We start from the raw sequence: 56,321 nt of genomic DNA, 5'->3' as shown, positions 1-56,321 counted from the left end.
TCTACCCGGTCTACCAGCAGCTATGGGGGTTCTCATCCTTCACGCTGACCGTGATCTTCGCGGTCTACGTTCTCGCGCTGATCGGCTCGCTGCTCACAGTCGGCTCGGTCTCCGACCTGGTCGGTCGCTGCCCGGTGGTCATCGGCGCGCTCACACTCCTCGCCGTCAGCATGCTGCTGTTCGTCGTTGCGGACGGTGTGCCCGGGCTCATCGCGGCGCGAGTGGTCCAAGGCCTCGCCACCGGGGCGGCGACCGGCACCCTCACCGCGATGACGGTCGATCTGCAGCCGAGCGCCCCGACCGGGGCCCGCGTCGCCAGTGCGGCTCCTACCGTCGGCCTATTCGCGGGGGCGATGCTCGCCGGGGCGCTCGTTCAGTACGCGTCGTACCCGCGCTACCTGGTCTTCTGGGTGCTCCTTGCCGCATACATCGCGCTGATCGGCCTGCTGCTGCTCGTGCCGGAGGCGCCCCGCGCGACTCGTCCGGGCCGGTTCGACCTCGCCAGGGCACTGCGTCCGACCGTCGGGGTGCCACCGGCCGCTCGGCGGGTCTTCGTGTCGCAGGTGCCTGCGATGATCTCGACCTGGGCGTTGGGCGGCCTGTATCTCTCACTCGGCTCTTCGGTCATCGCTCGGGTGCTCGGCGTCGGCAACCACTTCGTGGTCGGGTCGATACTCGGCACCTTCTTCTTGACCGGTGCGGTAGGCGCCGCGGTGACCCCGCGGATCGCCGATCGGTTACGCCGCCCGCTCGGCTTGGCGGCGCTCGCAGTCGGCGTGGTGCTCACGCTCGCCGCGATGCTCGCCCAGACCCTGCCGCTCTACGTCGTGGGCTCGGCGATAGCCGGCTTCGGGTTCGGCGCGACCTTCCTGGTCGTGATGGCAGCCATCGCCGACGAGACTCCTGCCGATCAGCGCGGGCAGACATTCGCGACGACATTCGTCGTGAGCTACACGGCGTTCAGCCTGCCTGCCCTCGTCGCAGGGCTCGCTGTCGAGTGGGTCGGGCTCCGAACAACGGTCCTCGGGTACTGCGTGCTCGAACTGGTACTCGTCGCAGCTGCGATGCTGGCCGGGCGCGCTCGAACGAGAGTCACGCGCGAGGTTCCGCCCTCACTGCCTGACGAGGTGATCGCGCCGCCGCGTCAGGTAGGCCCGCTCGGCGGAGTTCTCGGTAGCGCCGATGGCCGCGTCGTAAGCGGACCGTGCCTCTGCACTGCGACCAAGCCTGCGGAGTAGGTCGGCACGACACGCGTGCCAGGCGTGATAGTCGTCGAGCGCGAGAGTGTCGACGATCGCGAGCGCGACGTTCGGACCGTCGAGTTCGGCTACGGCCACGGCTCGGTTGAGTGCGACGACCGGGGTAGGTGTCACGGCGTAGAGCTGATCGTAGAGCGCGACCACCTGACTCCAGTCGGTATCGCGCGCATCGTTGGCGTCGGTGTGGACCGCGTTGATCGCGGCCATGATCTGGTAGTGACCGGGCCGCCCCTGGCCCGCAGCAACCCTGGCCAAGCAGTCGCGCACCAGCGCGTGCCCCTCAGCGATGAGAGCGCGGTCCCAGCCGCCGCGGTCCTGCTCGTCGAGAGTGACCAGCTCCCCACCTGCGAAGCGGGCCGCCCTGCGCGCATCGATGAGCAGCATCAGCGCGAGCAGACCCGCCACCTCGGCGTTGTCGGGCAGCAGGCGCCGCATGATCCGACCGAGCCTGATCGCTTCACCGGTCAGATCGACGCGTATCGGGTCGTCGCCCCCGCCTGCGAGGTAGCCCTCGTTGAAGACGAGGTAGACGACCGCGAGGACGCCGTCCACCCGATCGGTCACGTCGTCTTGATCGGGCACCCGAAACGGGATGTGGGCGTTCTTGATCTTGGCCTTCGCGCGGGTGATGCGTTGTGCCATCGTCGTTTCGGCGACGAAGAATGCGCGAGCGATCTCCCCGACGGTGAGGCCTCCCAGCAAGCGCAGCGTCAGGGCTACTCGTGCCTCGGGCGCTAGGGCCGGATGGCAGCACGTGAAAACGAGTCGGAGGCGGTCGTCCTCGACCAGTCCGGTCGGCTCGTGTGGGGTGTCGTCTTCGATGATCATGGCTGCCTGATGCTTTGTGTCGCGCAAGGATTCACGTCGAATCCGGTCGATGGCACGGTTTCCGGCGGTGGTCGTCAGCCAGCCACCAGGGTTGGGCGGAATGCCGTCGACCGGCCACCGCTCCATGGCGGTGAGGAGCGCCTCGGCCGCGGCGTCCTCGGCGATATCGAGATCGCCGAAACGACGCGCAAGAGAGGCCACCACCCAGCCGTACTCCTCGCGATAGATCCGATCGATCTCGCGAGAACTGTTGCTGCTCACGCGCCGTCGAACGGCCGGATCTCGATCTTCTGCTCGCAGGCCTTCGATGCCCGAGCAGCGATCTTCAGCACGGCATCGAGATCCGGGGCCTCGATCACCCAGAAGCCGCCGAGACACTCTTTGGTTTCCAGGTACGGCCCGTCGGTGACGACGATGTCGGCGCCGGTGTTGTCGACCGTGGTTGCCAGGTCGACGTTGGCGAGTCCGCCTGCGAAAACCCACGAGCCCTCGGCCTTGAGTTCGTCGTTCAGCCTGCCCGTTGCTCCGTACTGTTCCTGGGCCTGCATGTCCTCGGTCGAAATGTCGTAGACGCTGGGGTCGACGATCACGGAAAGCATGTATTGCGACATCTGAAGATCCCTTCCTCGGCGGCGGCCGGTCGGCTGCCTCAGCTACTCCACGAACGGGTCGGTACGGATACGACAACCTACGACGAAAGTTTTTCACCGTCGAGGTGCGCGCGAAACATCGCGAGCACAGGGTGCTCGTTGTCGCTGCGCCAGATCAGCGAATGTGGGTACACCGGCGTCGGGTCGACCAGGTCGATGCGTCGTAGGTCGTACGCGGGCGGCCAGAGCACGCGCGTACGAGCGCCGACGAACGTCGCGAGGACCGCCGAATCGGCAATGACGTCCAGCATCGGCTCCAAACCGAAATGAGGTCCCGACGAATCGATCGTGAGACCGAACCGAGCAGCGAAGTGGTCGTAGAAGGCGGCCCACTCGGTTCCGGCGACCAGGCCGGGCATCCAAATCCTGTGGTCGACAAGGTCTGTCGGCACCACGGCTTCGGCATCGGCCAGGTGGTGACGCGGTCCGACGAGCAGTTGGATCGGCTCGTCGTACACCCGCGCGGCGTCCACCCCCTCGGGCAATCGGATATCGGCGACGGCCCGAATAGTTGCGTCGATGGCACCGGATCGCACGCCGGCGATCGCGGACTCCGCGTCGAAATGCGTGACGACGTCGAGCTCGGTCCCCGGATGTGCCCGATGAAAATCGCGCAGTAGACCCGCGGGCGCAAGCCCGCGCCCGATCACGTCCACGAGCAGGGCACGCCGGCCGCGCCGCACCGATGCGGCAGCGCGCGCTTCGACCTCCAGCAGATCGCGGGCGTGCGGAAGGAACGCGCGCCCGTAGGCGGTCAGCTGGGCGCCACGGCCGGTGCGGACGAACAGCCGGACCCCGAGATATTTCTCCAGCGCCGCAATGCGTTTCGAGACCGCCTGCTGAGTGACCGACAGCTCGGCGGCGGCTTCTTGGAATTGGCCGGCAGCCGCGACGGCGACGAAGGTGCGAACGGAGACGAGATCCACGGATGTCAACCTACAACCGCCCGTTGTGACGCGCTGGTGGAGCGGTTGTTTGCTCTGCCGATCGGCCACCGCTTTGATGTAGCGATGCTTGGTGCGAAGTCGTTGGGGCGGCAGTTCGGGTGGCTGTGGTCGGCGTACGCCGTCAGCACGTACGGCTCCTACCTGGCGTTGGATGCGTTCGCACTGGTGGCGATCTACACGCTCGACGCGGGCCCGCTTGCGGTGTCGATGTTGGCGGCCGCCGGACTTGCGGTGGGTGCGGTGGTGGCGCTCCCGCTTGGACCGTGGGTGGAGTTTCGGCGTAAGCGGCCGGTGATGATCGCGATGGATCTCGTCCGGTTCGTCGCGCTGCTCAGCGTCGTTGCGACATACGCGATGGGCCTGCTCACCTTCCTTCAACTGCTGATGGTCTCGGTCATTGTTGCGACTGCGGACATCGCGTTCCGATCGGCAAGCGGCGCCTACCTGAAATCCCTTGTCCGACCGGATGATCTGCTGATCGCCAACGGGCGGTTCGAGTCGACCATGTGGACCGCAACCGCGATCGGGCCGCCGCTCGGTGGCGTGTTGATCGGCGTATTCGGACCGGCGACCACGGTGCTCGCTAATGCCGCGAGCTTTCTGCTTTCAGCCGTCGGGCTCCGAGCCATCACCGCCACCGAGCCCGCCCCCGCCCTGCGCGACGCCGGACGACTGCGCGTCGCCGACCTGCTCGACGGCTGGCGCTACATCCTGAACCATCCCGCCCTGCGACCGCTGTTCTTCAACACCGTGGCGGTGAACTCGCTGATCATGGCGACGGCACCGCTGTTGGCAGTCCTGATGCTCGGCGACCTCGGCTTCGCGCCGTGGCAGTACGGGCTCGCGTTCGGTGGGCCCTGCATCGGCGGGCTTGTCGGGTCCCGGCTGGCGTCCGGCCTGGTTGCGCGGTTCGGACGTGATCGGGTGACGCGCGTCTCGGGGACTTTCCGAGCGCTCTGGTCGATCGGGCTGGTCTTCATCGGTCCCGGGGTCGGCGGGCTGATCCTGGTGATCGTCGTGGAACTTGCGCTCATCACGAGCATCGGCGTGTTCAACCCCGTGTACTCGACTTACCGGTTGGAGCAGACCGACAACGATCGAATCGCCCGCATGCTGTCCGCGTGGTCCATCACAGCCAACCTGATGAAAGCTGCGACGACGGCGATCTGGGGTGTGCTCGCGGCGTTCACCACCCCGCGTATCGCCATTGGCATTGCCGGGCTGCTGCTCTTGGCGACGCCGCTGCTGTTGGCGCGGCGCTCGAAGAGCGAGGACACAAAAAATGGAAAGGAGAGCGAATCGCTCCTTTCCACTTTCAATTTATAGCGCACCCCGGGGCTTGCGGCAAGGCCCGGGTGATGCCGCAGAATCGCTGAACCACGCTCGCACCGACGGAGCAACGGTCGCCACGAAACTGCAATTCGATCAGGTCAGGAGCTGACTGTATGACCCCACTGACTACCGCTTTCGACCTCCCCGACCACCTTGCCCACAAAGCCGACCCGGCTCTGATCGCCGCCGACGAACGACACTTCGCGACCATCGCGGACAGCCTCGAACGGTCCATTGCCACCCTCACCGAGCAGCTCGAGTCCGCCCGCAAAGCCCCCGCCCGCCTGGGTCAGGAGCTGGTGGAGCGCGACATGTTGGTCCGCGACCTGAGCGCCCAATTGCGCACCCTGCGCCGCTACGGCCTCGACCTGTGTCTCGGTCGCATCGTCGGCGCGGACGACGCAGAGCCCGTGTACGTAGGCCGCCAAGGCCTCTTGGACAGTGCCGGAAATCAGCTGCTGATCGACTGGCGCTCCCCCGCGGCCGAGCCGTTCTTCGGGGCGACGCACGGCAACCCCATGGGGCTGGCCAGTCGGCGTCGGTACCGCTGGTCCCGCGGCCGCGTCAGCGACTACTGGGACGAGGTATTCACCGCCGACGGCCTGGAAAACGGTGCCGCGCTAGACGACCAGTCGGCCTTCATCGCGAGCCTCGGCAGCAACCGATCTACCCGGATGCGCGATGTCCTCGGCACCATCGCGGCGGATCAGGACGCCATCATTCGCGCGGGGTCGAGCGGGGCGCTGGTGGTCGACGGCGGCCCGGGCACCGGCAAAACCGTTGTGGCACTGCACCGGGTGGCATACCTGCTGTACGCGGATCCGCGTCTTCGGCACCGCGTCCTGTTCGTCGGTCCGCATCAGCCGTACCTCGCGTACGTCGCCGACGTCCTGCCCAGCCTGGGAGAGGACGGCGTGCAACTGTGCACGGTGCGCGACCTGGTCACCGAGGGCGCCGACGCACCGCCCGAGTCCGATCCGACCGTGGCACGTTTGAAGTCGTCGGCGGCGATGGTGCAGGCGATCGACGCCGCCGTGAAGTTCTACGAGCAGCCGCCGACCAAGACCGTCACGGTCGCGACCGACTGGTTCGACATCCCGCTCACCCGCGACGATTGGGTCGAGGCATTCGAGGCACCCGAGCCCGGAACCCCGCACAACGAAGCGCGCGAACAGATCTGGGAGCTGCTCCTCACCATCTTGCTGGACAAGTACGACGGCCCGGCGACGGCGGATCAGATCCGAAAGTCGTTGCTGGACAACGAGGAATTGCGTGACACCCTAGACAACGCATGGACGATGATCGACGCGGTCGACCTGGTCGGCGATCTGTGGACGGTGCCTGCCTACCTGCGCAAGTGCGCGCCGTGGCTCGGCCCGGAGGAGGTGCGGGCGTTGCAACGCGCGGACGCGCAACGCTGGACGGTGTCCGATCTGCCGCTCCTGGATGCGGCACGACTGCGCCTGGGCGATCCCGAGGCGTCACGACGGCAACGCCGACACATCGCCGCCGTCGCCTCGGAACGTGAGCGCATGTCCAGCGTCATCGACGACCTGATCGCCTCCAACGAATTCGGCGACGGCGAAGGCCTGATGACCCAGCTGCGACAGCACGACCTGCAGGAGATGCTGGTCGACGAGTCCGGGATGGCCACCGCCGATCCGGACCTGCTCGCAGGCCCCTTCGCGCACATCGTCGTCGACGAGGCGCAGGAGCTGACCGACGCAGAATGGCAGATGTTGTTGCTGCGCTGCCCATCTCGCAGCTTCACCATCGTCGGCGATCGAGCGCAGGCACGGCACGGCTTCCGCGAGTCGTGGGAGGAACGGCTGAAGCGGGTCGGCCTCGATCGGATCGCAATGGCGTCGCTGAGCATCAACTACCGCACACCCGAGGAGGTCATGCTCGAAGCCGAACCAGTCATCCGGGCCGCTCTCCCGGATGCGAACGTGCCGACCTCTATTCGCAGCAGCGGTGTTCCGGTGGTGCACGGACCGACCTCGGATCTGGGTTCGGTTCTCGATACCTGGCTCGCTGGGAACACCGACGGAATCGCATGTGTCATCGGCGATCCCAGCTTCCAGCCAACTGCCCGCATCAGGTCGCTGACGCCGGAGCTGGCGAAGGGACTCGAGTTCGATCTGGTGATCCTCATCGATCCGGCGACGTTCGGCGAGGGCATCGAGGGGGCGGTTGATCGCTACGTGGCTATGACCCGCGCAACGCAGCAGTTGGTCGTGCTCACGAGCTAGCGACCTGAAGGACTGCCTCGACGTCGGCGTGGCCACAGTGCTGTGCCCAGCCCAGCGGCGTGCCGTCGAAGGAACGGTCGCGAATCGTGGTGTCCGCACCGGAGTCGACAAGGAACTGCGCGATCTCGGCATGACCGTCCTGTGCGGCGGCGTGCAGCGCGGTTTCCTTGTGCGGTCGCGATGTGGTGGCGTCGATGTCGGCACCGAGCTGCACCGCGAGTCGGACCGCTTCGAGCCGACCGGAGTATGCGGCGCGAACCATCAGATCGGGGGCGCGGCGCAGCGCCTGGGGCGCGAAGGACTGCAGTTCGTCGACGGCGTCGCCGTCACCTGCCAGGCAGGCTTCGATCAGCCGATCGGGGTCGTCGAGCGGAGTGACGGTGGCGCCACCGTCGGCAAGGAGCTGGGCGATCTCACGGTTGCCTGCTGCCGTCGCCAATTGATGGGCTGTGCGATTGCGATAGACCGGGTGGTAGCCGAGACCGTCGGGATCGACACCGTGCTCGAGCAGCAAGCGAACCCGGTCGGGCATGTTGTGGGCGGCGGCCCATCGCAGCTGCTCCTGCACCATCGCCGTCGGGCTGGGGTAGGCGTCGCCGAGCTTCTTCCGCCACGCACCCTCGATGTCGGTGCCGAGCCCGAACTCGAAGAGCAGTTCCAGGTGATCGTCGGCGGGCTCGAACATCCGGTTGTAGAGCGCCTGATTGTCGTTGGGGTCGGCGCCTGCCTGCAGGATCAGCCGGGCCAACTCCTGCGCTTGGTGGTGCGGCGGCTGGCCCTGCTCGCCACCACCGAAAGCCCCGGTCAGCGCCGTGAACGGCGACGGCAGATCCTCCCACAGAAAGCCCGCCTCCGGGTCCGCGCCGGCGGCGAGCAGAAGGCGTGCGACCTCGACGGCGGATCGCCCGCTACCGCCACCGATTCGCGAATAGACCAGATACAGCAGCGGCGGCCAGCCGTTCGGGCCGCCGATCGCGTTGGCCTGGCTGGGGTCTCGTGCCAGCAGGTCGTGGGCGGCGGTGACATCGCCGACCGCGGCGATCGTATGGATCGACGATTTCGCCAACTCTGGACGGTCGACGATCATCGCGTTCGCTTGCGCTCGAAATTCCGGGCGGTCGTCGGTGTAGTTCAGGCAGGCGAGGCGGAGGAGCTGATCGGCGTCGGGCTCGGGCACACCCCGATGCTACGTCCGACGTTGCCATGTCAAGCAAAGTTTGGTCACCCGAAATTAGTATTGCGGTCAGCGGAACTATGTGGTGTCATCGAACTCGATGACGTTGATCCGCAACCCCGACGCGAAACCTGGCGCACCGAAGATCGGCGGCGCCGGGTCCATTGCGATGCTCGGGCCCGCGTTCGTCGCCGCGATCGCCTACGTCGATCCGGGCAACGTCGCCGCCAACCTCACGGCCGGTGCCAAATACGGCTACCTGCTGATCTGGGTGCTGGTCGTTGCCAACCTGATGGCCGTACTCATTCAATTTCTCTCGGCGAAGTTGGGCCTGGTCACCGGCCGATCGTTGCCCGAGCAGCTGGGTGCCCGCCTACGACCCACATCGCGTCGCGCCTTCTGGGTTCAGGCCGAAGTTGTCGCTGCTGCAACCGATCTGGCCGAGGTGATCGGCGGCGCGATCGCATTGCATCTGCTGTTCGGCCTGCCGCTGTTGCTCGGTGGATTCATCACCGGCGCTGTGTCGACCGCAATTTTGGCGATCCAGAATCGCCGCGGTCAGCGCACCTTCGAGTTCGTGGTGATCGGCTTGCTCGCGATCATCACCATCGGGTTCGTCAGCGGCCTTGCGTTCACCGATGTCTCCGCAAGCGAGTCGTTGGCGGGTCTGGTGCCGCGCTTCCAGGGCAGCGAGACTGTACTGCTGGCGGCGAGCATGCTGGGCGCCACCGTGATGCCGCACGCCATCTATCTCCATTCGGCGCTCGCGCGCGATCGGCACGGCCACATCGAGGACGCGGGCCGACTTCGACACTTGCTGCGCGTCACCAAGATCGACGTCGTCGCCGCTTTGCTGATCGCGGGCACCGTCAACATCGCGATGCTCCTTCTCGCCGCGTCGGCACTGCGCGGCCAGGAGGGCACCGACACCATCGAGGGCGCCCACTCCGCAATCGAAAATGCCCTGGGCCCGGGCGTCGCGGTGGTCTTCGGCGTCGGCTTGCTGGCGTCCGGTCTCGCGTCCACCTCGGTGGGATGCGCGGCAGGCGCTGAAATCATGAAGGGACTCTTGGCATTTCGAGTTCCGCTGCTGACTCGTCGCGTCGTGACCCTGATCCCGGCGCTGATAGTCCTCGGCATCGGCGTCGATCCCACCGCGGCCTTGGTGATCAGCCAGGTGGTCTTGAGCTTCGGCATTCCGTTCGCGCTGGTACCACTCGTCCGCATGACATCGGATGCACAGCTCATGGGTGGCAACCGCAATGCGATCGCCACCACCGCCGTCGCCTGGCTGGTCGCGGGCGTGATCATCGCGCTCAACATCGCGCTGTTGTGGTTGACGCTGGCGGGCTAAACAGGTTTCTGCGGACCGGCTGCGGCCAGCGCCTGCAGGATGAATTGGACCTGGTGCAGATAGTCGCTGCACCCGTCACAGGTGTCGAGATGCGCCCGAACCGCGTCGCGCTGCTCGGCAGGCAACGCGCCGTCCAGATAACCGGTGACCAGCTCGACGAACTGCTGGCAGGCGAGCTCCGGTTCTTCCGGTTCCGGAAGCGGACGGCTGGTGACGGTGGTGGTGATCGACAGTATCGCGATCAGCGCGGCGGCCACCGCGAAGAACCAGCCCGCCCGGACGACGCCCTGGCTGTGCGCAAACCAGCCGAAGGCCAGCGAGAACGGCAGAAACAGCATCCACGACAGGGTGCCGACGCCCGACGACACACCGGCGCGCACGTTCGACGGAACGCAATCGTGGAGCACCTTGCCCGCGTGGATGCCGAAGATCGCGAGCATCAAGGCGAGCACCGCCTGCGCCACGATCACCGCGGTCAGCGAATGCGTGAGCGCCAGCGTGGCAGCGGCACCGGCCGTGACGACGGCAAGAACGGCCGTCGTTCCGCGGCGATCGAGGTCGATCTTGCTGGTGATCACCGCGCCGATACCCAACGTGGCCACCAAGGCCGCCCAATAGGGCCCGAACAACGCTGCCGGAGCAGCCAAGGCCACCAACCACAGCGGGCCGAACTCGAAGACCGCTTGCGACAGCAAACCGACCAGCGCTGCCAACAGCATCACCTGCCGAACGGCAGGCTCGGTGATCATCGTTCGATACGTCTGCGCGAGATGCGCGCGCACGGCAACGCGTTCACCTTCCTGATGCAGGCGCGGCTCGTCGACTCGCAGAAATACCAGCACGGCTACGGCGATGAAAGGCAGCGTGAAGAAGTACGTTGCACGGGCAGACGTCACGGCAGCGAGCACGCCGCCACCGAGCGCACTGATCACCAGCGCACAGCTTTCGACCAGTCGGACGCGCCCGATCCACATCTCGTAGCTGTCGCTGCTACCGGTCTCTTCGATCACCATGTCGTAGACGATGCTGTCGACGGTGCCGGAGCTGATAGCGAAGTAGACGCCGAGCACCATCGCCGCGGCAATGTAGGTCGGCACGTTGTGGCTCAGTCCGCCGAGCAGCGAACTCACCAGCAGCGCAACGGTTCCGCACGCCATCATCCGAGTTCGGCTCGAACGATCCGCAAGCACTCCGGACGGTACTTCGAGCAGTGGGACGACAGCGGCGTACGCGGCGGCCATGACGGCGACCGACCGGGCCGTGAACCCGATGTCGGTCATGAACACCTTCTCCACGGGCACCCACAGGACGAGCCCCTCCAGCGCGATGCCGATCTGCAGCGGCCGCAGTCGCCGCTTCAGGGTGTTCACCGGTCGTCCTCGCCGGTGAGTTGCTGCGCCATACGTTCGCGAAGGGCTGCTCTGGCCTGGTTGAGGATCGCGGTCTGCTCAGGTTCGGTGAGGTCCAACTCCGCGCTGACCTGATCGGGCGACCGGCCGAGGGTGTCCCGCGCGATCACGACGGCACGCCACGTCGTCGGCAAGGTTGCCAGCGCCTCCGACAGCAGTGCCTGTGTCGCCGCGGCCGCCGGATCGGTGCTCGGCCACGGCGTCGGCAACTCGCGCCAGTGACCTGGGTACGGTTCGTCGTCGTCTTGGAAGCGTGCAGCAGGCACGGCCGTCGACGGCGGGCGCCAGCGGGCAGTCCAGCGCGCGAACCGATTGCGGGGTTCCTGAACACGTTCGGCCGTCTGCGCGGCAGCACGGGCAACCCACCCCATCATCGCGTGACCACCTCGACCCGTCCGTTTTCAGACCAAAGCTGGCACATCTCGGGCGGTCGGGCAAGAGAAATTGTCGAGCCGCTAGGCCTTGGCGCTGATCCCCACGGCTGCGTAATGGTCCGTCGGCCGTCCCCACTCGCCGAGCACGCTGCCGGGCCGGGCGAAGAACGTCGCATAGAACGCCGTAGCGACGGCCAGTAATGCGCCGACGATCAGCGGACCGGCGAATTCGGCGTATTGCGCGATCTCGACAGCGAGGAAGCGGTAGCTCAGCAGCAACGCGACCAGCGTGAAGAATCCGCCGCCCACCAGTCGAATCCGGAACCAGCCCCACCCGCGCTCCGGCTCACGCAGCGCCGACTCGACGGTCAGGCAGAGAACCGCACCCGCGACCAGGTCGACGCCGTAGTGGTAGCCGAAGCCCAGCGTCGCCGTCAGCGTGCAGAGCAGCCAGAAGGTGCCGCCGTAACGGAGCCAGGCCGGCCCCCTCCGCGAGTGGATGAACAACGCCAGCGCCCATGCGGTGTGCATGCTCGGCATGCAGTTGCGCGGGGTGAAATCGTCGAACGGCATAGCCGTCGGGCGCAGGCTCAGTTCAGGAACGACGTTCGGCCAGAAGTTGCCTGCCTGAAATCCCTGCCCGCCGTTGCCGAATGCGAACATCGGGCCCACCACAGGAAACAGGACGTAGACGATCGGCCCCAGCAGACCCAACACCAGGAACGTCCGCACCAGATAGTGATTCGGCCATTCGGCGCGCGTGACGTTGCGAAGCTGCCAGATGGCAACGGCGATCGCGGCGACCGGAAGTTCGATGTAGACCCAGTGCAGAATCCCGTACCCGATCGGACCCAGTGCATCGACGACCTGACCCATCACCCAGGACGGATTCCCGAGAGCGCGGTCGGACAGCTGCGCGTAGTGATCCAGCACGGTCGGCCTGGCCATCACGGTGATCTGCAACCACGCGTCGCCGACCTTGGTCGCGACGATCAGCAGAGCACCCAGCGCGGCGGCACCAAGGGCTGTCGAGCGCTCGCGTCCGGTCCAGCGCAGGCCTGCGACCACCGCGAGAACTGTGAGCACGATCATGGGTCCGTTACCGACGGTAAGGACTCCGCCACGCAGCCCACGCTCCGCAAGGAATACAGCATCGATCCCGATTGCCGCACCCGCTGCGATGAGCCGTCGGCGATTGTTTACGCCGACCAGTGCAATGGCCAAACCCGCCCATGGCACCGAAGCAGACTTGGGAGTGGCGATGTAATCGCTGATCAGGCCGTGAATCGGCCCCTGAAATCCGGAGCGCATCGCGATGACCTGCAGCGTGGCGAGCAACGCGACAACGGCGAAACAGCCGACCAGCACGAGGGTACGGGCCATCGACTGCGGCGCCCGCGCATACCTCGCCTCGTCGATGAGCATCCGTACATAGTAAACGGCCGATGAACTGCGTCGACCAACTACATGAATGCGTCGTTACGGATCGAGCTCCCGCACCAACGAATCGACGACGGCAACCAGATCGCCACCGGCGGCCTCGGCAACCCGTCGCTGCCGCTGATACGACGCCCCGCGGGCCGGAATATCGGCGACGCTCGCGAGTTCGTCGGCGCAACCGAGACGCTGCGCAGTCGGTGCGAGTCGCTCGAGCAGATCGTTCAGGTCGTCGGTGACGAGACGCTCGTTGCTGTCGGCGTCGAGGATGATCTCGGCGTCCAGTCCGTAGCGGGCCGCCCGCCACTTGTTCTCCTGCACATGCCACGGCGGAATGCTCGGCAGAGTCTCACCGTTTTCGAGCCGCCGATCGAGGTCGACCACCAGGCAATGCGTCAGCGCGACCAGGGCCTCGAGCTCCTCGCGCGTGGAAACGCCGTCGCAGACCCGGATTTCGATGGTTCCCCACTTGGGCGCGGGCCTGATGTCCCAGTGCATCCCACCGAGTTGTTCGATGACGCCGGTCTTGAGCTGGTCGTCGACGAACGACTCGAACTGCGTCCAGTTCTCGAATTGGAACGGCAGGCCCGCGGTCGGCAGCTGCTGAAACATCAAGGCGCGGTTGCTCGCATAGCCGGTGTCGGAGCCCGCCCACATCGGCGACGACGCGGAGAGCGCAAGCAGATGCGGATACTGCAGCAACAGCGAGTTCAGGATCGGAAACACCTTCTCCTGATGCGACACCCCGACGTGCACATGCACGCCCCAGATCAGCATCTGCCTGCCCCACCACTGCGTGCGCGCGATCATCTCGTCGTAATGCGGTGTGCGAGTGAGCTGTTGGGTCGACCACTGCGCGAAGGGATGGGTGCCTGCGCAGAACAGGTCGACGTTGCAGGCGTCGGCGGCACGCCGTACGGCGGTCAACGTCTCGCCGAGATCGCCCATCGCCTCGCCGACGGTGTTGTGCACACCGGTGACCAACTCGACGGTGTTGCGAAGCAATTCCTTGCTGACGCGCGGGGTGCCGTCGTGCGCCTTCAGCTCACCGACCTCGTCGAACACGTCGGCAGCGTTGTTGACCAGGTCGCGGGTGGTCTTGTCGACCAGAGCGACTTCCCATTCGACGCCGATCGTCGGCCGCGCAGATGCGGCAAATGGGACTGTGCGTCCGGGCGACGACTTCGCCCCGAACGCCGATCGGGTACCGGGCACTGTCCGATCAAACCACGCGCGGGTCGCGCTTATCGACACAGCGCGGCATCGGAATTACTTGACGACCGCGCAGGCGACTCTAGCGCCCGCGTCACCGGTCATCATCGTCTCCTGATCAGGCACGGCGGCACCGTCGGGCAGCGTGTAGCGGCTGGGGATGTTGGCGAAGTTGTCGGGACCGGCATGGACCACGACGGCACGGCCTTCACCGTTGTTGCGCAGGTCGTCCAGGGTGAATGCGTCTGTGGTGGTGGTCAGCTCGGCCGAGCCGTCTTCGCGCACCTGCAGCGAACTCAGGTCGCCGCTGGCCGGGTGGCCGGTCTTGCCCGCGACCTGCAGATGACCGCCTGCGGAGAGGAAGTTGCCGGGTGCGCCGCCTGCCGGGGCCACCGAATTGGCCTCGCACTTGCCTGCGGTGTGTACGTGGAAGCCGTGGAAACCCGGGGTGAGCCCCTGCGCCTCGGCCTTGACCTCGACGTAGTTGCCGTCCTTGGTGAACGTGACCTTGCCGATCTCTTTGCCGCTCGCGTCCTTCAGCGGTGCGGTGAGCGAATCGCTACCGGCGGCCTCCGAACCTTCGCTGCCCGAACCCGCTTCGCCGGTTGCCTGACCCGCCGGTGCTGCAGACCCGGTCCACACCGGGGGCGTGGTGCCCGGCTGCGAGCTCGGCTCCTCGCCGTTGGAGCATGCGGTGAGGCCGAGAGCGGCAACGGCGATCAAAGGTGCCGCGACACTCCAGGACAAGCGACGAGCTGTGGACGGGGCCATCGAAACCGCTCCTTCTCAGGTGGGCGAGCGCAGTCGTCATATCAACCAGCGCGCAGTGGACATGATCATAGCGGCGGGAAAGTTCACCCCGCCTGGCGGACGCACTACTGCGTGACGATGACGATCACGCCGGGCGACGAGTTCTCGATTCCGGCGAACCGTTTCTCCGCCGACGCACCGATCGTGTTGGCGATCGCCTCGGCGGCGGTCTTTTCGCTGGCCGAGTCCCCGTAGTAGACGGTGGTTTTCGGGATCTGACCCTCGCTGTAGTTGCCGGTCTCCGCGACGTTCCAGCCATCTGCTTTCAGCTCGTCCGCGGTTTTGGCGGCGAGGCCGGTAATGCTGCTGTTGTTGAAGACTCGGACGGCGACGGTCTTGTCGACGGTTCCGGACGCGCCCGCGGACCCGGAGCCTGACGCCGCACTGGAGGCACCCGCGCTGGTGGTGGTCGACGACGCTTCCGAGTCCGAGCCCGTCGAGCCGCCCGCGGCCGAGGTAGGCGGAACCGCGGAGCCACCAGGGGTATTGGCGCTGCCGGACAGTGGTGCCACGCTGGGCGAGACGCCCGATGACGAGCTACCACCCGAATCGGATTTGGACAGCGAGAGCGCGCCGAGCCCGCCGAAAACGATCGCGAGTGCAATCAGCACCATGGCCAGTGCCCGCAGCGGGGGCCCACCGGAGGGCGGGTTCGGATTGCTCACGCCTAGACACTAAACGACGCTGCGTCCGATCCACGGCAGCGTGGCCGGACGATTTAACCGAACTACGTTACGTCGAATCCCAGACGCCGCGCGGCACGCGCTTTCTGCCGACTTGCGCGCAGCCGACGGAGCCGCTTGACCAACATCGGATCGGCCGCGAGCGATTCCGGCTTGTCCACCAAGGCATTCAACACCTGGTAGTAGCGGGTCGCGGACATGTCGAAGAGTTCCTTGATCGCCTCTTCCTTGGCGCCGGCGTATTTCCACCACTGGCGCTCGAAGGACAAGATGTCGTGCTCGCGGCGGGTGAGACCGTCCTCGCCGCGCTCAGTTGCGCTTGCCGCATTACCGGCCGCGCCATTCTGATTCCGCGCTGCTGCGCCGTCCATCTCACTCCTTGTAGATTCCCTGTCACTCCGCTCGCCAGGGGCGGCGAATTACACAGTTGTTCTTCGGTGATCATTCAACCATGATCGGCGGGCCGGTACTGCGCGGCGTGGCTCTGGCGCGTCGCCAGTATCCTTGTCGACCATGGCAATTCTTCCGATCCGCATCTTCGGCGATCCGGTCCTGCACACTCCGACCGAGCCGGTCACCCAGACGCCTGCCGAGCTCGCCGAGCTGATCGCCGACATGCACGAGACGCTCGACAAGGCCAACGGCGTCGGCCTCGCCGCGAACCAGATCGGTGTCGGATTGCGCCTCTTCGTCTACGACTGCCCGGACGAGCGCGGCGACGGCACCCGCCACCGCCGTCGCGGCGCCGTGATCAATCCGGTTCTCGAGACGTCCGCCATCCCGGAGACCATGCCGGACCCGGACGGTGACGACGACGAGGGTTGCCTCTCCGTCCCCGGCGAGCAGTACCCGACCGGGCGCGCGGACTGGGCACGGGTGACCGGGACCGACGAGAACGGTGAGCCTGTCGACATCGAAGGCAACGGCTTCTTCGCCCGCATGTTGCAGCACGAGGTGGGCCATCTCGACGGATTCGTCTACGTCGACGTACTGATCGGCCGTAACGCCCGCGCCGCGAAGAAGGCGATCAAACGAGCTGGCTGGGGCGTTCCGGGATTGAGCTGGACGCCGGGAACCATCGACGACCCCTTCGGCCATGACGACTGACCCGGAGATCGGTTCCCGGGTGGTGATGCGATATCGCCTTCCGCCCGGGTATGCGCACCCGATGACCGACGTCATCGGGGAACTGGTCTCCCTCGATCCCCCGACGGTCCGCGGCGCCAACGGTCATCTGATCCGAGTCGCCGCGAGCCGGGTCGTCGCACTGAAAGCCGTTGGCGTCCGCGCGATTCGAAACAGCGAGATCCGCGCGCTGGAACACGCCGCGGCGGACGGCTGGCCCGGCTTGGAACGGGAATGGCTGGACGGCTGGCTGCTCCGCGCAGGCGCCAGCTTCACAGGTCGCGCCAATTCTGCTGTGCCGCTGCACGAGTCGGCAAACCTTTCGTCGTTGCCCCGAATCTCGCGCTGGTATCAGGATCGCGGACAGCGGCCGTTGCTGCTGCTGCCCGATCGGATTTCGACCGTTCCGGACGACTGGCAGACCTGGGACGAGGTTGTCGTCCTCGCCGCCGACATCGAGAACCTGATGCTGCCGACCGGACCGTCGATGGTGACGGTCGACGATCAGCCCAGCGCGCAATGGCTTTCGCTGTATCGCTATCGCGGAAATCTACCCCCGGTGTGGGCGCCGAAGATGTTGGTCGAGGTGATCGACGGCGTTGTCGGCTTCGGCCATCTGAGCGGCCCGGACGCCACCATCGCCGTTGCCAGGGCCACCGTGACCACCGCGCCCGACGACCGCCGTTGGGTCGGCCTCACCGCCGTGGAAGTCGGCGAAGACCATCGCAGGCGCGGCGTCGGGACTCTCATCTGCGCCGAGATGATCCGCTGGGGTCAGGAGCGCGGCGCCACCCACGTCTACCTGCAGGTCGCCGCGGAGAACGAGGCCGCCCTTGCGATGTACGCCAACTTCGGGCTGGTGGAGCATCACCGGTACCGCTACGCGACACCGCCGCACGAGTGAACAGTCCTGTGCGCCTTGCCACCTGGAACGTCAACTCGATCCGCACGCGCGTCGATCGGGTGGTGGAATGGCTCGATCGCAACGACGTCGACGTCCTCGCCATGCAGGAATCGAAGTGCCGGGACCGTGAGTTTCCCTACGACGTGTTCGACGACGCCGGCTACGAGGTCGCGCATGCCGGCTTCAGCCAATGGAACGGGGTGGCAATCGCGTCGCGCATCGGCCTCGACGACGTGCAGATCGCCTTCGACGACCAACCAGGTTTCGATCGCGACGCCGCCGACACGCTGATACCGATGGAAGTCGTCGAGGCGCGCGCGGTCGGCGCGACCTGCGGCGGCATCCGCGTGTGGAGCCTCTACGTTCCCAACGGCCGTTCCCTCGACGATCCGCACTACCCGTACAAGCTGGCCTGGCTGGAAGCACTGCGCAAGGACGCGCAGCAGTGGTTGACCGACGATCCCGATGCGCGCATCGCCTTGGCCGGCGACTGGAACATCGCACCCACCGACGACGACGTGTGGTCCCCCGCGTTCTTCGAAGGCAAGACACATACGACGCCTGCTGAGCGTGACGCGTTCCAAGCGATGCTCGACGTCGGCTTCACCGAGGTCACCCGACCGTATACGCCTGGGGCATATACGTTCTGGGACTACACCAAATTGCGCTTCCCACGGAACGAGGGCGTACGCATCGACTTCGTGTTGGCATCAGCGGCACTGACCGCACAGGTCACCGGTGCGAGTATCGATCGAAACGAGCGCGACCGGCTCGGCGCGAGCGATCATGCCCCGGTGATCGTGGAGATCGGCTAGTCGCACAGGATTCGGTACCGATTGCGCAATCGGTACCTTTCGATCTCGGTCGGGAACCGTTCTTCGCTATCGTAATTCGGTACCGAATGCGCAATCGATACCCTTTCGGCTACGCCGCAGGCTCGTAGGTCGCGATCACTACGCCGGTATCGGTGATCGTCGATTTGGTCAGGTTCAGGCGCGCGAACGAGTCGTCGTCGAACATCCGGATTCCAGCACCGAGTACCAGCGGGTGGATGAGCAGCGTGAGCGTGTCGATCAGGTTGTGCGGCAAGAGTGATCGGATCAACGTTCCGCTGCCGAGAATGGTGATGTTGCCGGAGAGTTGGTCTTTCAACCGAGCAACTGCCCCGATCGCGTCACCGGCCAGCAGCGTCGAGTTGTGCCACTCGAGCGGCTCGGTGAGCGTGCTCGACACGACGTACTTCCGATAGTCGTGCATCGCCTTCGTGAACGGGTTGTCGGCGGGCGCTTTCGGCCATGCCGCGGCGAAGTCGTCGTACGTGCGCCGACCGATCAGGAGCACGCCATCTCCAGCGACGCCGGCACCCATCGCCTCCATCATCTTCGTGTCGGCATACGGGGCAGCCCAGCCACCGTGCGTGAATCCATTGCTCGGGTCCTCGTCTGCCTGCGCAGGTGCCTGGATCACGCCGTCGAGCGTCATACTGTTGACCACCGAAAGTGTTGCCATGTCAGCCTCCTCCACACACGCTAGTCGGCGGAGCGCACCAACCGCACGCGCAGCACCCGCTCCCGATCGCGCGCTTCCTGCTGGTCGCGCTGCCGACCCGCTAACAGTTGCGTCAGCGACACCACCCCGACCACTCGGGAAACGTCGTCACGATCGACCACCAGCACGCGGCTGACCTCGAGCACCGACATCAGCTCGGCAACATGCCGCAGATTCTGGTCGGAATGCGTTGTCGCAATGGGGTCCACCATGATCTCCGCCATGCGGGTCGACCCATCGCCCTCGTTACCCGCGCGCAGCAACGCCAATCGGGTGACGACGCCCAGCACGGCGCCGCCCTCGTCGACCACCGGATACAGCCGCTGGCGCCACCCGTCGCCGTCGTCGTGCGCGGAACCGAGCGAATCGAGAGCGTCCCGGACCGGCACCGCGTCGGTGAATTCGACGATGTCCGTACTCATCACCTCGCTGACGAACAGGATCTCCAACGGGTCCACATCGTATTCGCGCGTCAGGTGATATCCGCGGCGCGCGATCTTCTCGGTCAGCACCGACCGCTTCAGAACCAGCACCGACACACCGCACGCGGTCATGGCACCGATGATGAGCGGAAGGATCGCGTCCCAGCAGTGAGTGAGTTCCAGCGCGAACACCACACCGGTGAACGGCGATCGCATCACGCCGCCGAGCACACCTGCCAACGCGATCAGGGCCCAGAACCCGTGGCCGACGGTCGGAAAGATCTGCGCCTCCAACGATCCCAGCGCGCCGCCGATCATGAACATCGGCGCGAGCACGCCACCCGAGGTGCCGGAGCCCAGCGATATCGACCAGATCAGCGTCTTCACCACGAGAATGCCGACCACCAGGCCGAGCCCGATGGATCCGGTGAGTTCGGCGTCGATCACGTCGTAGCCGACACCGAGTGCCTGCGGCACGAACAGCCCGCCGATCCCGATCACCACACCTCCGATCGCAGGCCACCACATCCAATGGATCGGCAGTCGGCGAAACGCATCCTCCGATGCGTACACCAGGATCGTCGCGATCAGGGCCAGCAGCGCGGACAGCACACCGGAGACGACGCACAGCACATAGACGGACAGGTGCAGGTCGATTCGATTGTCCGACAGAAAGATTGCGCCCGAACCGAGCAGCGGAGCGCGAATGATCGTCGCGACGCACACCGCCGCCGCAACCGGAATCAGGCTGCGCGGCCGCCACTCGAAAAGCAGCAGTTCCACGGCCAGCACGATCGCCGCGAGGGGCGAGTTGAAGGTCGCCGCCATACCCGCGGTCGAACCGGCGACCAGCAGCGTCTTGCGTTCGTCGGCGGTCAGGTGCAGAAACTGCGCGAACAACGAGCCGAGTGCACCACCGGTCATGATGATCGGGCCCTCGGCGCCGAACGGTCCGCCGGTACCGATCGCGACCGCGGACGACACCGGCTTCAGCACCGCCACCCGCGGTGCGACCTTGCTGCCGCCGAGCAGGATTGCCTCGATCGCCTCGGGCATGCCGTGCCCGCGGATCTTTTCCGAGCCGTAGCGCGCCATCAGGCCGACCACCAGACCGCCGATCACCGGCGCGAACAACACCAGCCACCACGCGTGGTGTCCGCCACCGGGAGCGACCAGTTCGGTCGATACCCGTTGGTAGAAAACGGCATTGGTGATCAGGCCGATCAGCCGAAGCAAGGCCCAGGCAGCCAGCGCGGCCACCGCTCCCACCGGGAGAGCGAGCGCTGTGATGAGCAGCATCCGAGGGGTCGTCGTGAAGTCGCCGAGGTGGCGAACATCGCGAACTCGGTCGGTGCGAATGGACACTGCAGGCCTCTCGTAAATCTATCGTGTTACGACATATTACGATGAAAGCCGTGCCAACCGACAATCAGTACCGGCACCTGCTGGAGTTCCGAACGAAGTTGCGCCGCTTCGATCAATGGAGTCGTGCGGCGGCGCACGACCATGGCCTCACCCATTCGCAACACCAACTGCTGCTCGCGATCCGCGGACACGCAGACGCAGGCGGTCCCACCATCGGGGACGTTGCCGACGCGCTGCTCATCAAGTCACACACCGCGGGCGAGCTGGTCGACAGGACCCATGCGCTCGGCTTGGTAGACCGAGCGCGCGACCCCGACGATCATCGCCGCGTACGACTGTTGTTGACCCACAAGGGAAACGACGTGCTGCACGCACTCACCGCGGTGCATCTCGAAGAACTGCGCAGGCTCGGCCCGCTGCTCGGCGACCTGTAGTTCAGTCGTCGAGCGCGATCTCCAGCGCATTCAAACCGGCGGCGGCGGCATCGCGCTGCTCGGGGTCCAGCCGATCCAGAACGTTCGCGAGGTGCTGGATCCGCTCCGACGTCAGGCCGTTCACCAGTGACCGCCCCTGCTCGGTGGCGCTCAATTCGCTGGCTCGTTTGTCGTTGGGATCCGGCGTCCGCATCACATGACCGGACCGCTCCAGCGACGCCACGATCCGCGACATCGTCGGCGGCGTGACTCGCTCCGCAGCGGCGAGATCCCCGAGGCGCTGGGGACCCGACCTCGCAAGCGTCGCCAGCGCGGATCCCGCGCCGGAGCTGAGCGAGCCTGCGTCGCCAGCCCTGCGCAGTGCACGCATGATCCTGCCCAGGCTCAGATAGAGCTCTGCGGCCTCACTGAGTGCCAGCTCGTCGACTTCGTTCGCTGCGGGTCGAGCCATCTACGTTTTCACTCCCACGGTTGCCGGTGCCTCCAGTGAACCACCGTCGGTGGCCGAGCCGCCGTCGGTGATACCTGCGCGGTCGGCGTCGGCCAGTTCCTGCGCCTCGTCGTGGACGTACTTCCCGCCCGCCATGAACTGGGCGATCGCGCCGAGGAACATCATGATCGCGGCAGCGACGAACACCACGATGAGCCCGGAGTGGAAGGGGCCGGAGATCAGGTGCGGGAAGAACTGCTGACCGGTGAGCACGTCTCGGTTGACGCCGGGATTGTTCAGTTCGCCGCTGGAGCCGAGCAGTTCCTGGATCGGATTGAAGCCGAGGAACGCGGCGAACAGGCTGCCGACCGGTGGCAGGTCGGCAACGGACTGCGCGGTGCCCGCCGAGACGCCCTGCGCGGTCAGACCCGAGTTCATCGCGCCGGGCAGCGTGTTCGACAAGCCGACGATCATCAGCGAGAAGAAGATGCCGATCGACAACGCGGTGCCGCCGTTGAACAGCGTGCCGCGCATGCCTGACGCTGCGCCGCGCTGGTTCGCCGGGACGCTCGACATGATCGCCGCGGTGTTGGGCGAGGAGAACAGGCCCGAGCCGACGCCGTTGAGGAACACGATCCCCGCGAACAGCCAGTAGTTGAAATCGACGGGGATGAGCAGCAACAACACGAACGTGATGCCGACGATCACCAGGCCACCGACAGCGAACGGCCGGGCACCGTAATGATCGGACAGCCAACCCGAGATCGGTCCTGCCGCAAGGAATCCCACCGTCAAGGGCAGCAGGTAGATACCCGCCCACAGCGGTGTCGATTCATAGCTGAAGCCGTGCAGCGGCAACCAGATGCCCTGCAGCCAGATGATCAGCATGAATTGCAGGCCACCGCGGCCGACGGACGCCATCAGCCCAGCGAAGTTACCGAGACCGAACGCGCGGATCTTGAACAATCCGAGGTGGAACATCGGCTGCTCCACCTTGGATTCGATGACGCAGAACAGCACCAGCACGGCGATTCCGCCGATGACGCCTGCAAGCACCCACGGGTTGCTCCAGCCGGTGGAGGAGTCGCCGTAGGGCTGAATGCCGTAGGTGATGCCTGCAAGCAAGGCCGTCAGGCCGACGGCGAACGAGATGGTGCCGCCGAGATCGAGCTTGCCGGGGCTGCGCTGACCGAGTTCGTGCAACGACTTGTAGGACCAGACGGTGCCGAGAATGCTGATCGGGACACTCACCCAGAACACCGCGCGCCAGTCCCATTCGGACAGCACACCACCGATGATCAGGCCGAGGAACGAACCGCCGACCGCGGCAACCTGGTTGATACCCAACGCCATTCCGCGCTGATTCGACGGGAAGGCGTCGGTGAGAATTGCGGTCGAGTTCGCCATCAACATGGCACCGCCGATGCCCTGCACCACGCGCCAACCGATCATCCACAGCGCGCCGCCGCCCTGATCGAACGGATCGATCGACAGTGCGATCGCGGAAATCGTGAAGACCATGAAGCCTTGGTTGTAGACCTTGACTCGGCCGAGCATGTCGCCGAGCCTGCCGAACATCACCACCAACACTGCCGACGCAAGCAGGAAGCCCATCAGCATCCACAGCAGATAGCTGACGTTGCCGGGCGCGAGCGGGTTCAAATGAATGCCGCGGAAAATCGCGGGTAGCGAAATGATGACGATCGACGAGTTGATCGTCACGAGCAGAATGCCCAGCGTCGTGTTGGTGAGCGCGATCCACTTGTAATGCGGGTGATCGTGATCGACGCGCAGCCGGCGTCGAATCGTCTGGACGTCGCCCGCGTCTACCGGTGCGGCGTCGGGGTGCTCGGTTGTCACGTCGGAAGCTCCTGGGGAAATGAGAAATACATCAACCCCAGGAATGTTAGTTGTTAATTGCTAACTATGTTGTATCGAAAATGTGCGAGATCGAACACAGTCACCCGTTTACCGGGCGATCCGCTCCGGCCGGTCCTCCGACGGCAGCACCACATCGCGATATTCGGGGTGTTCGCCGACGAAGCGCTGCACATAGGAGCAGACCGGACGCACCTTCCAGCCGTAGCGCCGCGCCTGGTCGAGGGCTCCGCGAACCATGACGCTCGCGAGTCCGCGGTGACCGAAGTCTTCGGTGATGACGGTGTGCATGAACGAAACGACCGTCACCCGGCCGGGCCGTCGACTCGGCGCCGAGTCGAATTCGTAATACGCGAGAATGCCGACCAGATCGCCGTTGAGTCGAAGCTCGAAACGGTTCTGATCTGCATTGTTGCTGACTTCCGCGGAGGGAGAATTCGCCAACATGCTGCCCCCTGACGATGCGACTGTGATCCAACTGTGACCTGCACCACTATAACGGCGCTGCCGAGAAATTTCTTGCCGGATTTGTCGTGGTCACCGGCACTCCGCCGCCTGCGCGAGCGCAGTCACTAGGCTCGCCGGGTGAACTTGTTACCGCTGACCGCCGATGGAGAAACACCCGTTCGCGTCCTCACGATCGCGGGCACCGATTCCGGTGGCGGGGCCGGTATTCAGGCGGATTCGCGGACCATGGCGATGTGCGGGGTGCACGCCTGCGTGGCGGTCGCGGCGGTGACCGTGCAGAACTCGGTCGGGGTCAGTGCATTCCACGAGGTACCGCCGGAGATCGTGGCGGGCCAGGTTCGATCGGTGGTCGGCGACATCGGCATCGGTGCGGCCAAAACCGGGATGCTCGCATCGACGGCCATCATCGAAGCCGTCACCGAGGTGTGTGGCGAAATGGGCATAGGAAAAGCCGGGATCGGAAAGGCAAGGCCGATCCCGTTGCTTGTCGATCCAGTCTGTGCATCGATGCACGGTGATCCCTTGCTGCATGCCAGCGCGCTCGATGCGCTGCGGACATCGCTCATCCCCATCGCGACGATCGTGACGCCCAATCTCGACGAGGTAAGGCTCATCACCGGAATCGACGTGGTCGACGACCCATCGGCCCGTAAGGCGGCCGAGGCGCTGCACGCACTCGGCGCGCAATGGTCGCTCGTGAAGGGCGGCCATCTGCGCACATCGGCGGAAAGTCGCGATCTGCTGTTCGACGGCGACAAGTTCCTCGAATTCACCTCGCCCCGCATCGACACGGGCAACGATCACGGCGGCGGCGATACGTTGGGCGCCGCGATCGTCTGCGCCCTTGCCAACGGGTACTCAGTTCCGGCTGCCGTCGAATTCGGCAAGGGCTGGGTCACGCGCTGCCTGCAGGCCGCGTACGACCTGGGCGCGGGCCACGGCCCTGTCTCACCGCTGTGGCGGTTGACGGAAGGGCCACTCAGTTCTCCTTGAGTCCGAAAATCCGCAGATCCTCCGGAACGCCGTTGAGCGGCGCCGCGAAAAAGCTACGGCGGTAAGGCTTCACGGACAGGCCGAGCTGCTCGAGGGTGTCATGGTGCAGCGCCTGCAGCGTGCTCGCGGACAGCATCGTGTTGCCGTTTCCGCCCGCCTCCATCACCCGCGACGCGATGGTGACGTCGACTCCCAGCCAGTCGCCGCCGATCTCGCGCGGCGTTCCCGTGTGGATGCCGACGCGCATCTGCGGAGAGAATCCGGCAACTTCGACGTTCTCGAGATTGTGGCGAGCTGCGACGACGGCCTGCACCGCGCGGTCGGGCGAGCTGAACACGGCCATCAATCCGTCGCCCATCCGCTTGACCACGTGACCGCTGCGTTCGACGATCGGCGGCTCGATCGCTTTGGCCACCGCGCGCAGCAGCTCCAGCGTGGCTTCGTCGCCGACGCCGAGCGACCAACTGGAGAAGGCCACCAGATCGGTGAAGACGATCGTGACTTCCTGAGTGCCCTTCCCGCGGCCTACACGTTCGAGGGCGGCCTGCCACACCTGCAGCGCACCGAGTCGGATCTCCCGCGCAGCGCCCGGTTCGTCGCCCACGATGCGGTCCGCTGCTCGCGCGACGGCCCGGGCACTGCCCGGCCCCGCCGTCGAGAGCGGATCGCCGAACGCGGGATCACCCGGCAGCGCCAACCGGGCACGGCGGATAGCTTCGACGACATGGGGCTTGCGGTTGGTGTTCTCGAGCCATTCGGTGATCGATTCGGTACGCCCGCCGGACCCGTTCCCGGAGGTGGCGCTCGACGCTACGTCGCCGCCACCGGAGGGTCTGTCAGTCACGTCTCGAGGATATCTCAGGCCTATGTCACTCGACTGCTCACTTTTCGGCGTCGCGAGCCTCAGGGCGCTCGGATTTACCGGGTACTCCATTGGGTCCCCCGATCGAGTTCGCGTACATCCCCACGCCGTAGGCGACCGCCGCAGCGTTCTTGGTGAAAGCATCCCGATCCACGTTAGCCAAAATATCGCTGGCTGCGTGGTAATTCTCGTCATACGCTTGGTCGGCCGTGCCGCCCCATTGCTGAACCTGTTCGGGCGTCTTCTTCTCTTCCGCACCGGAGAACAACCCGCCCGATGGAATGCCGTGCTCGACGAACGGGCCGTAATCGGAGCGTCCATCGAAGTCGGTCCCCTCGGGTGTGATGCCATTCTGCAACAAAAATGCGTTGAACGTCCGCTCGATTCCGGCCGAACCCTTCGGTCCCGCAGGCTCACCCTGGTGATCGGAGTCGTCCCCGTCGTAGGTGAGGTAGGCCGGATTGGGCGAACCGAGCATGTCGAAGTTCATGTACAGCGCGATATTCAGGCGGTCGGCATCGCTCAACTTCGCGACGTAGTCGGTGGAACCGAGCAGTCCAAGTTCCTCGCCACCCCACCAGGCGAATCGAACGGCATTGCGCAGGTCAGGGCTCGATCCGAGCTGCAGTGCCGTCTCCAGCACCGCCGCTGTTCCGGTGCCGTTGTCGTTGATACCCGGACCCTCCGGAACGCTGTCCAGATGGGCGCCCGCCATCACCACGTCATCGGTCGATCCGGTCTTGGTCTGCGCGATGATGTTGCGGGTCTTGACCTGCGTCGTTGCCGCATCCACCACCAAGGTCACCTCGGGCAGCGCAGCCAACGCCGGGCCGTCCGCGGTGCTCACCGACACAACCGGGATCGCGCCGACGTCCTTGTCGTCGAGGGTTCCGCCGAGCGGTCCGTCGGTGTTGTTGACGATGATCACCGCGGCGGCCCCACGCTCGGCCGCCGCGCGCTGCTTCTCGACGAAGGGGCAGACACCTCGCGGCACCAGAGCGATGGCGCCGCGCGCATCGATGCCGTCGTAATCCGATGCGGTGCACCCGGGCGAGTCGTCGGCGGGAACTGGGGCAAGTCGGGCAGTGAGACCGTTCACCGGCGTTGCCGGTGAGTAGCTGAGGGTGTGCAATTCGAAGTTTCGATCGCCGGATTTCAGGCTTTCGGACTTGATGTCGAACTTCTTGACGTCGAACTCCGGCGTCGTGACGTCGAAGCCCTTGTCCTTCAAACGACCGACGACGTAGTCGACGCTCCGGTCGTATCCGGGGGTGCCGACCGACCGGTTTCCACCGTTGTCCTTCGCGATGGATTCGAGCTTCTCCAGATGCCCGACCAACGCGTCCGTCGTCATCGAGGACGCCAACTTCTCCGGCGTGACGGTCGTCTGGGAGTCGTCGGTGGTCCTCGTGCAACCGGACGCCACCAAAGTGGCAGCAAGTCCGACAAAGAGCAATTGTCCGGAACGTCTCATAGATCCCCCTCGGAGTATGTCCGCCCACAATAGCGACATAACGACAGTCGACCCGGCGCGGATGGATTCCGCACCGGGCCGACCGAGTTCAGGTCAGGCGTCGCGCCTGTTGACCACCAGAACGGCTGCTCCGAACACCACGCCGGTGAAGACTGCGAAGTAGACGAGGCTGCCCCACGGCCCCCAGTGGAAGTCGACGCTGCTGTCACTGCCGAGGAAGTGGCTGCCGTTGAGGAACGGCAGGAACGGCTGGATGTTCTTGCCGACCGTGCCGAACAGACCGAAGAGGTTTTCGATCAACAGCGGCCACAGCAGCAGCAGTGCGATGGCAGCCGCCGACTGTCGCAGCAGGGCTCCGACGGCGATGGCCAGGACCACGCACAGGAACGCGTAGATCGGGATTCCGTAGATCGCGCGCCATGCGGCGCCGCCGGACAGGACCAGCGACTTGCCCGCCTGGTCGTTGGCGATCGCCTTGCTCAGGAAGAACGCGGCGAACGCCAACACGGTGGTGAGGACGGCTCCGTACACGCCGACGATCAACGCCTTGGCGACCAGCACGGTACTGCGTTTCGGCGTGGCCTGGAACGTCGTCCGGATCAGGCCGAAGCGGTATTCGCTGGTGACGACCAACGCGGCCATGATCGTGAGAACCATGATGCCGAACCCGGACACGCCACTGGTGGCGACATCTGGAGTCAGGCCGGGAAAGCCGCCGCTGTCGTCAGGATGCTCGACGGCCTGGTTGCCGACCCAACCCATCACACCCGCCAAGCCGAGGCTCAGGATGACGATGATGAGCGAGCACCACCACGGTGATTTGACCGAGGTGAACTTGATGCGTTCTGCTGCCAATACGCCCATCAGAGCGCACCTCCCATGACTTCTTCGACGCCTTCACCGTGGTACTGGACGTCGCCGCCGGTCAGCTTCATGAATGCCTCTTCCAGCGAACCGCGTTGTGCCGCAAGCTCGAGAAGCGTGATTCCGTTGGAGCCCGCGGCCTGGCCGATGGCGTCCGTCGTCGATCCGACCACCACGAGGGCCGGACCCTCCAGTGCCGTGCCGTCCTCGCGAACCGTGAGCCCCTGCGAGGTGAGCACGCTTCGCAGCTGGTCCAGCTGCGGACTGCGCACTCGCACAGTCGATTCCGACGATCGATCGATGAATTGCTGCACTGTGGAATCGGAGATCAGCTTGCCGCGCCCGATCACCACCAAATGCTCTGCGGTCTGCGCCATTTCGGAGAGCAGGTGGCTCGACACCAGAACGGTGCGACCTTCGCTCGCGAGCCGCTGCATGAAGCGACGGATCCACAGAATGCCCTCGGGGTCGAGGCCGTTGACCGGCTCGTCGAACAGCAGCACCGGCGGGTCACCGAGCAATGCGCCAGCAAGACCGAGCCGCTGCGACATGCCGAGCGAGAACCCGCCGGCGTTCTTGCCCGCGACGTCGGCGAGGCCGACGAGTCGAAGCACCTCGTCCACACGGGATTTCGCGATGCCGTTGGATGCTGCCATCCATTCCAGATGCGCACGCGCAGACCGGTTGGGGTGCACCCACTTGGCGTCGAGCAAGGCGCCGACGGTACGCAGCGGGTTCTTCAGGTCGTGGTAGGTCTGCCCCTGGATCAAGGCAGTACCGGAGGTCGGGCGGTCCAATCCGAGGATCATCCGCATGGTGGTCGATTTTCCGGCGCCGTTGGGTCCGAGGAAGCCCGTCACTTGGCCCGGGGGCACCGTGAACGTCAGGTCTTCCACGGCCTTGGTGGGGCCGTAGTGCTTGGTGAGTCCCTTCACTTCGATCATGGGCGTAAGCATCCATGACAACGATCAGGCAGCACATCGACCTGGAGTCGCGTTCGTTGTCATCCCTAAGGATGACGGCGACCCTGAGGGTGGAAAGCGCACTTGACACAGCCTCTCGTTGTCAAGCATGCTTAACATGTGCGAAGCCGAGTCAGAGAACTGCGGTCGTCTCGAGGGTTGTCTCAGGGCCAACTCGGTGCAGCACTGGGCGTTTCGCGGCAAACGATCAATGCCATCGAGACCGAGCGGTACACGCCGTCACTGCCGCTCGCTGTGCACTTGGCCCGCTATTTCGACACCACAGTGGAGGAGATGTTCGATGTCGCAGACAGGGAATCGCATGAATGAGACCTCACTAGGACGGGCAATACCTGCCTTCTTCGTGGGCGTAGGTGTCGTCTGTCTTGTTTCCGCAGTGGTCGGCGGCAGACCCATCGTCGGTGTCGTAATGCTCGTGATCATGGCGGCATGCGGCGGTGCATTGTTCCTGCTGCGGCGGCGAAGCGAGACGTACACGGGACTCACCGACGAACCCGACGAGCGCTTCAACGCCATCGGCCAGCGAGCGTTGGCAGGCACCGGAGCAGTGCTGACCATCGCGCTGTTCGGCGCCCTTGTCGGCGATCTCGCATCCGGCGGCACCGGCAGCCCGTTCTTCTGGCTGTTGGCGACCGGAGCCGTCACCTTCGTTGCATTGGTCGCGTTGTTGCGGCGGCAGAGCTAGTTCGCTGATCAAATGTCCGGCGACGACGCCTGCGCCCAGAAGCGCTTCGGGATCCGACCGGCATGACGGGCATCGTGGCCCGCACGGACGGCAGCTGCCATGGCCGACGCCATCAGGGCCGGATTGCGCGATCGCGTCACCGCTGTCGCGAGAAGCACTGCGTCGCAGCCTAGTTCCATCGCCAGCGTCGCATCGCTTGCCGTCCCGATGCCGGCGTCCAGAATCACCGGCACGCCGGCGGCTTCGACGATCATCGCGATGTTGTGCGGGTTCGCTATGCCGAGGCCGGTGCCGATCGGCGAACCCAGCGGCATCACCGCCGCACAGCCTGCGTCTTCGAGCCGACGCGCCAGCACCGGGTCGTCGGTGGTGTACGGCAGGACCGTGAAGCCGTCGTCCACCAGTTGCTCCGCCGCGCTGATCAACTCGATCGCATCGGGCAACAGGGTCCGCTCGTCGGCGATCACCTCGAGCTTCACCCAGTCGGTCTCCAACGCCTCGCGCGCGAGCCGCGCCGTCAGTACTGCTTCGGCGGCGCCACGACAACCCGCGGTGTTCGGCAACAACGCGATCTTCAGCCGCTCCAGCAAGTCGAGCACACCGGTACGACCCTCCGAATCCACGCGCCGCATCGCCACCGTCGTCAGCTCGGTACCCGAGGCAACCAGCGCATCCTCCAGCACCGCAAGGTTTTCCGCGCCACCGGTGCCCATGATCAAGCGGGAGCCGAAGCTACGACCGGCAATGATCAGCTCAGCCACCCTGCACCGCCGTCAACACGTCGATGTCCCAACCCTTTTGGATCGACTCGTCCCATCTGGCCTTCGGGAACACCGCGCCGCCGACGGCAACCGCGATGCCTCGCTCGGGCAGCCCGAGTCGCTCCAGCAGTTGTCGCAACGAAATCTCCTCGGTGAGTAGCTGATCCTCACCGTTGACCGTGATGCCGATGCGAACCGGTGTTGTCACGACGACGCTCCTGACGTTGCTGCTATCGAAGAAAAACGCTGCGGATCTGCGGACTTCGCCTCTACCAACGCCGAACCGTCCAGCAGTGCCAGCACCGCATCCGCGGTGATCGGGGCCAACAGTATGCCGTTGCGACCGTGCCCCGTCGCGACGATCACGCGATCGGACAGTCTGCCGATCAGCGGCAGGTTGTCGGGGCTCATGGGTCGCAGACCAGCGGCGGCCTCGGCGAGCTCGTATTCGCCGATCGCAGGCATCAGCGTTTCGGCATCGGCGATGAGATCGCGCACGCCCGCGACCGTGACCTGGGTGTCGTGACCCGACTCGTACTGCGTCGCTCCGACCACGATTCCGTCATCTCGCGGCACCAGGTAGATCGGCCTGCCGTGCACCCGAGCCCGCACCACCCGGGTCGGTGCCGGGGTCACGCCTGCCCGGGCACGCAACCGCAGAATCTCGCCTTTGACGGGGCGAACTGGAAGCCCCGGCCATAGCTGCGCCGACCGCTCCCCCGCAGCCAGCACCACCTGATCGGCGGCCAGCAGATCGAGATCCCGAGCGTCCTCCTCGACGAACTCCACCCCGCTCGCGATCGCTGCGCTCCGCAACGCGTCCAGCAGTCGGCGATTGTCGACGGCCAATTCGGTGGGAGCCAGCAGGCCGAGTCGAGCGCCGCGACCGAGCGACGGTTCCACCTCACGAATCTCGCTTCGGTTCAGCAACCGCAGGTCGTAGCCCTGCCGCCCGACCCACTCGGCGACCGTGCGGAGGTCTTCGGCATCCGCCGCGTCGAGTGCAACGGTCAACGAACCCTCGGCAGCGAAGACCGACCCCAGACGCGTACCGAAGTCTGGCCAGCGAACCAGCGATGCAGCGCCAAGTTCCAGCGGTTGCTCCTCGCCGGGCCAACCCTCCGAGAGCGGCGCGAGCATCCCACCGGCCACCCGGGACGCACCGGATCCGACCGCCGAATCGAACAGCGTCACCTGCCACCCGGCGGCCGCAGCGCGCCACGCCGTCGACAGCCCGATCACACCGCCGCCGACTACGGCCAACGTTCCCATTTCGATTCCACCTCCCCGCGCCGGCATGATCCGGATCGAGTTCTGACGGTCGGGGCGTATGCCCCCTCTCAGCCCTAGTGCAGGACTCCCGTGTCGTGTTTCAACGGTAACCGCTACCGTCGCAACCGTGCATTCGCCTCATTCTCGCAGGGGATCGTCTCCGCGCGATCGCCTGGCCACCGCCAGCCTCTACCTGTGCACCGACGCGCGACGCGAAAAGGGCGACCTCGCCAAGTTCGTCGACGCCGCGCTGGCGGGCGGGGTCGACATCGTCCAGCTCCGCGACAAGGGTTCGCCGGGCGAGCAGCAGTACGGTCCGCTGGACGCCAAGGCCGAATTGGGTGCGCTCGCCGAACTGCGGGCCGCAACCCAACGCCACGGCGCGCTGTTGGCCGTCAACGATCGTGCAGACATCGCGTTGGCGGCGGGTGCGGATGTGTTGCACCTCGGCCAAGGCGATCTGCCGGTGCATTACGCCCGCCAGATCTTGGGCAACGACGTGGTGATCGGCCGCTCGACGCACAGCCGCGGCCAGGCCAATCTCGCGGCGATCGAGGACGGGACCGACTACTTCTGCACGGGCCCGCTGTGGGCGACGCCGACCAAGCCCGGTCGCACGGCCGTCGGCCTCGACCTGGTCACCAGCACAGCCGAATCGGGACCGACGCAGCCGTGGTTCGCGATCGGCGGCATCGACCTCGAGCGGTTGCCGTCGGTGCTGGCGGCAGGGGCAACACGCGTGGTCGTCGTTCGTGCGATCACGCAGGCCCGCGACCCGGAGGCCGCGGCCCGTGCGTTGAAGCGAGTGCTGACTACTTCCGCCCAGTGAAGTCGTCCATCGTCTTGTAGACGCCGAGGACCCGTCCTGCGACGAAGTCACGAACGCCGGTCGGCAGGATCCCTTTGAAGGCCTCCGACAGCAGCACCGTCTTGGGCAGTACCACGAACGGTGTGCCCTTCTTCATCTGCTTCCACACCTCGTCGACCACGTCGTTCGGCTTCAGAATGGGAAGCAGCGGAGCCGATTTCGCGCCCTCGAACATGCCGGTGCTGATGTAGTACGGGCACACCGTGGTCACCTTGACCTGCTTGTGGCCTGCCTGCTCCAATTCGAGTCGTACCGAGTCCGACCAGCCGACGGTCGCCCACTTGGATCCGCAGTACGACGCCATCCGCGGGTTCGCGGTGAGGCCTGCGGCCGATGCGACGTTGATGAGCCGAGATTCGTTGCCGGACGCGATCATTCCCGGCAGAAACTCGCGGGCGATGAACATCGGCGCCAACGAGTTGATCTTCATCGTGAACTCGGTGTCGCGGGTGTTGTCGGTCTCCCAGAAGTACGCGTTACCGCGGACGACGCCCGCGTTGTTGAAGACGATGTCCGGGTCGCCGATGTCGGAACGCACCTGCGCGGCCGCCTTCTCGATCTGCGTCCGATCGGATACGTCCACCGTGTACGCGGTCACCGACCCGCCCGCAGCGGTGAGTTCGGCGACCGTGGTCTCGAGCGCCGCTTCGTTGATGTCCCACAACACCACGGCTTCGGCGCCTTCGGCGACGGCCAGTTCGGCGTAGAGCTTGCCCATGCCCATGGCGGCGCCGGTGATCAGAATCTTCTTGCCTGCAACATTTTTCATGACTGTCTCTTTCTGAAATCTGCGTGGATGGATGGTTTACCAGTGGATGCCGGGCAGCAGTCGGACCATGCGCTTGGCTGCGCGTGAGAGCGGCTGGTCGGCCATGACGACGGACGCGGTCGAGAGGGCGCGCGTGCTCAGTCCGCCTTCTTTGGTGACATCAGCCTTGGCGATCTCGTCGGAAATGGGCGTAACACCCTGTGCCGCATGCGAATCCGGGAACACCTTGTAGGCGCGGTGCAGCACGACGTCCACGATGCTGGGTGCGAGCGTGTAGGACAGTTCGCCGAGCGTGCCCATCGGTGTCCCGATCTCCTTGGGACGCTTGACAAGCGCGCGAAGGACCAGGTTGGCGGCCTCGTCGGGCGACAGCGTCGGGAACGCGTCGTACATCGAGGTGGGAGCGATCATCGGCGTCCGAACCAACGGCATGTGCACCGTGGTGAAGGTGATTCCGTCGCCGTGCACCTCGCTTGCCGCGACACGACTGAACGCGTCGAGTGCCGCCTTCGATGCGACGTACGCAGCGAAGCGTGGCGTGTTGGTCTGCACGCCGATCGACGAGATGTTGACGATGTGTCCGAAGCCACGTTCGGTCATGTGCGGCAGCAGTTCCATGATCAGCCGGACGGCGCCGAAGTAGTTGAGGGCCATCGTGCGTTCGAAATCGTGGAACCGGTCGTAGGACAGGTTCAGCGAACGACGGATCGAGCGGCCCGCATTGTTGACGAGCATGTCGACCTTCTCGTGCTCGCGAATCAACGTCTCGACCAGTTCGGTGACAGCGTCCGCATCGGAGACGTCGCACGAGTAGGCGAAGGCGGTCCCGCCCGCGGCCTCGATGGCGGCCTTCACGTTCTCCAGCTTGTCCTTGCTGCGGGCAACCAGGATGGGCACACCGCCCGCGGCGGCCACCTTCTGCGCGGCGACGGCGCCGATCCCCGACGACGCGCCGGTGATGACGACCGTCTTGCCTGCGAGCGAGTCCGTCGGTGTTCCGACGATGTCGCGAACGATCGGCAGATCGGTCAATGCGTTGAAGGTCTCGGTGATCACAGCTGCTCCTGAGCGGGGTGGGATGGCGGTCACATTTGCCTCGGTACTGTGACGTACCGCTTAGCGACAATGATGGTACGCAGACGTACCAGCACGCAAGCAGTTGTGGCGCGTGTCTCAATTCGCAGGTCAGAGCCCCGCAACGCTGAAAAGTTGCTCGGGTACGCTGATGTACCAGATCGGCGGAAAGGCAGGACATGACAAACCCGGACGTGCCAGGAAACGGCACCGACGCTCGACTGCGACTGATCGATGCGATGGCCACCGTCGTCGCCGAGAAGGGCTATCCAGCAACGACGATCGCCCACGTGGTTGCCGAGGCGAGGGTCTCTCGCCGGACGTTCTACGAGCACTTCACCGACAAGCAGGCCTGCATGATTGCGTGCTACTCGACGCTGAGCGATCGGTTGCTCGCCGGTCTGTCGGTGATGGACACCGATTCGAAGAATGCACGAAGCGTCGTCGCATCGGCCGTCGATTCGTTGCTGCGCGTACTCGCCGAGCGCCCCGATCTCACGTACGCGCAGTTCGTCGCGATTCATGCGGCAGGGTTGACGACATCACCGGAGCGCAGGCGCGTGCAGGACATCCTCGCGAATCAGATCCGCGACATCGCGGTCCACGCTTCCGAATTCGACGCCAACGTGCGCGTCCCGTCCGACCTCACGGCCACCCTGCTGGTCGGCGGGATCGGTGAGCTGATCGTCAGGTCGGTCGAGCAAGGCCGCGTCGATCGGCTGAGCGAGATCGCGCCGACCGTTGTGGACGTGGTCTCAGCCGTTTTGCTCGAGCAGTGATGCCGCCATGTGACGGTGCCCGATCGTCTCGTAGCCGACCACGGTGACCAGCGGTGCCAGCATGACGACGATCAAACAGACCGCCATCGACACCCCGGATGCCGCGAGCACCACAGCAATCCCCAGCACCGCGGCAGTGCCCACCAACAGCAGGGTGTGGAACGCATCGAAGACCCGGACCATGCTGACGTACAACGCGAAAATTGTTGCGACGTAGACGCCGACGGGAATGGCGACGCTCGATACCGTAGCCACCGAGCCGATGTGCGCCTCGTGCTCGATGTAGTACGCGGCAACATGCAGTCCGGCGCCCGTTGCCACGATCGCAGCGAAGATCACGATGTGGATGTAGCCGAAGAAGAACGATCTGTCCCGATGACGATGCAAGATCTCGCCCACCGGAACCGTGAAATACACCCACCAGATTCCGAATGTCAGCCCGGTGCCAGCGATTCCGACAAGGATGGCGTCCGTGGTCCAGCCCTGCGTGCCGATCACCGCCGACAACGACGCGACCGTCCCCACCACGCCCTCACCGAGCGCGATGATCGCGAGCAAGCTGTAGCGCTCGGCGATGTGGTGTGCGTGCCAGGGCGTCTCACCCTTGCGCCGCTCCACAATCCACGGTCCCGCGAACTCGACGGACGCCAGCAGCAGAACGAGAACAATGGTCACCGGCACCGACGTGTGCGCCACGAGCGCGCCGATCCAGCCCAGTTGCGCGATGCCGATCGCGCCGGCGTAGGTGAGGCACGCCCTGCGGCGCTCCGGATTCTGTTTGGCCGCACGCAACCATTGGAAGATCATCGCGACGCGCATCACCACGTAGCCGGCAACCACGATTCGGTTGTCGACGTGCTCGCCCTGGTCGATCGACTCGTAAAGCTGCGGAATACCCAGCGCAAGAATGATGACGCCGATCATCTGCACCATCGTCGCCGCGCGGTAGATCCAGTCGTCGGTGTCGTACGCCGAGGCGAACCAGCTGAAGTTGATCCACGCCCAGCAGGTGGCGAACACGGCGAACGCGAACCCGGAAAGCCCTGCGAAGTAATGGCCTTCGGCGAGCAGGTGCGCGAGTTCGGATGCCGCAACACCGAATGCGATGACGAACGTGAGGTCGAACAGCAATTCCAACGGAGTTGCGACCCGATGAGCTTCGTGCGGATCGCGACCGGTCATGGCACGTCTACCGTGCGGGGCAGCGGCCCCCGGCGTCGGCTGATTCATCAGGAGACGATATCGGCGAACGCCATGGTGAGCACGACCGACGATCGACGATCGCTGTCTGCCGTGTCCCCGATCAGTACCGTTGCTGTGCCGCTTCCGTCGGGTGCGTCGACGGCGGCGTCGACGGACGGCAGCCAACCGAAGCCGTCGTCGGGCAGTTCGATCGTTCGGGGCAACGCCGCAGTGAGTGCGGCAAGGTCGGAAACGCCGTCGAGCATCAATTGCAATCGTGAGGTCTTGAGTTGCGGCCAACTCGCGGCGAACCCGGGATGCAGGCGAAGGGCATCGACGTCGTCTTCGGGAACCCAGCGCAGCTCGGCACTTTCGCGATTACGCACGGTCGCCAGCGGTGCCGCGGCATCGGCGATCACCGTGGTGTAGCTCCAACCGCCTTCGGCTCGGTGGGTGACCCGTTCGGCACGCACGCGCAGCAGCGAACCGCTGATGCCCGCCTCTTCCTCGGCCTCGCGGACGGCGGCGTGGATGGTGGTCTCGTGACTGTCGCGAGCGCCACCGGGCAGCGCCCACGTGCCACCCTGATGGCTCCAGAACGCTCGATGTTGCAGCAGCACAGCCGGTCGCCCATCTTCGAGCGGAGCCCGCAACAACAGACCCGCCGCACCGTGCTTGCCCCAGTGCTTACTTCCGTCCGGGCTCCAGGACCAGCCGTCGCCGTCACCGCGCATCCCGTTGCCACACCTGCCCCTCATCGCCGGCTCGGCCGACACCCCGGCCGCTATTGACTGTATTCGCTGCCGCAACCAGGCGCGCGGGACCACAATAGAATTCCGTTTGCAACAGTTCGTAGAAGTTCGAAATCAACCGAGCCGAGCAGGAGGTGTCCGTGATCACCGCCCCGCCTGCCGGGTCCGTCGAGCCGACCCTCGGCAATCTGTCACCGAAGGCCGCGGCGGCGTTGCTGCGAGACCACCTGCACCCGACCGATGTTCGTGAATTCATCCGATCGTCGCCCGCCCACCTGATCGCCTTGTGCGCTGTCCTGATCATCGCGTGCCTCACCTCCGGCGCCGTCACCGCCGCGATGGTCAGCGATCGGCAGCAGGCCCTCAACGGCCTGCTCGACCAGACCGAACCCTTCGCCAACTCCGCCCAACGGCTTTACAGTTCCCTCTCGATCGCCGACGCCGCCGCCGCGACGGCATTCATCTCCGGCGGCGTCGAACCACAAGCCGTGCGCGATCGATACACGCAGGCGATCGGCGAAGCGTCCGCGGAGCTGGCGGGCGGCGCCGCCGGGACCGAGGACGCGGACGCGCCGGCACGACGCCTGCTCAGCGGCGTCGCCACGCAGCTTCCGGTCTACACCGGACTGGTGGAGACGGCGCGGACCAACAATCGGATCGGCAATCCCGTCGGCGCCGCGTACCTCGCCGAGGCGTCGAATCTGATGCAGACGCGGATGCTGCCGATGGCGGAGGCGCTGAGCAAGCAGCAGTCGGCCGCGGTCGTGAAAATCCAGCAGCAGTACGTCCACGCACCGTGGTGGGCGATGTCGTTGGTGACGCTGGCCCTGATTCTTCTGATTCTGGGTCAGCTCTACCTCGCGCGGCGATGGCGGCGTCGGATCAATCCGGGGCTGGTCGTTGCCACGCTGGCGATGGCAGTGCTGTTCGCGTGGATAGTGGCGTCGGGTTGGCTGTCCGCGTCCGCGACCGACCGCGCTCTCGACCGAGGCACCAAGCCCCTCGATCAGCTGACCGCCGGGCGCATCGTCGCTCAGCAGGCGCGCTCCGACGAAACGTTGAAGTTGGTTCGCCGCGATACCACTGGTGTGTACGACACCGCGTTCGACGCCGATATCCAACGTCTCGGCTCGATCCTCACCGAGTTGGGTACCAGCAACGGCAATGTCGTCGATGCCGACTCGGCCCGTGACCTGTGGGATCAGTCGCACAAGCGGATGAACGCAACGCTGGCGGCCGGGGATTACGACGGCGCGTCGAAGGTGGCGATCGGCCCGGGCGCAATGGATTCGATGGTGCAGTACTCGCGACTCGACGACGCCATGGAAGTCGGCATCGCGCAGACGCGTAGTTCCGTGCGCGCTGATGTCTCGCATGCGTCGAAGGTGCTCGACGTGCTCTCGCCCGGCTCGTTGCTGCTCGTTGCGGCAGCCGCCGTCTTGGTCGGCGTCGGACTGTGGCCGCGGCTGCGGGAGTACAGATGAGCAGAGTACCGATGAGCAAGCCTGCGACCGTGGCGCGCGCCGTTGTCGCGCTTGCAACGGCATTTCTCGCTGTCGCCTGCACGACCGGTTCGACGGGTATCGAAGCGGCTGATCCGGCGTCGATCAGCTACACCGATCCCCCACTGCCCGCCCGGGCTGTGCAATCCATCCCCACGGCAACCACGTCGACAACGCCCGCCCCGGACTGCGGCGATCCGACGATGAGCCTGCGCCCGTTCCCGGCATCCGATCAGCCCGCGCGCGGGCCGAGTATCGACGCCATCCGCGCGCGTGGTCGGCTGATCGTCGGCTTGGACACGGGCAGCAATCTGTTCAGCTTTCGCGATCCGCTGACCGGCGCGGTGCAAGGCTTCGACGTGGAGATCGCGAAGGAAATCGCACGCGATCTGCTGGGCGATCCCGAGAAAGTCGACTATCGAATCCTCGGTTCCGCTGATCGTGAAAGCGCACTGCAGGCGCACACCGTGGACATCGTCGCCAAGACCATGACGATCAATTGTCAACGGCGACAGAAGGTTACGTTCTCGACCGTGTACTACCAGGCGAACCAGCGGATTTTGGTGCTGGACAACTCCGGCATCACCGATATCGCCGACCTTGCGGGCAAACGGGTCTGCATCGTCGACGGCACCACGTCGTTGCAGCACATCGAGCAGTTTCAGCCTGCGGCAAGCATCACCACCGTGCCGTCCTGGGCGGACTGCCTGGTGGTCCTTCAGCAGGGCCAGGTGGACGCGGTCAGCACCGACGACTCGATCCTCGCCGGACTTGCCGCCCAAGATCCCTACACGCGCGTGGTCGGCGGCAGCATCAGCCCGGAGCCGTACGGTATCGGAATCAGCAAGGGCAGCGACGATTTGGTGCGCTTCGTCAACGGCACACTCGATCGAATTCGCAACGACGGCACGTGGAACCGGATCTACGACCACTGGTTGACGGTGCTCGGCCCGTCACCCGGTCCACCCCAGCCGCGGTATCAGGACTGAGCCCGATGGCCGAAGCAGAGGACCACGAGGTCGGCACCCAGGCCGCGCTTCGCGACGAGGTCGATACCGCGGGCGGCTTCCGCGAAGAACTCGGCACGCAGGCGACGCCGCAGGTGTATCCCGAAGGGACTGCGCGGTCGGATCCGATCGGGACCGCCCGCTCGTCCGGCCGGAGCACGCGCACCGCCAGATCGCGACCGACGGTCCGACGCCTCGGCGGCGGTCTGGTCGCGGTCCCGACTGTCACACCGGTCGACCCGCGCACAGCTGTCCTGACCAATCCTGTTGTCGCGGAGGGGAAACGGTTCTGCTGGCGCTGCAACAAGCCGGTCGGCCGTACCACCGACGACGGGCCCGGCGAACCGGCAGGAACCTGTCCGCACTGCGGCGCGCCCTACGACTTTCGGCCGCTGCTCGAACCGGGCGAGATGGTCGCGGGGCAGTACGAGGTGCAGGGCTGCATCGCGCACGGCGGACTCGGCTGGATCTACCTCGCAATCGATCGCAACGTCAGCGATCGGTGGGTGGTGCTGAAGGGGCTGCTGCATTCCGGCGATGCCGAAGCCCAGGCCGTTGCGGTCGCGGAGCGCCAGTTCCTCGCCGAGGTGGCGCATCCCAGCATCGTCAAGATCTTCAACTTCGTCGACTACCCGTCGGCCGACGGTACGCCGATGGGCTACATCGTCATGGAGTACGTCGGCGGCCATTCGTTGAAGGAAGCGCTGGATTCGGCCAAGCCGCAACGCATTCCGGTCGATGTCGCGATCGCGTACATCATCGAAATCCTGCCCGCGCTCGACTACCTGCATTCGACCGGTCTGGTCTACAACGACTTGAAGCCGGACAACATCATGGTTACCGAGGATCAGCTCAAGCTGATCGATCTCGGCGCCGTTGCCGGTATCGACTCCTACGGTTATCTCTACGGAACGCAGGGCTTCCAGGCTCCCGAGGTCAGCGAAACCGGTCCGACGGTGGCGTCGGACATCTACACGGTCGGCCGCACGCTTGCGGTGCTGTCGCTGGACATGCCGATGGAGCACGGTCGCTACGTCGACGGCATTCCCACCGCGGAGCAGGCGCCCATCCTCGCGAAATACGAGTTCTACCATCGACTTCTGCTTCGAGCGACCGACACCGATCCCGCCCGTCGCTTCGGCTCGGCACACGAGGTGTCCGGCCAGCTCGCCGGCGTGCTCCGCGATATCCTCGCGCAGGATTCCGGCGAGGAGCACCCCTGGATCTCCACGGTGTTCAGCCCGCAGCGCACCAGCTTCGGCACCGACGAGTTCGTCGGCCAGACTGATGCCTGTGTCGACGGAATCGAACGCAGCCGAAACATCAACGCCCTCGAGGTGACGCAGGCATTACCTGTCCCCCTTGTCGATCCGGCCGATCCGTTTGCGCCCCTGCTGGCGGCGGCGGTGCACGCCGAGCCACGGCAGACTCTCGACTCGATCCGGCATGCGCGGTCGAAGATGGTCACCGATCCCAAAGCGGTCGGCGAAGGTGCGCGTCCGTTCAACCTCGAGATCAGCCTCGCCGAGGTGAAGGCGCATCTGGATCTCGGTGAATCGTCGGATGCGGCTCACGTACTCACCAAGGTCGAAGCCGTAGCCGGACTGAGCTGGCGCACCGACTGGTACCGCGGTTTCCAGTCGATGATCGACGGAGATTTCGAGGATGCCTTCGCGCGCTTCGACGCGGTGCTCGACGCGCTGCCCGGCGAGATCGCACCGAAACTGGCGCTTGCCGCCGCCGCGGAACTGATTCTGCAGCAAAGCAATCCGACTGATCCAGCACAGTGGCGCGGCTGCGCCGAGCGATACTACCGCACGGTGTGGCGGACCGATCACGGCGTGGTCAGCGCCGCCTTCGGCTTGGCGCGGCAGCTGACCGCGCGCGGCGATCGCGATGCCGCAGTCGAGGCGCTCGACGAAGTCCCGCCGACCTCACGGCATTTCAACGTCGCACGGATGACCGCCCTCATGACGCCGATCTCGAGTCGCAGTGTGCACGAGCTGGACGAGGCATGCCTCGACGAAGCTGCGATGCGCGTCAAGGCGCTGCCGTCGGACGAGGGGCGCTCGCTGCAGATGCGCACGATGGTGCTCGCGACCGCTCTTGCCTGGGTGCAGGAGGGCAACAGCGCAAAGTCGGAGCACACGACCATTCTCGGCGTGCCCTTCACCGAGCGCGGACTGCGCGGCGGCACCGAATACGGTCTGCGGGCCTTGGCCCGCAACGCCCCCGGCCGCCGGCATCGCTACGCATTGGTAGATCTTGCCAACGCCATCAGGCCGAAATCCTGGCTGTAGCGCGTCAGCCCACTACCAGCGCAGCGGCAGCTCTGGCAATTGCCAGCTCCTCGTTGGTCGGAACCACCAGCACGGTCACGGCCGACGCTTCGGTCGAAATCACGCGTGCCTCATGGTTGCGTACGGCATTGCGCTCGGCGTCGATCTCGATGCCGAGCCTGCCCAAACCTGCCAGCGCATCCGCCCGGACCTCCGAGCTGTTCTCGCCGACGCCTGCCGTGAAGGTGATGACGTCGACGCCACCCAACTCCAGCAGGTAGGCACCGATGTAGCGACGCAGGCGGTGGATGTAGACGTCGTAGGCAAGCTTGGCAGCGTCGTTGCCTGCGTCGATCAGCTTGCGGAGCTCACGAAAATCGTTGACGCCGGACAGACCCTTGATACCCGAACGACGGTTCAGCAGTTGATCGATCGCGTCGATGTCCATGTCCGCGCTGCGCCGCAGGTGCATCACGATGCCCGGGTCGATGTCGCCGGACCGGGTGCCCATCACCAACCCCTCCAGCGGGGTCAGTCCCATCGACGTGTCGATCACCTCGCTGCCACGGATCGCCGACGCGGACGCACCGTTGCCCAGGTGCAGGACGATCTGGTTCAGATCGTCGCGCCCGACGAACTCCGCGACCTTGCCGGATACGTACTCGTGCGAGGTGCCGTGGAAGCCGTAGCGGCGGATGCCGTATTGCTGTGCCACCTCGGCATCGATCGCGTACGTCCGTGCCGCGGCGGGGAGGCGATGGAAGAAAGCTGTGTCGAAGATGGCGACCTGCGCAACATCCGGCAGCAGTTCCCTGGCGGTGTCGATGCCGGTGACATTGGCCGGATTGTGCAGTGGCGCAAGCTCGGACAGTCGGGTGATCTCCGCGACCACGTCGTCGGTGATCAACGTCGGCTCGTAGAAGACCTCGCCACCGTGGACCACACGGTGCCCCACCGCGCACACACCGTCCAGGCTCTGACCCGATTCCTCGAACATGCCGAACGCCAACCGCATACCGGCGGCATGGTCGGCGATCGGGCCGCGATGCTCCAACTCTCGGTCACCGTAGTGGTGGGTGATGACGCCGTCGTCCTCACCGATCCGCTCCACCAGACCCGACGCCAACGCATCACCGGAGGCGGGATCGACCAGTTGATACTTGACCGACGACGACCCCGAATTGATCACCAACACAAGCGATTGCGTCATTTCGAGATCCCTTGTGCCTGAATCGCCGTGATCGCCACGGTGTTCACGATGTCCTGCACCAGCGCGCCGCGGGACAAGTCGTTCACCGGTTTTCGCAAGCCCTGCAGCACGGGCCCGACGGCGATTGCGCCCGCGCTCCGTTGCACAGCCTTGTACGTGTTGTTGCCGGTATTGAGGTCGGGGAAGATGAACACGGTCGCCTTGCCCGCGACCTTCGAGTTGGGCAATTTGGTACTGGCCACCGTCGGCTCGATAGCCGCGTCGTACTGAATCGGGCCCTCCACCAACAGATCCGAACGACGCTCACGCACCAGTTCGGTCGCGGTACGCACCTTGTCCACGTCGGCGCCGGATCCCGATTCGCCCGTCGAGTAGGACAGCATCGCGATGCGCGGCTCGATCCCGAATTGTTCTGCGGTCTGAGCGGACGAGATCGCGATGTCGGCGAGTTGCTCGGACGTCGGGTCCGGAACGACGGCACAGTCGCCGTAGGCCAGTACCCGATCCGCGAGGCACATCAGAAAGACGCTCGACACAGTGGATACGCCGTCCTGCGTCTTGATGATCTCGAACGACGGCCGGATCGTGTGCGCCGTTGTGTGAGCCGCACCGGAGACCATGCCGTCGGCAATTCCCTTGTGCACCATCATCGTTCCGAAGTAGGAGATGTCCGTGACCACCTCGCGGGCGCGCTCGAGGGTCATGCCCTTGTGCTTGCGCAGCTCGGTGTACTCCTTCGCGAAGTCGTCGAGATACTCCGGGTCGCGGGGGCTCAAGATGTTGGCACCGGTGAGGTCGACACCCAACTCGGCGGCGCGACCGCGAATCGTGGATTCGTCACCGAGGATGGTCAATTCGGCGACGTTGCGCTGCAGGAGCCTGCCTGCCGCCCGCAAGATGCGGTCGTCGTCGCCCTCGGGTAGCACTATGTGTTTGCGGTCGGATCGGGCGCGGTCGATGAGTTGGTATTCGAACATCGGCGGCGTCACCACCGAGGGGAACGGCACTTCCAGCAGCTCGATCAGCTTGTTGGTGTCGACGCGCTGCTCCATCAATGCCAGAGCGGTGTCGACCTTGCGGGCCGATCCGACAGCGACACGACCACGAGTTCGTGCCACCGCACTCGCGGTGTCGAACGTACCCAGCGGCGTCGTGAGGATCGGCAGCCTCGGCTTGAGCCCCTCGATCAGCTTGGCGATCGCCGGATGCGGCAGCAGGCCGCCGTTCATGATGATGCCTGCCAGCGACGGAAAGCCTTCTGCCTCATGGGCATTCACCAGCGCCAGCACGGCGTCCGATCGGTCGGCGGGGGCGATGACCGCAACACCTTCGTAGAGACGCTCGAGAATGTGTTCGGCCGTCATACCGCCGACCATCACGCCGAGGGCCTCGCGCTGCATCAGCTCGGGATCGCCGCTGTAGAGCTCACCGCCGGTGGAGGTCAGCAGTTCGGCCATGGTCGGAGCGCCGAGCAACGGAGTTTCCGGGATGCTCCACGCGGGTACGCCGACGCCGTCGAGCGCTTTCGTGATGTCGTCGAGGCTATCGGGATCACACCGATTCGCCACTACCGCTAGCAGATGCGCGTGGTACTGCTTCAACTCCACCGCGCACATGTCGACAACCTGAACGATTTCCTCAGGCGTGCGGCCCAGCCCCTTCACCGCAAGCACCACGGGCGCACCGAGGTTGGCTGCGATCCGAGCGTTCATGCCCAGCTCGCTCGGACTGGCAACGTCGGTGTAGTCGCTGCCGATGATCAGGACGGCATCGCATTGCTCAGCGACGACGTGATAACGCGATACGATCTCGCTCAGCGCGGCATCGGGATCGGCATGGGTCACCTCGTAGGTGACGCCGACACATTGTTCGTAGCTGAGGTCCGCAGTCGTGTGCTCGAGGAGCAACTCGAGTATGTAGTCCGTCTCGGTGGTCGACCGCGCGATCGGACGGAAGACACCCACCCTTGCCGCGGACGCGCAGAGGCGATGCAACACCCCGAGCGCAATGGTCGACTTACCGGTATCGCCTTCGGGAGATGCGATGTAGACAGTCGTCGGCCCCTTGGCGGTCGCGGGACCCGACGGCTTCTGCGATGTTGCCATGGGGTGAGCCTAATTGGCGCATAATTTCCGGGGGCCACCGTGGGCACGACGAGGAGACCGGTATGAGCGAGCAGGCATTTCCCGACGTGCGATGGGGCTCGGATTCCGGTTTCCTGAACAAGGCGGCCATCGCCTTCGCATCCACTCCGGTCGGCTCGTGGGTCATCAAAACCGCCACACCGCTGGACCGAAAACTGCTGGTCAAGACCGATGGCAAGTACACGATCCTCGGCCCGATCGGTGCGCCGGTGATTCTGCTGACCACGAAGGGCCGCAAGTCCGGCGAACCGCGCACCACCCCGTTGCTGTGCGTGCACGAGGGCGACAAGATCTACGTGGTCGGCAGCAACTTCGGTCAGGCGCACCATCCGGCGTGGACGGCGAACCTGCTGGCCGACTCCAACGCGAGCGTCGCAATCGGCGGCAAGGCGATCCCCGTCGTCGCAACGCCGGTGATCGGCACCGAGCAGACGCGCGTCTACAAAGAATTCATCGACATGGCAGGCGCGTACGAGGCATACAAGGGCCGCACCGATCGTGACCTACGAGTTTTTGCGTTGACTCGACGCTGAGCCACCCGCACTGCAGGGTCGGGCCACAGCCATCGCGATGGCGGGTATCCCCCTCGCATTGTCCATCGGCGTCCCCGCGGGGACGTTGGTCGGCTCGGCGCTCGGCTGGCGGTATTCGTTCGCTGCTATGACTGCACTGACCGTGGCGCGCACCGGGTTTTCTGCTATGCCGAGATAGGTGCAGATCTACACCCGCACCGCATCGAGGTATTCGTCGGTAGCGCGGCGCAACGCGTCCGGGCGTAGCGTCGGTTATATGCCTATCGCAACGAATGCATTTGCCCACGTTCGACTGACCGTCACCGATATCGAGAAATCGCGCGCCTTCTACGACAAGGTCTTTGCCCTCCCCGTCGCTTTCGAGCTGCCGCCGGATGCGGACGCGGCGACTCGCGAACAGCTGAGCTTCCTGTTCGGTGGAGTCATCTACAAGCTGGGTGATTCGCTGCTCGGCCTGCGGCCGGTGTCGGAGGACGATTTCAACGAGGACCGGACAGGCCTAGACCACGTCAGCTTCGCCGTTGCCGACAGGTCGGCACTCGACGACGCGACAAAGGTGTTGGACGAGCAGGGAATCCATCACGAAGGCATCAAGGACATCGGTGCCGGCTACATCCTCGAGTTCCGCGACCCTGACAACATCGCACTCGAACTCTTCGCCCCGAAGTGATCTAGATATCCAGAGCGGCCCGAACCAGCGCCCGATTGTCGGGCGCTGATTCGCCGTTCGGCAGCAGCAGTGTGTCTTCCAAGCCGATGCGCATGTCCAGACCGAGTTCGCCTGCGTAGCGCAAGGCCGGCCAACAGCTCATTCCTTGGCCGTGCAACAGAATTCGCGGTGAGCCGGGGCCACGGCGTAGCACAGCGAGCATCGAATCGGCAGTCTCGACGGTCTCGGCAGCCGACAGTTCGTCCGGCAATTCCAGCAGCACACGGAAACACTCACCGGCGAACCGCGACGCTTGCCACGTGCGTACCGCGTCGACGGTGAACAGTCCGGCTTCGATCCCGACACCACGCTCGATCAGTACCGCCGCCACGTCCTCAGCACCGTCCTCGTGCCAATTCACGGACGCATAGTCCGGCAGCGAGTTCCAGCGTCGGATGCTCGCCACCCGTGCTGCCGGGTCGGCATCGATCCATGCTCCCGTCGTGACGCCGACGGGAGTGTTCACCTCGCGCTTCACCGCACCCAGCGCGGCGGCGACCCTCGCAGAATCCAGCGAGTCGTTGCCATGGTCGTCCTTGGGATGCAAGTGGACACTCTCGGCACCGGCCAGCACAGCCGCATGCGCGTCGTGCGCGAGTTGATCGGGTGTCACCGGCAGCGCCGGATGCTCCGAGCGTGCGCGGTTTCCATTCAGGCAGGCCTGCAACATGATGTCTTCGACACTAATCCGTGCTTGAGGGCAATGGTTTGCGGGTAGACCTGAGTCATGACCTCGACGATGCCTCGAACGGGCGCACGCCTTCCAGCTCAACGGGGTCCGCTGTCGAGCGCGGTGTGCGCTGCCCTGCTCCTGGATTCGAACGCGCAGGTTTCGCTTCCAGGCAGCGCAGAGATAATCGAGCCTTACAGCGAAGACGCCCAATTGGCGCTCTACACCTGCTACGAGCTGCATTACCGCGGCTTCGACGGCGTCGATGCCGACTGGGAATGGCATCCTGAGCTGCTGCGATTGCGCCGAGACCTGGAACGAGCCTTCCTCTCCTACGTTCGCGACCACGTGGAGCCGGGCAACGACGCTGTGGCCGAGATGGACGGGTTGTGCGTCGAACCGGTGGACGGCAGCGGGCCGTCGTTCTATCTGAAAAAGTCTGGCACATGGGACCAGATGCGCGAGTACTTCACGCACCGCTCCCTATATCACCTCAAAGAGGCGGACCCCCACGCCTGGGCGATACCGCGGTTGACCGGGCAGGCGAAAGCGTCTTTTGTCGCAGTCGAATTCGACGAGTTCGGTGGTGGCCGGGGCGAGCGGGTGCACCAACAGCTGTTCGCGAATCTGCTCGACGCCGCCGGTCTCGACTCCACCTATCTCGGGTACCTCGACGTCGTCCCCGCGGAAACGCTGGCAACGGTGAATCTGATGTCCCTCTTCGGTTTGCACCGCTCACTGCGTGGAGCGACCGTCGGCCACTTCACGGCCACCGAGATCACGTCGTCCCCCGGATCCAGGCGACTTGTGCAGGCGCTGCAGCGGATGGACGCACCGAATGCGTGCATCGAGTTCTACGCCGAGCATGTCGAAGCGGACGCGGTGCACGAGCAAGTGATGCGCCACGATGTGGTCGGCGACCTGATCGCACGGGAACCGGAGCTGGAACCGGACGTCGTATTCGGTATTCGCGCAGCGGATTTCGTCGAAGGCAAGCTGGGAACACTACTGGTGGACGGTTGGCGCAATGGCCTGTCGTCGTTGAGACGTTAGTCGGACCGGCATCGCTGTCGATGGCTGGTGTCGCACAGCGGATAGGACTTGCTGCGTCTGCACATGCAGATTGCGACGACGAATCGGTCGGAGCGCACACATGAGCCGTCGGGCATGGTGATGTCGACTGGACCGTCGATGAGCATCGGCCCGTTCTCGGCGATACGAACGGCCTTACGTTCCATCGGAATCCGCACGGTCGCCGCGAATCACCACCAGTTCTTCGCGCCGCCTGCCGCGCTCCAGGGCACCCTGCGCCTCCAGCCAGGCTGCGCGACTGTGCATGACCGGCCCGAAATCGATTGTCCTGCGCGACACTACGGCCGCCTTCAGACCAGAGGCGCGAAGGTCGGCGATGGTCGCGTCCGGTCCGGAGAACTCCGAATGGACGATCAAGACGAACCCGCCGTCTCGGAGCAGTCGTCGCGCATTTCGGCAGAGCGGACCCAGCATCGACCGGCCGTCGACGCCCGCATCCCATGCGAGTGCCTGTGCCCCACCCGGTTCGCACGGGACGTAGGGCGGATTGCAAACCACCACGTCGAATGGTCCGGCGGCAAGAGCATCCGAAAGACCACCCTGCGCCACCGTGATCTGAATGCCGACGGCATCCGCGTTGCGCCGAGCGCATTGCACCGAATCGGCCGAAACATCCAGTGCCAGTACATCTCCGCCCGAGAGAATGGCTGCACCGATCGCAAGTACACCGGATCCGGCGCACAGATCGAGAACACGCGCGTCGCGCGGCAACGATGCTTCGCGGAGAGCGTCCAGCAATGCTCGCGAGTCGTGTTGCGGCGCATAGACACCAGGATCGGTGGTAATCGCGGCCACGGCTCGATCGATATCCAGGATCACTCGATTGCACTCCGATCGGATTCGACTGTCTCGGTGATGCACGACCTCTCGAAAGTACTAGGCCGTCGACTTCGTGTGCCCCGAATCGACGTGGACGAAACCACGGACGCGAACCGGGGCGGAGCCGGTACGGTACGGGTCACAGGGGCTGTCGTTGGAAGAATGAGGAGTTCGACCGGATGCCTGACCAGCAGTTTCCGTTGAGTTCGGCGCAGCTGAGCATCTGGTTCGCGCAGCAGATAGTCCCGAATGTCCCGTTTGTCATCGCGTACTACACAGATCTGGTCGGCCCGGTGCGCCGGGATCTGTTGATCTCCTGCTGTTCTGCCGCACATCGCGAATACGGGTCGACCACCGTGCGAATCGTCGGCACCGCCGATGCACCACGACAGACGATCGACGACGACGCACCCGACGATGTCGGGACCGTCGACTTCCGCGACCACCACGATCCCCCCGCTGCCGCTGCTGCCTGGATGCGCGAAGATTGCGCGAAACCACTCTCGGTCGAATGTTTTCCGTTGGTGCGCAGCGTGATCCTGTTGATCGCCGACGACCGCTGCTACTGGTACACGAAGGCTCATCACATTGCCCTCGATGGGTTCGGTGCTACGACGATCCTGCGCCGAGCCGCACAGTTGTACGTCGCCGCGGTAGCCGGGAGCGAACGCCCACCCGACCGCTCGCTCGGCGTCGACACGTTGGTGGCCGAGGACACCGCATATCGATCGTCGAATCGCTGTCTCCGTGACCGCGATTACTGGTCTGCCGCTTCGTCCGAACTGTCGGCGCCTCTATCACTCAGCGGACGGACCGCACCGCCCGCAGCGCCGCTGCATGTGGGCGGAACGCTCGGTCCGGACACCACCGCATGGCTGACCGACTCCGACCGCGAACCACTGTCGGCCGTCGTCATAGCGGCCTTTGCCGCCTACTACGCACGTATGACGGACCAGGACGACGTGGTGCTCTCGCTACCGGTGTCGGCCCGAACGACCGCCCGGCTACGACAGGCCGCAGGAACTGTATCGAACGTGGTGCCGTTGCGACTCGACGGAATCGGGTCGGCAACGATAGACGGCGCCGTCGCGATTGTCCGCACCGCATTGTCTGGAGTGTTGCGCCATCAGCGATTTCGGCCCGACACCGCGGATACCGGTGCCGCAACGAACCGGATGGAGACGGGCGGATTCGGCCCGGTCGTCAACATCATGATGTTCGATCGCACGGTGTCGTTGGGTCCCCTGACAGGCAGCGTGCACGTCCTGACCACCGGACCCACGTCCGACATCGCCCTCGATATCTACCCTGGCACAGCAGATCTGCTACCCGACATCGATTTCGAGGCCAATCCGGCCCTCTATGCCCGCGCCGACGTGGTGGAGCACCATCGAAGATTTCTGGCGTTTCTCGACCTGGTAGCCGATCCCGCCAACCGCGATCTCGCTGTTGCCGACGTGGAGTTGACCGGGAGTCCCGGGAGTGCCGCCGTCGGAGCTGTTCCTGGCGAAGACCTGACGCTCGCCGATCTGCTCACCACAACTGCGCGGACACAACCGGATGCTGTCGCAGTCTGTGACGGCGACGTGGAACTGACGTATCGAGACCTCGACAGACGCTCGGATGAGCTTGCGTACCAATTGATCTGCCGCGGGATCCAGGCCGGTAGTTTCGTCCCGGTTTCCATCCAGCGTTCGACGCAGTCGGTCATCGCGCTGTGGGCGGTGGCCAAGACCGGCGCAGCCTACGTGCCCATCGATCCGCGGCTACCGCCTGAGCGCGTGCACTACATCGTCGACGACTGCCGAGCCGAGGTCGGGGTCGCAATGGACGGTCGGACCCTCCCGGCGACCGTCGAATGGCTAAGTGTTCCAGAGCGCACTGTTCCAGAGTGCACGGTTCCCGAGCTCACCGCTGCACGCAACGATGTCGACTTGCCGGCGGTCCACCTGCTCGACGCTGCATACGTGATCTACACATCTGGATCGACCGGAACGCCGAAAGGCGTTGTGGTCACGCATGCAGGCCTCGGCGCTCTGGCGACCGAGATCGTCGAGCGGTACCAACTCTGCGAGGATTCCCGAGTACTGCATTTCGCATCACCGGGGTTCGACACGGCACTTGTCGAGGTCTTTGCGGCGAGCCTGTCCGGCGGGGTCCTCGTCATCGCAGCACCGGACGTGTACGGCGGCTCCGAACTGACGCGTCTGCTTGCCCGAGAACGCGTCACGCACCTGCTGGCCACTCCCTCCGCCTTGGAGACAGTCGATCCGGCGGCCCTGCGGCAACTTCGATTCGTCGTGATGGGCGGCGAGGTCGCACCGCAATCATTGGTGGACAACTGGATCGGCGGTCGAACCGTCCGAAACGCGTACGGCCCCAGCGAAACCACGTGCAGCGTGACGATGACTGCTCCGCTGACCGTCGGCGAGCAGGTGAGCATCGGGACTCCCATGCCCGGGGTGACGGCGCTGGTGCTCGATCGCCGTCTCCGCCTGGTTCCCGCTGGTGCAACCGGCGAACTGTACCTGGCCACAGCAGGATTGGCGCGTGGCTACCTCGACAAGTACGGCTGGACCGCAACGGGCTTCGTTGCCAATCCATTCGGCTCGGCCGGCGACCGAATGTTTCGCAGCGGTGACCGTGCTCGCTGGAACACGAACGGCACGCTCGAATTCCTGGGTCGCACCGACGATCAGGTGAAGCTCCGCGGGTTTCGGATCGAGTTGGGTGAGATCGATGCCGCCCTGCGCAAGGATCCGGACGTGGCGTTTGCGGTGACAGTCGTGAACACGTCGATGCCCGAATCACAGCTGGCGTCGTACGTCGTGGCTCGCGGCGATGCATCGATCGACACCGGCGCTCTGCGTGCACGTGTCGCGCAGACGCTCCCGCACTACATGGTGCCGCGGTCCGTCACGGTGATCGACACAGTTCCGCTGACCACCAATCGGAAGCTCGACCGATCAGCCCTGCCCGATCCGCAATTCGACCACCCTGCAGGCATATTCGTCGAGCCTGCCACTCCCGCCGAAGTCGAGATCGCGCAGATCTTCGGAGCGGTGCTCGGTCGCGATCGCGTCGACGCGCGTGCGTCGTTCTTCGATCTCGGTGGCGACTCCCTCTCGGCCACCCGCGCGGCCGGTCGAATCAGGGCGCGCTTTCCGGTGCATGTCGGGGTGCGTGACGTGGTCGACACACCCACCGTCGTCGGCCTCGCGGCGAAGGTCGAGTCGCTCGCCGCCACCGCGCCCGCCCGACGACCGATCGTCGACGCCGCCCGCAACCATGAGTTCGTTCCGCTCGCGCCCGCCCAGCGTTACATCGACAGATCCACCGACACAGCGCATTACAACTTGCCATTCGTTCTCACGCTGAGTGGTCCGCTCGACCTGGAGGCCTTGCGCTGCGCTATTGCCGACCTGATCGAGCGGCACCGAACCTTGCGATCGATCTATCCGGATACCGACGGACGACCGCAGCAAAGGGTGCTGCCGACACCGGAAACGCTGGTTTCGGTCGCGCGCGTGGCACGCAGCGAACTCGCCGAACGCATCGACGCGTTTCTGCGCGCCGGATTCGACGTGCGGACGGAGCGTCCGATTCGATTCGAATTCTTCGAGTCGGATCGGCACGAATTGATCGTTGCATGCGTGGTGCACCACATCGCCGCCGACGGCTGGTCGCTCGGGGTGCTGGCCCGTGATCTGCTGCAGGCCTACGGAAGCCGAGCCGCAGGCAGCGCGCCGCGGTGGACAGCGCTGCCCATCGAGTTCGCCGATTACAGCGTCTGGCGAACGGACGACGACGCCGGACGCGATATCGACTTCTGGACAACGGAACTTGCGGGGGCACCCGCCGAGCTGCACCTTCCTGTCGATCGACCGCGACCCGAAATATGGAGCTTCGAAGGTGGTCGAGTGTCGTGCGTGCTCGACACCGCGACGATCGAGGCAGTCGCCGCAGCAGCAGCTGTCGGTACCTTCACCGTTCTGCGAGCTGCGCTGATCTGGTTGCTCGCCGAGATTTCGGGCGAGACCGACATCGTGACAGGCACACCCGTCGCCGGGCGGGGCGATCCCCTACTCGACGACGTGGTGGGCATGTTCGTCAATACGCTCGCGGTGCGGACGAATATCGAAGGGGTGCAGTCGCTCTCCGACGTGATCACGAGGGCACGCGACTCCGAGATCCGCGCGCTCGATCATGCCGGAGTGCAGTTCGAACAGCTGGTGGAAGTCCTCGACCCCCGCCGTTCCCAGTCGCTGCATCCGTTCTTTCAGGTGGCCATGTCTTTCGACACGTTCGTGCCCACGTCACTCGCCGTCGGCGACCTGACGATGACCATCACGCCGAAACCACTCGACATCGCCAAGTGCGACCTGCACTTCTATTTCACCGAAAACCACGATGCCGCAGGGAAATCGACGAAGCTCGACGTCGTATACGCCTCCGCGATGTTCGACGAGAAGACCGTCGACAACATCGTCGAGCGCTATCGAACGATCGTGCTTGCCATCGCCGATGGTGCTCCGCTCAGCCCGCCGCCCGCAACCGCGGCGCCAGATCACGCTCGAATAGTTCGAGGAACCGCTTCTGATCGTGGCCCGGAGCGTGGAAGACCAGGTGATTGAGACCCGCCTCGAGATAGGGCTGAATGCGTGTCACCACGTCGTCGGGATCGGATCCCACGATCCACCGCTTCGCCACCTGCTCGATCGGCAACGCGTCCGCGGCTTCCTCCATCTCGATCGGGTCGGTGATGTCGTGCTTCTGCTCAGGAGTCAGCGACAACGGCGCCCAGAAGCGCGTGTTCTCCAACGCCAGCTCGGGATCGGTGTCGTAGGAGATCTTGATCTCGATCATGCGATCGATGTCGTCGACGCTGCGATCGACCTTCGCCGCACCCTCGGCAACGGCGGGCATCAACTTCTCCGTGTAGAGATCCATCCCCTTGCCCGACGTGCAGATGAAGCCGTCGCCCGCACGACCGGCATACCGCGCGACCACCGGACCGCCTGCCGCAACGTAGACGGGGATGCCGCCGTCGGGAACGTCGTAGATCGACGCACCCTTCGTCGAGTAGTACTCGCCCTCGAAGTCGGTGCGCTCACCCGTCCAGAGTGCACGCATCAGCTGCACCGCCTCGCGAAGGCGGGCGAACCGCTCCTTGAAATCCGGCCATTCGTCCTTGTAGCCCGTGGCGATTTCGTTGAGCGCCTCACCGGTACCCACGCCGAGCATGATCCGCCCCGGGTAGAGCAGTCCCATCGTCGCGAAGGCCTGCGCGATGACGGCGGGGTTGTACCGGAACGTCGGAGTCAACACCGACGTGCCGAGCTGAATCCGCTCGGTCCGTTCACCGACCGCCGTCATCCACGCGAGTGAGAACGGGGCATGTCCGCCGTTGTGGCGCCACGGCTGGAAATGATCGCTGACCGTCGCGCTGTCGAGACCGTGCTGCTCGGCGAGAACCCCGAGTTCGACAAGTTCGCGGGGACCGAACTGCTCTGCGGAAGCCTTGTATCCGAGCTTGAGATCTGGCACGTGCACACCCCTGACGTCGTCGACCCGCGCCGTGTCGGCGGGAACGCTTTCGAGGGTAATCCCAGTCCGGTCAGTGGATCAGGGTGCTCACGACTGTCGCGCCCGCCGCGAAGATTCCCACGGCCGCAACCGTGCCCGCGAAGATTTCCAACGGAACCGACGACGGCATCTCCGCGCCTTCCTCGATAGCCCGTCTGACCTGCCGCCACCGTCGAATGCCGAGCAGAGCAGCAGCGGAGCCCAGCAGAACCAACACCAAGCCGATGAGGGTGCGCACCCAGCCCGTGCTGAATCCCGGGACCAGAACGATCACCGCGATACCGGCCGCCACCAGGCCCAGCGCAGTCCGCATCCAGGCGAGAAAGGTTCGTTCGTTGGCGAGGGTGAACCGTTCGTCAGGGCGGTTGGCAGCGCTCACAGACTCATTCTCCCAGGTGAACAGTTCACTCGTTTCACACCACACCCACGCGTGACCTTGTTATGTTAGCGAAACTTCCGAGGAGGCCGTATGCAATACCACGCCACACGAAGAGTTCGTCGGACCCTGGCGATAGCGGCGCTGTCGGCGTGTCTGGCGGCCATCCCCGCAGCGCCCGCCTTCGCCGTCCCGACGGGCAGCTCGAGCGGTAGTGGCGACACCGGAAGTGGCACCGGTTCGGCTGGCAGCAGCTCCGGCTCGGGGTCGAGCGGTAGCTCCAGCGGCTCCGCGAACTTCGCACTGCCGATCTCGAGTCCTGCGGGCTTGATCGCGCTGACTGCAGCCGTCACCCAAACCGGCAAGCCCTACGAGTGGGGTGGCACCGGTCCCAACGCCTGGGACTGCTCGGGATTGGTGCAGTGGGCATTCCACCAGGCGGGCGTGAACCTGCCCCGCACCAGCGAGCAGATGGCACACGCGGGCTATCCGGTCCCGCTGTGGGCGCTCTCGCCCGGCGATGTGGTGGTCCTGAACTCCGACGCATCGCACGTCGGCATCTACGTCGGATTCGGGCAGGTCTTCAACGCATACGGAAACGGCGTTCCCGTCGGTCTTGCGCCGCTCTCGCAGTGGGAGATCAACAGCATCCGTCGCTTCTAGGGCGTGTCTCCCGAATATTTGCGTCCTGACCAGCGAGTATTAGCCGATGACGCGGATGGGTGTGATTTCTGACGAGTTCTGGGCTGCTGTCGAACCGGTGATGCCCTCGGATGTAGGT

General features: G+C 65.2%; 54 protein-coding genes, 1 pseudogene and 1 riboswitch (1 of these 56 running past the window's edge). Of the genes and pseudogenes, 21 read left to right on the top strand and 34 right to left on the bottom strand.

Annotated elements, in window-relative coordinates:
* Positions 1 to 1,073, top strand: a pseudogene (locus FOY51_RS27590) (MFS transporter) (its annotated part extends 88 nt beyond the left edge of the window); the annotation flags it as partial.
* Positions 1,074 to 1,112: 39 nt separating this feature from the next.
* Here the strand turns inward: FOY51_RS27590 and FOY51_RS14205 are convergent.
* The 3 genes from FOY51_RS14205 to FOY51_RS14195 all read right to left on the bottom strand — a co-directional run bounded on the left by FOY51_RS14205 (position 1,113) and on the right by FOY51_RS14195 (position 3,663).
* Positions 1,113 to 2,348 (bottom strand): RNA polymerase sigma factor, encoded by a 1,236-nt coding sequence (locus tag FOY51_RS14205; protein WP_149430910.1) that lies wholly within the window; start codon positions 2,346 to 2,348, stop codon positions 1,113 to 1,115.
* Positions 2,345 to 2,698, bottom strand: a complete 354-nt coding sequence (locus tag FOY51_RS14200; RefSeq protein ID WP_149430909.1) for a YciI family protein — start codon at positions 2,696 to 2,698, stop codon at positions 2,345 to 2,347. Before FOY51_RS14200 ends, FOY51_RS14205 begins: the two co-directional genes overlap by 4 nt.
* Positions 2,699 to 2,775: 77 nt before the next feature.
* Positions 2,776 to 3,663 (bottom strand): LysR family transcriptional regulator, encoded by an 888-nt coding sequence (locus FOY51_RS14195; protein WP_149430908.1) that lies wholly within the window; start codon positions 3,661 to 3,663, stop codon positions 2,776 to 2,778.
* Positions 3,664 to 3,747: 84 nt separating this feature from the next.
* On the opposite strand from FOY51_RS14195, the gene FOY51_RS14190 reads away from it, so the two are divergent.
* Positions 3,748 to 5,010, top strand: a complete 1,263-nt coding sequence (locus FOY51_RS14190; protein WP_149430907.1) for an MFS transporter — start codon at positions 3,748 to 3,750, stop codon at positions 5,008 to 5,010.
* 119 nt (positions 5,011 to 5,129) lie between these two features.
* Positions 5,130 to 7,268: an RNA polymerase recycling motor ATPase HelR gene (gene helR / locus FOY51_RS14185; protein ID WP_149430906.1), complete on the top strand. Its 2,139-nt coding sequence runs from the start codon at positions 5,130 to 5,132 to the stop codon at positions 7,266 to 7,268.
* Here helR and FOY51_RS14180 read toward each other — a convergent pair.
* Positions 7,258 to 8,445 (bottom strand): ankyrin repeat domain-containing protein, encoded by a 1,188-nt coding sequence (locus FOY51_RS14180; RefSeq protein WP_149430905.1) that lies wholly within the window; start codon positions 8,443 to 8,445, stop codon positions 7,258 to 7,260. The two genes, helR and FOY51_RS14180, sit on opposite strands and share 11 nt — an antisense overlap.
* Before the next feature lie 166 nt (positions 8,446 to 8,611).
* Here FOY51_RS14180 and FOY51_RS14175 point away from each other — a divergent pair, with 166 nt between their 5' ends.
* Positions 8,612 to 9,796, top strand: coding sequence for an Nramp family divalent metal transporter (locus FOY51_RS14175; protein ID WP_371830450.1), 1,185 nt, complete (start codon positions 8,612 to 8,614; stop codon positions 9,794 to 9,796).
* On the opposite strand, the gene FOY51_RS14170 is transcribed toward FOY51_RS14175, so the two are convergent.
* The 7 genes from FOY51_RS14170 to napA form a co-directional block, all read right to left on the bottom strand.
* On the bottom strand, positions 9,793 to 11,166 hold the full coding sequence (locus FOY51_RS14170) for an MFS transporter (RefSeq protein ID WP_214633102.1): 1,374 nt from the start codon (positions 11,164 to 11,166) through the stop codon (positions 9,793 to 9,795). The genes FOY51_RS14175 and FOY51_RS14170 overlap by 4 nt on opposite strands.
* Positions 11,163 to 11,579: an RNA polymerase sigma factor gene (locus tag FOY51_RS14165; protein ID WP_149430903.1), complete on the bottom strand. Its 417-nt coding sequence runs from the start codon at positions 11,577 to 11,579 to the stop codon at positions 11,163 to 11,165. Before FOY51_RS14165 ends, FOY51_RS14170 begins: the two co-directional genes overlap by 4 nt.
* An 81-nt stretch (positions 11,580 to 11,660) precedes the next feature.
* Positions 11,661 to 13,004 carry a phosphatase PAP2 family protein gene (locus tag FOY51_RS14160; protein ID WP_149430902.1) on the bottom strand — a complete coding sequence of 448 codons (1,344 nt, stop codon included), beginning with the start codon at positions 13,002 to 13,004 and terminating at the stop codon, positions 11,661 to 11,663.
* Positions 13,005 to 13,058: 54 nt separating this feature from the next.
* Complete coding sequence (locus FOY51_RS14155) at positions 13,059 to 14,231, bottom strand: glutamate--cysteine ligase (protein WP_149430901.1); 1,173 nt, start codon at positions 14,229 to 14,231, stop codon at positions 13,059 to 13,061.
* A gap of 54 nt (positions 14,232 to 14,285) precedes the next feature.
* Positions 14,286 to 14,999: a superoxide dismutase[Cu-Zn] gene (sodC, locus tag FOY51_RS14150; RefSeq protein ID WP_149430900.1), complete on the bottom strand. Its 714-nt coding sequence runs from the start codon at positions 14,997 to 14,999 to the stop codon at positions 14,286 to 14,288.
* A gap of 104 nt (positions 15,000 to 15,103) precedes the next feature.
* Positions 15,104 to 15,703 (bottom strand): LytR C-terminal domain-containing protein, encoded by a 600-nt coding sequence (locus tag FOY51_RS14145; protein WP_149430899.1) that lies wholly within the window; start codon positions 15,701 to 15,703, stop codon positions 15,104 to 15,106.
* 62 nt (positions 15,704 to 15,765) lie between these two features.
* Positions 15,766 to 16,092, bottom strand: coding sequence for a nucleoid-associated protein NapA (gene napA / locus FOY51_RS14140; RefSeq protein WP_149430898.1), 327 nt, complete (start codon positions 16,090 to 16,092; stop codon positions 15,766 to 15,768).
* Between the two features lie 142 nt (positions 16,093 to 16,234).
* Between napA and FOY51_RS14135 the strand changes: the two genes are divergently transcribed.
* The 3 genes from FOY51_RS14135 to FOY51_RS14125 are packed head-to-tail and all read left to right on the top strand — an operon-like array spanning position 16,235 to position 18,565.
* On the top strand, positions 16,235 to 16,828 hold the full coding sequence (locus tag FOY51_RS14135; RefSeq protein ID WP_149430897.1) for a peptide deformylase: 594 nt from the start codon (positions 16,235 to 16,237) through the stop codon (positions 16,826 to 16,828).
* Positions 16,818 to 17,750 (top strand): N-acetylglutamate synthase, CG3035 family, encoded by a 933-nt coding sequence (locus tag FOY51_RS14130; protein ID WP_149430896.1) that lies wholly within the window; start codon positions 16,818 to 16,820, stop codon positions 17,748 to 17,750. The genes FOY51_RS14135 and FOY51_RS14130 overlap by 11 nt, the downstream gene beginning before the upstream one ends.
* A gap of 8 nt (positions 17,751 to 17,758) precedes the next feature.
* A complete protein-coding gene (locus FOY51_RS14125; protein WP_149431132.1) occupies positions 17,759 to 18,565 on the top strand; it encodes an exodeoxyribonuclease III in 807 nt (268 codons plus the stop codon).
* A gap of 109 nt (positions 18,566 to 18,674) precedes the next feature.
* On the opposite strand, the gene FOY51_RS14120 is transcribed toward FOY51_RS14125, so the two are convergent.
* Together FOY51_RS14120 and FOY51_RS14115 are read right to left on the bottom strand one after the other, a co-directional pair.
* On the bottom strand, positions 18,675 to 19,259 hold the full coding sequence (locus tag FOY51_RS14120) for a dihydrofolate reductase family protein (RefSeq protein ID WP_149430895.1): 585 nt from the start codon (positions 19,257 to 19,259) through the stop codon (positions 18,675 to 18,677).
* 20 nt (positions 19,260 to 19,279) lie between these two features.
* The gene (locus FOY51_RS14115) at positions 19,280 to 21,085 is read right to left on the bottom strand and encodes a chloride channel protein (protein WP_214633101.1); all 1,806 of its coding nucleotides are present in this window, start codon (positions 21,083 to 21,085) and stop codon (positions 19,280 to 19,282) included.
* A gap of 41 nt (positions 21,086 to 21,126) precedes the next feature.
* Here FOY51_RS14115 and FOY51_RS14110 point away from each other — a divergent pair, with 41 nt between their 5' ends.
* A complete protein-coding gene (locus tag FOY51_RS14110) occupies positions 21,127 to 21,519 on the top strand; it encodes a MarR family winged helix-turn-helix transcriptional regulator (RefSeq protein WP_149430894.1) in 393 nt (130 codons plus the stop codon).
* Position 21,520: 1 nt separating this feature from the next.
* On the opposite strand, the gene FOY51_RS14105 is transcribed toward FOY51_RS14110, so the two are convergent.
* The 3 genes from FOY51_RS14105 to FOY51_RS14095 all read right to left on the bottom strand — a co-directional run bounded on the left by FOY51_RS14105 (position 21,521) and on the right by FOY51_RS14095 (position 24,274).
* The gene (locus FOY51_RS14105) at positions 21,521 to 21,970 is read right to left on the bottom strand and encodes a MarR family winged helix-turn-helix transcriptional regulator (RefSeq protein ID WP_149430893.1); all 450 of its coding nucleotides are present in this window, start codon (positions 21,968 to 21,970) and stop codon (positions 21,521 to 21,523) included.
* Positions 21,971 to 23,809: an MFS transporter gene (locus FOY51_RS14100; RefSeq protein WP_149430892.1), complete on the bottom strand. Its 1,839-nt coding sequence runs from the start codon at positions 23,807 to 23,809 to the stop codon at positions 21,971 to 21,973.
* Positions 23,810 to 23,917: 108 nt separating this feature from the next.
* Positions 23,918 to 24,274 (bottom strand): GNAT family N-acetyltransferase, encoded by a 357-nt coding sequence (locus FOY51_RS14095; RefSeq protein WP_149430891.1) that lies wholly within the window; start codon positions 24,272 to 24,274, stop codon positions 23,918 to 23,920.
* A 138-nt stretch (positions 24,275 to 24,412) separates the two neighbouring features.
* Here FOY51_RS14095 and thiD point away from each other — a divergent pair, with 138 nt between their 5' ends.
* A complete protein-coding gene (gene thiD / locus FOY51_RS14090; RefSeq protein ID WP_149430890.1) occupies positions 24,413 to 25,288 on the top strand; it encodes a bifunctional hydroxymethylpyrimidine kinase/phosphomethylpyrimidine kinase in 876 nt (291 codons plus the stop codon).
* On the opposite strand, the gene FOY51_RS14085 is transcribed toward thiD, so the two are convergent.
* From FOY51_RS14085 to FOY51_RS14070, 4 genes are all read right to left on the bottom strand, one after another.
* Positions 25,275 to 26,051 carry an adenylate/guanylate cyclase domain-containing protein gene (locus FOY51_RS14085; protein WP_235916371.1) on the bottom strand — a complete coding sequence of 259 codons (777 nt, stop codon included), beginning with the start codon at positions 26,049 to 26,051 and terminating at the stop codon, positions 25,275 to 25,277. The two genes, thiD and FOY51_RS14085, sit on opposite strands and share 14 nt — an antisense overlap.
* A gap of 118 nt (positions 26,052 to 26,169) precedes the next feature.
* Positions 26,170 to 27,624, bottom strand: coding sequence for a M28 family metallopeptidase (locus FOY51_RS14080; RefSeq protein WP_149430888.1), 1,455 nt, complete (start codon positions 27,622 to 27,624; stop codon positions 26,170 to 26,172).
* Positions 27,625 to 27,717: 93 nt separating this feature from the next.
* Positions 27,718 to 28,488, bottom strand: coding sequence for an ABC transporter permease (locus tag FOY51_RS14075; protein ID WP_149430887.1), 771 nt, complete (start codon positions 28,486 to 28,488; stop codon positions 27,718 to 27,720).
* On the bottom strand, positions 28,488 to 29,432 hold the full coding sequence (locus FOY51_RS14070) for an ABC transporter ATP-binding protein (RefSeq protein ID WP_149430886.1): 945 nt from the start codon (positions 29,430 to 29,432) through the stop codon (positions 28,488 to 28,490). The genes FOY51_RS14075 and FOY51_RS14070 overlap by 1 nt, the downstream gene beginning before the upstream one ends.
* Before the next feature lie 138 nt (positions 29,433 to 29,570).
* On the opposite strand from FOY51_RS14070, the gene FOY51_RS14065 reads away from it, so the two are divergent.
* Together FOY51_RS14065 and FOY51_RS14060 are read left to right on the top strand one after the other, a co-directional pair.
* Positions 29,571 to 29,780: a helix-turn-helix transcriptional regulator gene (locus FOY51_RS14065; protein ID WP_149430885.1), complete on the top strand. Its 210-nt coding sequence runs from the start codon at positions 29,571 to 29,573 to the stop codon at positions 29,778 to 29,780.
* Complete coding sequence (locus FOY51_RS14060; protein WP_214633100.1) at positions 29,773 to 30,156, top strand: hypothetical protein; 384 nt, start codon at positions 29,773 to 29,775, stop codon at positions 30,154 to 30,156. The genes FOY51_RS14065 and FOY51_RS14060 overlap by 8 nt, the downstream gene beginning before the upstream one ends.
* An 8-nt stretch (positions 30,157 to 30,164) precedes the next feature.
* Here FOY51_RS14060 and FOY51_RS14055 read toward each other — a convergent pair whose 3' ends face one another.
* From FOY51_RS14055 to thiO, 3 genes are all read right to left on the bottom strand, one after another.
* Positions 30,165 to 30,917: a thiazole synthase gene (locus tag FOY51_RS14055; RefSeq protein ID WP_149430883.1), complete on the bottom strand. Its 753-nt coding sequence runs from the start codon at positions 30,915 to 30,917 to the stop codon at positions 30,165 to 30,167.
* Complete coding sequence (thiS, locus tag FOY51_RS14050) at positions 30,910 to 31,125, bottom strand: sulfur carrier protein ThiS (protein WP_149430882.1); 216 nt, start codon at positions 31,123 to 31,125, stop codon at positions 30,910 to 30,912. The genes FOY51_RS14055 and thiS overlap by 8 nt, the downstream gene beginning before the upstream one ends.
* On the bottom strand, positions 31,122 to 32,189 hold the full coding sequence (gene thiO / locus FOY51_RS14045; RefSeq protein WP_149430881.1) for a glycine oxidase ThiO: 1,068 nt from the start codon (positions 32,187 to 32,189) through the stop codon (positions 31,122 to 31,124). Before thiO ends, thiS begins: the two co-directional genes overlap by 4 nt.
* Positions 32,185 to 32,291: riboswitch (TPP riboswitch) on the bottom strand. Its footprint overlaps the gene before it by 5 nt.
* A 25-nt stretch (positions 32,292 to 32,316) precedes the next feature.
* Here thiO and thiE point away from each other — a divergent pair.
* Positions 32,317 to 33,018, top strand: a complete 702-nt coding sequence (thiE, locus tag FOY51_RS14040) for a thiamine phosphate synthase (RefSeq protein ID WP_235916327.1) — start codon at positions 32,317 to 32,319, stop codon at positions 33,016 to 33,018.
* Here the strand turns inward: thiE and FOY51_RS14035 are convergent.
* On the bottom strand, positions 33,002 to 33,826 hold the full coding sequence (locus tag FOY51_RS14035) for an SDR family oxidoreductase (RefSeq protein WP_149430879.1): 825 nt from the start codon (positions 33,824 to 33,826) through the stop codon (positions 33,002 to 33,004). The genes thiE and FOY51_RS14035 overlap by 17 nt on opposite strands.
* Positions 33,827 to 33,862: 36 nt before the next feature.
* Positions 33,863 to 34,882 (bottom strand): SDR family NAD(P)-dependent oxidoreductase, encoded by a 1,020-nt coding sequence (locus FOY51_RS14030; protein ID WP_235916325.1) that lies wholly within the window; start codon positions 34,880 to 34,882, stop codon positions 33,863 to 33,865.
* Between the two features lie 197 nt (positions 34,883 to 35,079).
* Between FOY51_RS14030 and FOY51_RS14025 the strand changes: the two genes are divergently transcribed.
* Positions 35,080 to 35,679: a TetR/AcrR family transcriptional regulator gene (locus FOY51_RS14025; RefSeq protein ID WP_149430877.1), complete on the top strand. Its 600-nt coding sequence runs from the start codon at positions 35,080 to 35,082 to the stop codon at positions 35,677 to 35,679.
* On the opposite strand, the gene FOY51_RS14020 is transcribed toward FOY51_RS14025, so the two are convergent.
* Complete coding sequence (locus FOY51_RS14020) at positions 35,656 to 36,909, bottom strand: low temperature requirement protein A (protein ID WP_235916323.1); 1,254 nt, start codon at positions 36,907 to 36,909, stop codon at positions 35,656 to 35,658. The two genes, FOY51_RS14025 and FOY51_RS14020, sit on opposite strands and share 24 nt — an antisense overlap.
* Positions 36,909 to 37,595: an NUDIX hydrolase gene (locus FOY51_RS14015; RefSeq protein ID WP_149430876.1), complete on the bottom strand. Its 687-nt coding sequence runs from the start codon at positions 37,593 to 37,595 to the stop codon at positions 36,909 to 36,911. Before FOY51_RS14015 ends, FOY51_RS14020 begins: the two co-directional genes overlap by 1 nt.
* Positions 37,596 to 37,753: 158 nt before the next feature.
* Here FOY51_RS14015 and FOY51_RS14010 point away from each other — a divergent pair, with 158 nt between their 5' ends.
* Genes FOY51_RS14010 through FOY51_RS14000 form a run of 3 tightly spaced genes read left to right on the top strand, consistent with a single transcriptional unit; the run spans position 37,754 to position 42,422 of the window.
* Positions 37,754 to 39,097, top strand: coding sequence for a GlnX family signal transduction membrane protein (locus FOY51_RS14010; RefSeq protein WP_149430875.1), 1,344 nt, complete (start codon positions 37,754 to 37,756; stop codon positions 39,095 to 39,097).
* Positions 39,094 to 40,104, top strand: a complete 1,011-nt coding sequence (locus FOY51_RS14005) for a glutamate ABC transporter substrate-binding protein (RefSeq protein WP_235916321.1) — start codon at positions 39,094 to 39,096, stop codon at positions 40,102 to 40,104. The genes FOY51_RS14010 and FOY51_RS14005 overlap by 4 nt, the downstream gene beginning before the upstream one ends.
* A 5-nt stretch (positions 40,105 to 40,109) precedes the next feature.
* The gene (locus FOY51_RS14000) at positions 40,110 to 42,422 is read left to right on the top strand and encodes a serine/threonine-protein kinase PknG (RefSeq protein WP_149430874.1); all 2,313 of its coding nucleotides are present in this window, start codon (positions 40,110 to 40,112) and stop codon (positions 42,420 to 42,422) included.
* 4 nt (positions 42,423 to 42,426) lie between these two features.
* Here FOY51_RS14000 and FOY51_RS13995 read toward each other — a convergent pair whose 3' ends face one another.
* Entirely contained in the window at positions 42,427 to 43,611 is a 1,185-nt protein-coding gene (locus FOY51_RS13995; RefSeq protein ID WP_149430873.1) for an acetate kinase, read from the bottom strand.
* Positions 43,608 to 45,716 (bottom strand): phosphate acetyltransferase, encoded by a 2,109-nt coding sequence (pta, locus tag FOY51_RS13990; RefSeq protein WP_149430872.1) that lies wholly within the window; start codon positions 45,714 to 45,716, stop codon positions 43,608 to 43,610. Before pta ends, FOY51_RS13995 begins: the two co-directional genes overlap by 4 nt.
* A 62-nt stretch (positions 45,717 to 45,778) precedes the next feature.
* Between pta and FOY51_RS13985 the strand changes: the two genes are divergently transcribed.
* Both FOY51_RS13985 and FOY51_RS13975 read left to right on the top strand, forming a co-directional pair.
* Entirely contained in the window at positions 45,779 to 46,288 is a 510-nt protein-coding gene (locus FOY51_RS13985; protein WP_149430871.1) for a nitroreductase/quinone reductase family protein, read from the top strand.
* Positions 46,289 to 46,544: 256 nt separating this feature from the next.
* The gene (locus FOY51_RS13975; RefSeq protein ID WP_149430870.1) at positions 46,545 to 46,958 is read left to right on the top strand and encodes a VOC family protein; all 414 of its coding nucleotides are present in this window, start codon (positions 46,545 to 46,547) and stop codon (positions 46,956 to 46,958) included.
* 1 nt (position 46,959) lies between these two features.
* Here FOY51_RS13975 and FOY51_RS13970 read toward each other — a convergent pair whose 3' ends face one another.
* A complete protein-coding gene (locus FOY51_RS13970) occupies positions 46,960 to 47,667 on the bottom strand; it encodes a 3-keto-5-aminohexanoate cleavage protein (protein ID WP_149430869.1) in 708 nt (235 codons plus the stop codon).
* A gap of 57 nt (positions 47,668 to 47,724) precedes the next feature.
* On the opposite strand from FOY51_RS13970, the gene FOY51_RS13965 reads away from it, so the two are divergent.
* Positions 47,725 to 48,720, top strand: a complete 996-nt coding sequence (locus tag FOY51_RS13965) for an iron-containing redox enzyme family protein (RefSeq protein WP_187776319.1) — start codon at positions 47,725 to 47,727, stop codon at positions 48,718 to 48,720.
* On the opposite strand, the gene FOY51_RS13960 is transcribed toward FOY51_RS13965, so the two are convergent.
* Positions 48,717 to 48,905, bottom strand: coding sequence for a CDGSH iron-sulfur domain-containing protein (locus tag FOY51_RS13960; RefSeq protein WP_149430868.1), 189 nt, complete (start codon positions 48,903 to 48,905; stop codon positions 48,717 to 48,719). The genes FOY51_RS13965 and FOY51_RS13960 overlap by 4 nt on opposite strands.
* Positions 48,895 to 49,554: a HemK2/MTQ2 family protein methyltransferase gene (locus FOY51_RS13955; protein ID WP_353961370.1), complete on the bottom strand. Its 660-nt coding sequence runs from the start codon at positions 49,552 to 49,554 to the stop codon at positions 48,895 to 48,897. The genes FOY51_RS13960 and FOY51_RS13955 overlap by 11 nt, the downstream gene beginning before the upstream one ends.
* Before the next feature lie 203 nt (positions 49,555 to 49,757).
* Here FOY51_RS13955 and FOY51_RS13950 point away from each other — a divergent pair, with 203 nt between their 5' ends.
* Entirely contained in the window at positions 49,758 to 54,212 is a 4,455-nt protein-coding gene (locus tag FOY51_RS13950) for a non-ribosomal peptide synthetase (RefSeq protein ID WP_149430867.1), read from the top strand.
* Here FOY51_RS13950 and fgd read toward each other — a convergent pair.
* Together fgd and FOY51_RS13940 are read right to left on the bottom strand one after the other, a co-directional pair.
* Positions 54,115 to 55,125 carry a glucose-6-phosphate dehydrogenase (coenzyme-F420) gene (gene fgd, locus FOY51_RS13945; protein ID WP_149430866.1) on the bottom strand — a complete coding sequence of 337 codons (1,011 nt, stop codon included), beginning with the start codon at positions 55,123 to 55,125 and terminating at the stop codon, positions 54,115 to 54,117. The two genes, FOY51_RS13950 and fgd, sit on opposite strands and share 98 nt — an antisense overlap.
* Positions 55,126 to 55,195: 70 nt before the next feature.
* Complete coding sequence (locus FOY51_RS13940; protein WP_149430865.1) at positions 55,196 to 55,543, bottom strand: YidH family protein; 348 nt, start codon at positions 55,541 to 55,543, stop codon at positions 55,196 to 55,198.
* Between the two features lie 90 nt (positions 55,544 to 55,633).
* On the opposite strand from FOY51_RS13940, the gene FOY51_RS13935 reads away from it, so the two are divergent.
* Positions 55,634 to 56,203, top strand: coding sequence for an NlpC/P60 family protein (locus tag FOY51_RS13935; RefSeq protein ID WP_149430864.1), 570 nt, complete (start codon positions 55,634 to 55,636; stop codon positions 56,201 to 56,203).
* Positions 56,204 to 56,321 lie beyond the last annotated feature (118 nt).

The organism is Antrihabitans cavernicola (assembly GCF_008297975.1).
In the GTDB taxonomy this organism is placed as follows: Bacteria; Actinomycetota; Actinomycetes; order Mycobacteriales; family Mycobacteriaceae; genus Antrihabitans; species Antrihabitans cavernicola.
The sequence above is the reverse complement of the archived record's forward strand: the minus strand, read 5'-3'. Positions and strand labels throughout refer to the sequence as shown.

Excerpts from the sequence above, each read along its gene's own strand:
- FOY51_RS14200 (WP_149430909.1), bottom strand. The coding sequence starts at position 2,698 with ATGTCGCAATACATGCTTTCCGTGATCGTCGACCCCAGCGTCTACGAC.
- FOY51_RS14190 (WP_149430907.1), top strand. The coding sequence starts at position 3,748 with ATGCTTGGTGCGAAGTCGTTGGGGCGGCAGTTCGGGTGGCTGTGGTCG.
- helR (WP_149430906.1), top strand. The coding sequence starts at position 5,130 with ATGACCCCACTGACTACCGCTTTCGACCTCCCCGACCACCTTGCCCAC.
- FOY51_RS14175 (WP_371830450.1), top strand. The coding sequence starts at position 8,612 with ATGCTCGGGCCCGCGTTCGTCGCCGCGATCGCCTACGTCGATCCGGGC.
- FOY51_RS14165 (WP_149430903.1), bottom strand. The coding sequence starts at position 11,579 with ATGATGGGGTGGGTTGCCCGTGCTGCCGCGCAGACGGCCGAACGTGTT.
- FOY51_RS14160 (WP_149430902.1), bottom strand. The coding sequence starts at position 13,004 with ATGCTCATCGACGAGGCGAGGTATGCGCGGGCGCCGCAGTCGATGGCC.
- sodC (WP_149430900.1), bottom strand. The coding sequence starts at position 14,999 with ATGGCCCCGTCCACAGCTCGTCGCTTGTCCTGGAGTGTCGCGGCACCT.
- napA (WP_149430898.1), bottom strand. The coding sequence starts at position 16,092 with ATGGACGGCGCAGCAGCGCGGAATCAGAATGGCGCGGCCGGTAATGCG.
- FOY51_RS14135 (WP_149430897.1), top strand. The coding sequence starts at position 16,235 with ATGGCAATTCTTCCGATCCGCATCTTCGGCGATCCGGTCCTGCACACT.
- FOY51_RS14130 (WP_149430896.1), top strand. The coding sequence starts at position 16,818 with ATGACGACTGACCCGGAGATCGGTTCCCGGGTGGTGATGCGATATCGC.
- FOY51_RS14120 (WP_149430895.1), bottom strand. The coding sequence starts at position 19,259 with ATGGCAACACTTTCGGTGGTCAACAGTATGACGCTCGACGGCGTGATC.
- FOY51_RS14110 (WP_149430894.1), top strand. The coding sequence starts at position 21,127 with ATGAAAGCCGTGCCAACCGACAATCAGTACCGGCACCTGCTGGAGTTC.
- FOY51_RS14105 (WP_149430893.1), bottom strand. The coding sequence starts at position 21,970 with ATGGCTCGACCCGCAGCGAACGAAGTCGACGAGCTGGCACTCAGTGAG.
- FOY51_RS14095 (WP_149430891.1), bottom strand. The coding sequence starts at position 24,274 with ATGTTGGCGAATTCTCCCTCCGCGGAAGTCAGCAACAATGCAGATCAG.
- FOY51_RS14080 (WP_149430888.1), bottom strand. The coding sequence starts at position 27,624 with ATGAGACGTTCCGGACAATTGCTCTTTGTCGGACTTGCTGCCACTTTG.
- FOY51_RS14075 (WP_149430887.1), bottom strand. The coding sequence starts at position 28,488 with ATGGGCGTATTGGCAGCAGAACGCATCAAGTTCACCTCGGTCAAATCA.
- FOY51_RS14070 (WP_149430886.1), bottom strand. The coding sequence starts at position 29,432 with ATGATCGAAGTGAAGGGACTCACCAAGCACTACGGCCCCACCAAGGCC.
- FOY51_RS14060 (WP_214633100.1), top strand. The coding sequence starts at position 29,773 with ATGAATGAGACCTCACTAGGACGGGCAATACCTGCCTTCTTCGTGGGC.
- thiO (WP_149430881.1), bottom strand. The coding sequence starts at position 32,189 with ATGGGAACGTTGGCCGTAGTCGGCGGCGGTGTGATCGGGCTGTCGACG.
- FOY51_RS14035 (WP_149430879.1), bottom strand. The coding sequence starts at position 33,826 with ATGAAAAATGTTGCAGGCAAGAAGATTCTGATCACCGGCGCCGCCATG.
- FOY51_RS14025 (WP_149430877.1), top strand. The coding sequence starts at position 35,080 with ATGACAAACCCGGACGTGCCAGGAAACGGCACCGACGCTCGACTGCGA.
- FOY51_RS14020 (WP_235916323.1), bottom strand. The coding sequence starts at position 36,909 with ATGAATCAGCCGACGCCGGGGGCCGCTGCCCCGCACGGTAGACGTGCC.
- FOY51_RS14015 (WP_149430876.1), bottom strand. The coding sequence starts at position 37,595 with ATGCGCGGTGACGGCGACGGCTGGTCCTGGAGCCCGGACGGAAGTAAG.
- FOY51_RS14005 (WP_235916321.1), top strand. The coding sequence starts at position 39,094 with ATGAGCAGAGTACCGATGAGCAAGCCTGCGACCGTGGCGCGCGCCGTT.
- FOY51_RS14000 (WP_149430874.1), top strand. The coding sequence starts at position 40,110 with ATGGCCGAAGCAGAGGACCACGAGGTCGGCACCCAGGCCGCGCTTCGC.
- FOY51_RS13995 (WP_149430873.1), bottom strand. The coding sequence starts at position 43,611 with ATGACGCAATCGCTTGTGTTGGTGATCAATTCGGGGTCGTCGTCGGTC.
- pta (WP_149430872.1), bottom strand. The coding sequence starts at position 45,716 with ATGGCAACATCGCAGAAGCCGTCGGGTCCCGCGACCGCCAAGGGGCCG.
- FOY51_RS13985 (WP_149430871.1), top strand. The coding sequence starts at position 45,779 with ATGAGCGAGCAGGCATTTCCCGACGTGCGATGGGGCTCGGATTCCGGT.
- FOY51_RS13975 (WP_149430870.1), top strand. The coding sequence starts at position 46,545 with ATGCCTATCGCAACGAATGCATTTGCCCACGTTCGACTGACCGTCACC.
- FOY51_RS13970 (WP_149430869.1), bottom strand. The coding sequence starts at position 47,667 with ATGTTGCAGGCCTGCCTGAATGGAAACCGCGCACGCTCGGAGCATCCG.
- FOY51_RS13965 (WP_187776319.1), top strand. The coding sequence starts at position 47,725 with ATGACCTCGACGATGCCTCGAACGGGCGCACGCCTTCCAGCTCAACGG.
- FOY51_RS13960 (WP_149430868.1), bottom strand. The coding sequence starts at position 48,905 with ATGGAACGTAAGGCCGTTCGTATCGCCGAGAACGGGCCGATGCTCATC.
- FOY51_RS13950 (WP_149430867.1), top strand. The coding sequence starts at position 49,758 with ATGCCTGACCAGCAGTTTCCGTTGAGTTCGGCGCAGCTGAGCATCTGG.
- FOY51_RS13935 (WP_149430864.1), top strand. The coding sequence starts at position 55,634 with ATGCAATACCACGCCACACGAAGAGTTCGTCGGACCCTGGCGATAGCG.